Raw genomic sequence first — 44,567 nt, forward strand, 5'->3', positions numbered from 1 at the left:
CCCATTGACATAACGGAACGTCACCTGCGACTTGGCATCCGGACGCAACCACGGCAAGCGACCGTCTTTGCGCAACTCACTTTGACGTTGCACCAGACGGTGTGAATACCAAATCGGTGCCGGCATCAAGTCTGGGGTTTCATCGCACGCATAGCCGAACATCAGACCCTGGTCTCCAGCACCCTGATTCAAGTACTCCTCAGAGGATCGGTCCACGCCTTGTGCAATATCGGGAGACTGTTTGTCATACGCGACCAGCACGGCACACCCTTTGTAATCAATGCCGTAGTCACTGTTGTCGTAGCCAATGCGCTTAATGGTGTCACGCGCCACCTGAATGTAGTCGACGTTGGCTGTTGTGGTGATTTCACCAGCCAGCACAACCAAGCCCGTGTTGCAAAGCGTTTCGGCAGCTACTCGGGCATTGGGATCTTGAGTAAAGATGGCATCGAGAACCGCATCCGAGATCTGGTCAGAGACCTTGTCTGGATGGCCTTCAGAAACTGATTCCGAGGTAAAGAGAAAGTCATTTGACTTCATGGACATGACAGCATCCTTGTTTAAGTGTTTGACCGGTCGGAGCCGGTCAACGGTTAACGGGTGCGCTGCACCCCTTTTTACCTTTCACTTAAGTGACCAAGCTGTTGGTCGGCATCATGTCGGTAGTGGGCGCGACGCTTTAGCGGATAAAAACCTGCATCTATGGCTTTAGATGAAGTTGATCGTCCCGCAAGTTGTCGGTTAACTCAACGATCAAGTCTTATTTTAAGCGAAAATACCTGCCATGTTGCTAATTCTGTTTCGCCTGCTGTCCATGCTGCCGCTCTCAGCCCTGCAAGCTATCGGGCGCTTTGGCGGGCGACTGGTATTTGCCATACCAGGACGCTATCGCGATCGCTTGATTGCCAACGCTAGACAAGCCGGGTTTGACGACCCCGCTTTCTTTAAGGAAGCTGCAGCCCAGACTGGCGCCATGATCATGGAGCTGCCTCACGTCTGGTTAAAACCCAGCCAATGCCTGGACAAGGTCGTAGGCGATGAGGAACACATTTTGCAAGCAGCACACGACGCTGGGCGCGGCATTCTGTTTCTAACCCCTCACCTTGGCAGCTTTGAGATGTCAGCTCGCCATGGCGCCAGACACCAAAGACTGACGGTCATGTTTCGCCCCCCACGTAAGGCGTTTCTAGCGCCTGTCATGGACATGGCGCGCAACAAGTCGGGCGTGGTCGCAGTGCCAGCCAACTTGCAAGGGGTTAAAGAGTTTGTCAAAGCCCTCAAACGCAACGAGTCTGTCGGTATGCTGCCTGATCAGGTACCGCGTGAAGGCGAAGGTGTTTGGGCACCATTTTTTGGGCGCGAGGCTTTCACAGTCACGCTTCCGGGCAAACTCGCCAAAATGACCCATGCGATTGTGATCGTCGCCGCTTGTGAGCGCCTACCTAGGGGCCAAGGCTGGCGTATGCATTATCTGCGTGCGCCAGACGTGCTGCCAGCAGATGCGCGCGAGCAGGCCGTGCTGTTTAATGAGATGATGCAAACTCTGATCAATCGTTTCCCAACCCAGTATCTTTGGGGCTATTACCGCTACAAGCGGCCAAAAGATGCACCGCCTGCACCGGATCAAGACCATTTTGACTGAGAAACGACAACCGGCTCAACAACAGTCGCCCACTCGTGGCGCCGATTTACATTCGCTGAAATCGCGATCCGTTGCCGCTTGGCTCCTGGTCACGACTTTCGAATTATTGGCGCGAGCGCCCATGCGATTTCGTCTCTCATTAGGTTGGTTGCTGTCAAAACTAGCACCTCTTGTGATGCCGCGACGCGCCAAGATCGCCCGGCGCAACATCGAGTTGTGTTTTGCGGACAAGACCCAAGCCGAGCAACAGCAATTGCTAAAGGATCATTGGCGAGCTCTAGTGCAAAGCTTTATCGACCGCAGTGTCATTTGGTTTGGCAGCCCGCAAGAAATTGAAGCATTCGTCACGCTATCCGGGATTGAACATGCCCACCACTACACCGATCAGCAACTGCCGATTATGTTGCTCGCCCCACACTTTGTTGGGCTCGATGCGGCAGCCAGTCGCCTCACGCTAGCTGGTCCCGAGGGCGCCACCATCTACGCTGAGCAGCGCAACAAATTGATCGATGACTTCGTCAGGCTTGGGCGAGGGCGCTTTCATAATGTTCACCTCGTCAGCCGCAAAGATGGTATCCGCGGACTCATTCGCTTGATCAAACAAGGCATGCCCATTTATTACTTGCCTGACATGGACCTTGGACGTCGAGGTGCAGCACTGGTGCCATTTTTTGGGGTGCCGGCCTACACGCAGATGTCCACGGCACAGTTGGCTCGCCAATTCAATCTCCCTGTTCTGCCCGTCATCAGTACCTGGGATCCCAAAACCGGCAGATACCACGTCGAGGTATTGCCACCGCTTGACACCTTCCCCAACCCGGCCAATACCCTTGAGCAGGACACGGCGCACTTAAACGAACTGATCGAGCAATGGATCTTGCCTCGCGCTGCACAGTATTACTGGGTTCATCGGCGCTTCAAGCACCGGCCAGAAGGCGAACCCTACCCCTATGAATGAACACTAAACGAGGCGATAATCTCCCCATGAAATGGTCTTTCACCAAAATGCACGGCGCCGGCAACGATTTCGTGGTGCTTGACGGCCTGTCCCAGGCTATCGAGATGACACCCGAATTAGCCCGTGCAATCGCACACCGCCAATTCGGGATTGGTTGCGACCAGATCCTTCTGGTGGATGCGCCAACTGACCCTAATGCGGATTTCAGGTATCGGATTTTTAATTCAGATGGCTCCGAAGTCGAGCATTGTGGCAACGGTGCCCGTTGTTTTGTGCGATTTGTGCATGAACGCAAGTTGTCTTCACGAAACCCTATTCGCGCGGAGATCGCCACGGGCCTCATTACATTGACCGAACTGCCAGACGGGCAAGTTCGAGTGGACATGGGACAAACTCGATTCGCACCAGCCGACTTGTCGTTTGACGCATCCGGGCTGGCGTCGCGTGTGGTGGGTCAGGACACACAATACGCATTGCCGCTTGACAATCAGAACCCGCCGGCTTGGTTGTCACTCGTGGCGATTTCCAATCCCCACGCTGTCCAGATCGTCGATGACATTAATACTGCGCCTGTGGCTTTAATTGGGCCGGCCATTGAGAGTCATCCGCGGTTTGCCAAACGCGTGAATGCCGGCTTTATGCAAGTACTCGATGCCCACAATATTCGACTGCGGGTGTATGAGCGCGGCGCAGGCGAAACGCTCGCCTGTGGCACGGGTGCTTGCGCAGCCGTTGCAAGCGGTATCCGCCAAGGGCTGCTAAAAAGCCCGGTGAAAGTACAAACGCGAGGTGGTACGCTGACCATTGAATGGGATGGCACAACCTTACAAATGACAGGACCTGCAACCACCGTATTTGAAGGGCAGGTAAACATCGCGCAACTGATTGAATCGATTCCAACCTTTTGAGTGACTTTATGACCGAGAACTTAAGCGCATTGACAGTGGCCCGGTTCCTGCAAGAGAACCCGGAATTTTTTTCTGATCACGCCGAGTTGTTTGCCGCACTCACTGTTCCACATCCGAATCAGTCACGCGCCATATCCTTGGGCGAGCGTCAGATCATGACTTTGCGTGATCGCCAGAAAGATCTGGAAATGCGCCTAGCTGCACTGAGTCACCAGGCCAGTTTCAATGAGTCGGTTGCCAACAAGGTGACCAGTTGGTGTGAAGTCATGCTAACGGCCCAAGATGCTCAAACCATTCCCGGCCATATCATCGCCGGGCTAGCAGAGACCTTTGATATTCCTGAAGTCGGTATGCGTCTGTGGGGCCTGGACATAGCCACAGAAGGGGTGGGAGAGCCGGTTGATGAGGACGCCCGGTTATTCGCCCAGAGTCTGACAGCGCCGTACTGTGGGCCCAATAAGGAATTTTCTGTCACACAATGGCTGCGCGATACACCCGCATCGATGGCCATGGTTACCATCAAGCATGGTTCAGCTGACGCTGCACCGACAGTTGGTCTTCTTTTGCTTGCCTCTGACGATCCTGAGCGCTTTACCAGCGACATGGGCACAACCTTCCTGGAGACAATCGGTCGGCTTGCGTCTGCAGCCATCGGTCGGTTGCCGCTCAAATCAGGGACATAGCTATCCATGAACGCACCGGTTAACTTGCCTGAACCGATGCGCCAGTGGCTAGACTACCTCGCCACCCAACGTCGCTACGCTGCACATACGATTTCTGCCTACGAGCGCGATCTAAGACAGCTCGTTGAGCTCGCCACTGACATGGCACCGCAAGACATCGCCGAGCGGCACATTCGTCAATTCCTGGGCAAGCTGCATGGCCAAGGCCATCAGCCTAGAAGCCTGGCACGAATGCTCTCGGCATGGCGCGGCTTTTACGCCTGGTGGGCTCCCAAAATCGGCTTGGCGCTAAACCCCGTGCAAGACGTTAAAGCCCCTAAAGCCAACCGAAGCTTGCCGAAAGCCATGTCGGTAGATCAAACTCAAGCGCTGCTGGAGAACAGCGCTCTGGCAGCATCGCGTGAGCCACTGACCTTGCGTGATCGAGCCATCTTTGAACTGTTCTATTCCAGTGGTCTACGATTAAGCGAGTTGGTATCGCTAGACATCAGTTATTACAAATCATCCGACTACGAATCAAGTAGCTGGCTAGAGATCGCACAACAAGAGGTCCACGTGCTCGGTAAAGGTAACAAGCGGCGCACAGTTCCGGTCGGTCAACAAGCAACCCTAGCCCTAGAAGCCTGGCTATCGGTGCGCGATCAATTTGTAAAGCCTCAAAGTGACAGCTGTGACCAATTCGCCCTGTTTCTCGGTGAGCGTGGCAAGCGCATCCACCCCCGAGTGATCCAACAGCGCCTCGCGCAGCTGGCTTTGGCCGCTGGCTTGCCCACCCGCGTGCATCCACATGTTCTGAGGCACAGCTTTGCCAGCCATGTGTTGCAGTCAGCTCAAGATCTGCGTGCCGTTCAGGAAATGCTCGGGCATGCCAGTATCTCGACTACGCAGGTTTACACAAAACTCGATTTCCAACATCTGGCCTCAGTTTATGACGCTGCCCATCCTCGGGCCAACCGAAAATCCTCGGATAAATCCTGAGTTGCCATGCGGCAACCCAAACGTTGGAAACTTGTGACGTGCCATACTGTCTCAACGTTGATTTGGTGAACAAGCACAAACAATGACAGACATGAATCTCGTACCAAACCGCATCACAAAGCATTTGCGATGGCTCACATTTGTTGTGGTAATTGCGATGCTTTTAGCGCTACCTATTCGGGCCCTTGCCCACCCGCACATGTGGGTAGAGGGCAAAGTGCAATTGATGTTTGATGCGCAGGGCGCTGTCACTGGCGTGACACAGACCTGGCTATTCGACGAAATGTTCTCAAGTTACGCCAAGCAAGGGTTACCGGTAGGCTCGGATAATCGCCCCCCACAATCTGAACTCGACAAGATCGGCAAATCTTGGATCGAAGCACTGGCAGATCCCATGTCTCACTACTTCACGCGCATCATGCATGGCAATCGCGAGGTCCCCACCGGTCCGGCACAGCGTGTTCGAGTCGACTGGGACAGTAAGGCACAGCAGATGTCGCTTCAATTCGAACTGCCCCTGTTAACCCCCTTGATGCCCGGCGATCGGCCATTGGTGGTCTCAGTAGCGGACCCAACGTTCTATGTCGCGTACAGTTTTGAGGCCCCAGATGCCGTCACCTTGCTGGCGGCGCCATCAAGCTGTAGTGCCAAATATGAAATGCCCAAACCGCTTGACGCACAAACAGCCCAGCGTCTTGCTGCGATCGGACCTGATGTCACCGAACTGCCTTCTGACCTGATGGCAGTTACTCAAACTCTGCAACACCGGGTAATTCTGACATGCCTGTGAAACCACGACTATCGCAAGCTCATCAAGAGCTGCTGGTTTTTGTAGTTGGTGCATTACTGTTACTGGTCAGTGCGACAGCCCTGGCACAGTCACCCCATCCATTTGCCGTACCTGAACAGCGCCTACCAACACCAACATCGGGCTGGTTCGCGCAATGGTCTGGCCAAATTGCCATCTGGCAATCAGAGTTCTACCGCGAGTTGACCGGTGCGGTTCGCGCCTGGAAGGCTGACGGTTGGCAAGCTTGGGGCCTACTGGGTCTGTCATTTGCATACGGTGTGTTTCACGCGCTCGGCCCAGGCCACGGCAAAGCGATCTTGTCTGCCTATGTCTTGGCCAATCGAGAAACTATCCGTAACGGAGCCATTCTGGCGTTTGTATCTGCACTGATTCAAGCATTGGTCGCCATTGTGATGGTGGGTATTGCAGCGGGTATTTTGAATGTCACGGGGGCAGTACTTAACGAAGTCACGGCACTTTTAGAGCTAGGTGCGTACGCACTGCTGACTCTTTTGGGCGCGTGGCTAGTCTACAAACACATTTTCAAACCAGTCCTCGGCTGGCTGTCATCTGTAAGCACAAAAGAGCATCAGCATCATAATCACCATCACGATCACCACCACCATCAGCACGAACACCATCATCATCACGACCCCCACACCCACGACGATGCGTGTGGCTGCGGCCATGTGCACATGCCTGATCCGGCGCAAATTGCAGGCAAACTAAATTGGCGTAAAGCGTGGGGGGCGATTGTCGCCATTGGTCTGCGTCCATGCTCTGGGGCCATCCTAGTACTGGTGTTTGCCCTGTCGCAGCAGTTCTTTGTCGCAGGAATTGCCGCCGCACTGGCCATGGGGCTAGGCACTGGTTTAACGGTAGCCACACTGGCGATGCTGTCGCTAACCGCGGGCCGCATGGCTGAAGCGGCTGGTGGTGGTCAAGGCCGTCAATGGGGTCAGGCGATTGGCGCAACCCTGCAGGGCGTTGCGTCAATCGCGGTAATGCTGTTCGGTATTTTGCTGTTTAGCGCTGCCTGGCAGTATGGCGCGCTGAACTAAGTGAAACAGATACCAACCTCGTCGAGATTACTGCTGCAATGTCGACCAAATCAGATCGGCGTTATACGCAAACATTTTGAGGTAAGTGTCTGCCACTGTGCCGGGTGCAGACAACGCATCCGAATAAAGCTCGCCACCCACACGTACACCCGTTTCTTCGGAGATCCGGTTCATCAACCTTGGGTCAGCCATGTTCTCAACGAACAAGGCCCTGACTTTGTCATGTTTGATTTCTCGGATCAGGCGTGCAACGTCAGCGGCTGATGGCTCGCGTTCAGTCGTCCAACCCTGCAGAGAAAAGAACTTGATGTCGTAGGCTTGCGCAAAATACTCAAACGCGCCGTGTGATGCAATCACACGCCGGTCCTGAGCGGGAATTTCAGCCAGACGGTTGCGTATCTGCTGATTCAAAGCATCAATCTCAGCGACGTATCGATCAGCGCGAAGATTGATGTCAGTAGCAGCCGATGGCGCGACTTGAAGCAGTGCATCACGGATGTTTTTTACATAGATCTTGGCATTGCTCAAATCCTGCCAGGCATGGGGATCGAAATCACCATGATCGTGGTGATCGTGCTTGTGATCGGCGTGTTTATGCTTATCGTGCTTATCGTGCTTATCATGCGAATGCTTGCCATGATCGTGACCATCGTCTTTAGCCTCTGAAATTTCAATCGGCTTGATGCCCTCGGTGGCCACGACGAGCTTTCCTTTGAATCCGGAAGACTTAATCAATCGATCAATCCAGCCTTCGAAACCCAAGCCATTGATGACAACGACGTCAGCTTGGGCCAGCGCTTTGGCATCAGCAGGGCTTGGATCAAAGACGTGTGCATCTTCATCGGGACCCACCAAGGAAGTCACGATTACATTTTCACCGCCAACTTGATGAACCATATCCGCCAAAATAGAAAAGGTCGCAACCACCTTGACGGGTTCTGAGTTTGCGGCAAGTGCCGAGGCGGGCATTACAGCCACGACAGAGCAGGCTGCCACAGAGGATAAGAACTTAATCAATCTGACTCTCATGATTCAAACCTCCTTAAGATTCTCGATGACGTGCCACTGGAATGAATCGCAACAACAAACCATCGTTAGCGCCAAACAAAAGCGACATCAAATAAATTGCACCAGCCGTCAAAACAATCGCAGGCCCTGACGGCAAGCTAAAGTGATACGACAACAAAAGTCCCAACGAGCCACTGACCATGGCAAACAAGCTTGCGAGCACGCAGGCCTTCGGTATGTCTCGCGACCATGATCGCGCCGCGATGGCGGGCAACATCAACAGACCCACGGCCATTAAGGTGCCCAGCGTTTGGAAACAGGCGACAAACGTGAGAACCACGGTCAACATAAATAGCTGATTTACCCATTTGCCTGACTGTCCAAACTGCATCAAAAACAACGGATCAAAACTACTGGCCAACAAGACGCGCCAGATAAATGCCAACAGCACCAACGCCACACTGGTTGCCGCTGCAATCAAAACCAACGCACTGGCATCGACTGCGAGAATGCTGCCAAATAACAAGTGCATGAGGTCTACGCTGCTACCCTTGACCGAAATCAGTGTCACCCCGATTGCTAAAGCGATCAGGTGAAACGCTGCCAAACTGGCGTCTTCCTTTTGTGATGTGTTGCTGGCAACAAAGCTTGCCAGCAATGCAACAAACAACGCGCTCACAAAAGCACCCAACCCCAGCACGGGTAAAGACATGCCGGCAATGAAATAACCAACCGCCGCACCGGGCAACACCGCATGAGCGATGGCGTCACCGGCCAAGCTCATGCGTCGCATGACCAGTAAGACGCCTACGGGCCCACTGATTAAAGCAAGGGCCAATGACGCCACCAATGCTCGCCGCATGAAGGTAAATTCGACAAAAGGCATCCACAGTGCATCCATTAGTGATGCTCCTTGCCCGACGCATGCACGTGTACATGCTCCACACCCGGCGCCTCACACCAGGAAGCCGTGTCTTGCCAGGCTAGCGACCGGTGATTGGCCTGAGCAAGATGTGCATTGGATAGCGCTTGTGCAGTCTCCCCCCAACTGACCAACTCGCGCGCAATCAACAGGGTCTGCGGGAAGTGCTCACGCACCATGTCCAGATCGTGCAACACTGCGACTACCGTACGACCCTCGCGGTGCCAACCCGACACCACACTCAACAAGTCGCGCGTTGTAGCCGCATCCAGCGCACTAAAGGGCTCGTCGAGCAAGATCACAGGTGCATTCTGGACAATCAGACGTGCGAACAGAACGCGTTGCAATTGCCCCACCGAGAGCTCATCAACCAGACGATCTTCAAATCCCTTTAAACCAACTTGTTCAAGCGCTTTGTCAATGGCCTCGCGCTCTTGCTGACCCACTGTCCCGAGTGCGCCAACACGGGGCCAAGCTCCCATGGCGACCACTTCAAGTACCCGTAATGGAAAATCTGAATTGATGCCGGATAACTGCGCTAAAAAAGCCACCGCACCTGGTCTGCTTAAGTCAGCGCTGCGCTCGATCTTTCCGTGTGTAGGCCGTCGTAAACCAGCCAGTGCAGCCAATAACGTCGATTTACCCGCGCCATTGGGTCCGACAATCGCGGTTAACGATCCCGCTTGAAAGTCACCGCTGATGTGGTGAACAGCTGGATGGCCGTGGTAGGCAATCGTGACATCCGACAGACAAAATGCAATATCCACGATCAGATCACCCTGCGAAACCGGTCACGAGCCAGACAGCGAACCACAGAGGCGCCAACAGCAAAGCGACCAGCGCCAATCGGCGGGTAATGCCCCATAGAAGCGGGTGTGAACGGTGATGAGATGCCATGACTGGTTGCGCCGATAAATCTTAAGTCCACGACTTTATAAGAGGAATTAATTATAATGATAATTCATTATCATTAATAAGTCCCTAACTGAGGCTAAAAACACCATTGAGCTTGGGTTAAAGTGAGAGCCATGGAAAGAAGCACGAAACAACGGGCTGCGATTCGTGAAGCACTTCAACGCGCTGATCGGCCTTTACTGGCAACTGAAGTGTTGGATATGGCCCAAAAGTCGGTGCCGTCATTGGGTATTGCCACTGTGTACCGGACTTTGAAGGCGCTGATCGAGCAGGAGTCTCTGCAAGTAGTTGAATTACCTGGGGAAAATCCTAGATTCGAGTTCGCGCACGGGCATCATCACCACTTCTGCTGTAAAGCCTGTGGACGGGTGTACGACATCCACGCCTGCCCCGGTGATTTCGGCCAAATGGTGCCGCCCGGCTTTCAGGTCAGTGACCATGAGGTAACACTTTACGGACGCTGTGCAGATTGCGAGAACGCAATCCCTACTTGAAATCTCGTGCTATCGCCCCCATTTTCATGCGGATTTCAGCACAGCTGGCGCAAATAGGTTAAAAACCCCTGTTCTGGATCGTGGCTAGCCAGGCCATGGCCGTTGTTAGTTTTTTTGCAAGTATCGATACACCATGACACAAAACCCGTCGATTCCGCTGGACCAAATGGTACCCGTCACCATCCTGACCGGTTTTTTAGGGGCGGGTAAAACCACCCTGCTCAAGCGCATCCTGACGGAATTTCACGGCAAACGCATTGCGGTGATCGAAAACGAATTTGGACCGGAAAGCATCGATAACGATTTGCTCGTGGAGGTTCACGATGAGGAAATTATTGAGCTTTCAAATGGCTGCGTGTGTTGCACGGTTAGAGGTGACTTACTTAGAACCCTGACTGACCTGCGCCGTCGTCGTGAGGCTGGCGAACTGAACTTTGAACGCGTCATTATCGAAACCACTGGCATGGCCAATCCTGGTCCGGTCTGCCAGACGTTCTTTATGGATGATGATGTAGCCGAGTATTTCCGCCTAGATAGTGTCATTACCCTCGTCGATGCAAAACATGGCATGCAGACGCTCGACAAGCAAGAGGAAGCTCAGAAACAAGTCGGGTTTGCCGACCGTATCCTGGTCTCCAAGCGTGACCTGGTGACCGATCAAGAGTTTGATGTGCTCAGAAAGCGTCTGGTTCACATGAATCCTCGCGCACCGATTGAAGTGGTTAACTTTGGCGAAGTTGACCTAGCCAAAGTGATCGATATCAGTGGATTTAACCTTAACTCCATTCTGGATATAGATCCTGAGTTCCTGGCAGATACTCACCCGGATGCCAAGCATGATCATGATCATGACCATCACCACGCCCATGATCATCACCACCATCACGGCCACGACCACGGACATCATCACCACCACGCCCATCAGGACGAGATCGGTGCCTTCGTGTTCAAAGCAGACAAGCCGTTCGATCCTGAGCGCCTCGAGGAATTCCTAGGTGGGGTTGTTCAGGTATACGGACCCGATTTATTGCGTTATAAGGGCATCCTCTACATGAAAGGCATTGATCGGCGCATGCTGTTTCAAGGCGTACACATGTTGATGGGGGCGGAGCCTGGCAAGCCCTGGGCACCAAAAGAGAAAAAAGCCACCAAGATGGTATTTATTGGTCGCAAGCTACCGCAAGAGATTCTGACCAAGGGTCTTGAGCAGTGTCTGGCGACATAAGGGCAGCATCAACGGCAGCATCGACGCATGTTCGATAACTGACAGAAACGGAGCAAGTGCATGGCAACCAAGGCGGCACCTAAAAAAACCAAATCGGCCAAGGCTGATAACACCTCCATTCCGACCGAGGCTGAATTGCTGAAAATGCCGGAGTCGGAGTATATGAACGCGCGGCAACTCGCATTTTTCAAGCAGCGTTTGCAGCAGCTTGAGGATGAGATTCTGACCAATGCTGGTGAAACCACTGAACATTTGCGTGAGACGCAATTCGTACCAGACCCAGCCGATCGCGCAACCATTGAAGAGGAGCACGCGCTCGAACTCAGAACACGGGATCGTGAACGCAAATTGCTCAAGAAAGTACAGCAGTCACTGGCTCGTATCGAATCAGGCGAGTATGGCTGGTGCGAAGAAACTGGTGAAGCCATCGGCGTTCCCCGCCTATTGGCACGCCCGACGGCCACGCTATCGCTTGAAGCACAAGAACGACGCGAAATGCGTCAGAAAATGTTCGGCGACTGACGCCAGTACAAGTAGATACCACCACCAAGTCAGCCGCGCCTGGCTTGGTGCAACCCTCCGAAGGTAGTTATGGAACAATTTCACGCGACGACCATCGTATGCGTGCGGCGCGGCAACCGCGTCGCCATGGGCGGTGACGGACAGGTCACGCTAGGCAACATCGTCATCAAGGGCACTGCCCGCAAAATCCGCCGGCTGTATCACGACAAGGTACTCGCCGGTTTCGCCGGGGCGACGGCTGACGCTTTTACCCTGCAAGAACGGTTTGAGGGCAAACTCGAAAAGCATCAAGGTCATTTGATGCGTGCCGCTGTTGAGCTCTCACGCGACTGGCGCACCGATCGGATCTTGCGCCGACTTGAGGCGATGCTGATCGTCGCTGACCACGAACACACCTTGGTGCTAACCGGCAACGGCGATGTACTAGAGCCAGAAAACGGCCTGGCTGCCATTGGCTCTGGGGGCGCTTATGCACAATCTGCTGCCTTGGCGCTGTTAAGACACTCCGAAATGCCGCCCGAAGAGATCGTGAAATCGTCACTGACGATTGCTGGCGATCTCTGTATTTACACCAATCAAGAACACATCATTGAAGTCCTGTGAGCGTAGAGCCATGTCCGCGAACAATATGACCCCAAAAGAAATTGTCTCTGAACTAGACAAACACATCATCGGCCAGCATGCCGCTAAAAAAGCCGTCGCCGTCGCGCTACGAAATCGTTGGCGCCGACAGCAGGTTGCCGAACCACTGCGTCACGAAATTCACCCTAAAAACATTCTGATGATCGGACCAACCGGTGTTGGCAAAACTGAAATCGCCAGACGTCTGGCCAAACTCGCCAATGCCCCCTTTATCAAGATCGAGGCCACCAAATTCACAGAGGTCGGCTATGTCGGCCGTGATGTTGATACCATCATTCGTGATCTGGCTGAGATGGCTGTCAAGCAAACCCGTGAGCAAGCCATGAAACGGGTGCAGACACAGGCTGAGGACGCCGCAGAAGACCGCATACTTGATGTGCTGATCGCCCCACCGCGAGCAGCAGACGGCTCGCCCATTCGCGAGGAGTCAACCGCAAGACAAACGTTTCGCAAGCGCTTGCGCGAAGGCGCGCTTGACGACACCGAAATCGAAATTGATGTCAACGCACCCATCCCGCAGATGGACATCCTCGGACCACCCGGGATGGAGGATATGGCTGAACAGCTTAAGAGCATGTTTGCCGGCCTGTCACACGACAAGAAAAAAACCCGCAAACTAAAGATCAAGGACGCGTTCAAGCAAATTGTCGAAGAAGAGGCAGCCAAACGGGTCAATGAAGAAAATATCAAGACTGATGCGGTTCGACTAGTTGAACAACACGGCATTGTGTTTCTCGATGAAATCGACAAAATAGCAGCCCGTAATGAAGGCGGCACTGCTGAGGTTTCACGCCAAGGGGTACAAAGAGATTTGTTGCCACTCGTAGAAGGCACAACGGTCACCACCAAATATGGCATGATCCGTACCGACCACGTTCTGTTCATCGCATCCGGTGCGTTTCATTTGTCGCGCCCCTCAGACTTGATTCCTGAACTGCAGGGTCGATTCCCGATTCGGGTAGAGCTCGATTCATTGTCAGCTGATGACTTTGTCAAGATCCTGAATGAGACAGATGCCTCTTTGACCAAACAGTACAAGGCGTTATTGCAAACGGAAGAAGTCCACCTTGACTTTACCGACGAGGGCATCCGACGTCTGGCTGAGCTGGCATTTGATGTCAACGAACAAACAGAAAATATCGGTGCCCGTCGTCTCTACACCGTCATGGAGCGCTTACTGGAGGATGTGTCGTTTGATGCCACGTCTCACAGCGGTCAAACCATTGTGATTGATGCAGCCTATGTGAACGACAAGCTGCAAGAAACGGCACAAAGTCAGGACCTGGCTCGCTATGTTCTCTAAAAAAAGGAGCACCTGATGCCTGATAGACTAACCATCATCACCACTCGAACGGGTGACGAAGGTGTCACTAGCCTGGCAGATGGGTCGCGTGTATCAAAGACGCATCCGCGGGTTACTGCGCTTGGTGATGTCGATGAGCTGAACAGTCAGCTAGGACTGTTATTAGCCCAAATGGCCGAGGTACCACACAATGAACACTTGAAACCGCTCAGTAAGGCCCTGAAACCCGTACAGCATGCATTATTTGATATAGGCAGTGAACTGGCGATTCCGGGCTACAGCCAACTCAAACCCGAGCAACTCGCCCACCTGGACAAGGAATCTGAAGCGTTAAACAGCAAGCTCCCAAGTCTGAAGGAATTCATCTTGCCAGGTGGCTCGGTGCTATCAGCCCAAGCGCACATCGTTCGAAGCGTATGTCGCCGGGCTGAACGCTCGGTCGTAGCCATGCATCAGGCTGAATTAAATGACGGTGACCCAGACAAGCTACTTGCCCAACGTTATTTAAATCGCTTGTCAGATCTGATGTTCAACATAGCTCGATCGATCAATCAAGCACTCGGCGAACCCGATGTGTTTTGGAATAAAACTGGTTGATACAACATCAAGCCGTCACGCCAGCCTTGTGCGCCTGTTCATCAGCATGATATGAAGAACGCACCATGGCACCGACGGCTGCATGGGTAAATCCCATGGCGTAGGCCTCGCGCTCAAACATCGCAAACGTGTCCGGATGCACGTAGCGCAGCACCGGCAAATGATGTGCCGAGGGCTGCAAATACTGACCGATGGTCAACATATCCACATCATGCGCACGCATGTCACGCATGACCTCAAGGATTTCCTCATCGGTTTCACCAAGACCCACCATCAAACCTGATTTGGTTGGTACCCCAGGGCAACGTTCTTTAAAGTCTTTGAGCAGTTTGAGTGAATGACCGTAGTCGGATCCAGGCCGAGCCTGCTTATATAGACGTGGGACCGTTTCCAGATTGTGATTCATGACATCGGGCGGCGCCAAGTCAAATATGCCCAAGGCGCGCTCAAGACGGCCTCTGAAGTCCGGCACCAAAACTTCGATCTTGGTGTTCGGGGATAAACGCCTGACTTGCTCAATGCATTCCACAAAATGGGCTGCCCCGCCATCGCGCAGATCATCACGATCCACAGAAGTGATCACCACATAATTAAGCTTCATGGCAGCAATCGTTTTAGCTAAATTAATGGGCTCATCCTGATCTAGGGGGTCCGGGCGTCCATGACCGACGTCACAGAACGGGCAACGGCGAGTGCACTTGTCCCCCATGATCATAAACGTGGCTGTGCCCTTGCCGAAACACTCACCGATATTGGGACAAGAAGCCTCTTCGCAAACCGTGTAGAGATTGTGCTCGCGAAGAATCCGTTTGATGTCATAGAACCGGGAACCTGCCGGTGCTGTTTTTACACGGATCCATTCAGGCTTTTTCAGGCGCTCTGCCGGCACGATCTTGATCGGAATACGCGCGGTCTTGGCCTCTGACTTTTGTTTGGCAGTTGGATCGTAGGTCGGTGCACTCGACATGGTCAGTCCTGATAAGTCTTGGCAGGGCGAATGATTAAGCCCTAAGGGAGAACCCTAAAACATCATTCTACTCGCAGACGGCATTCAGAAATGATTTTCCCTGCCAAGGTCACGGCTACAGATTCCCAGGCCGCTTTGACGCCTGAGCTGGCCATGCTGATCGTTTTTAGGCCCTCGTAGCCGCAAGGATTGATGCCTTCAAAGGGTGTCAAATCCATATCGACGTTAAGCGCAACCCCATGATAGGTGCAACCTTTTCTGACCTTGATACCGAGCGCAGCAATCTTGGCAAGCTCGCCATCGTCTTGTGCAAGATAAACGCCCGGCGCACCAGGCTTGCGGCAGGCCTGAGTCAAACCAAACTCAGCCAAGGTCATGATCACGGCCTGCTCCAGAGCTTGAACCATAGCTCGTATTGTCAGACCGGTACGTTTTAGGTCTGCCAACACATACACCACCACCTGACCTGGCCCATGGTAGGTAACCTGACCCCCACGATCAGACTTGATAACGGGGATATGCCGAGGATGAAGCACATGCTCTGGCTTGCCAGCTTGTCCGAGCGTGTACACCGGACTGTGTTCAACTAACCAAAGCTGATCCAAGGTATCCGGTGCGCGATTCTCGGTAAATGCCTGCATCGCTTGCCAAGACTCAACATAGGATGCCAAATCTGGCCAGCGCCTTACCCCGGCAAGCTCAGTGGCAATCAGGTCCACTAGAGCACCACTGACACCAGCGGATGTCCATGCAAAGCCCGATAAAGACTATCGAGCTGTTCGCGTGACGTGGCTCTGACCGTGAACGTTAGCCCCACATAGTTGCCTTTGGCACTCATTCTGATTTCAACCGTTGCGGGGTCAAACTCTGGATCGTGAGTCTGCACCACTTCGGCTAGCGCCTGGGCTAGATTGGGATCTTGCTTGCCCATGACCTTGATCGGGAAGTCACAGGGATAATCAATCAACGATGTCTTATGTGAACCATTGTTCTGCTCGGTCATGAAGACACCTCCAGACCACGTAGGGCAGACAAGCAATCGTCGTAGGCCTGACGTAGACGCCCATATACCGGTCCGGGCTTTCCTTGACCGATGGGCTTGCCATCGAGTTCAACCACCGGCAAAACCTCCCGCGTGGCTGAGGACACCATTAGTTCATCAGCTCTGATGACCCGGTCGCGCGACACAGGCTCAAGCACAAAGTCCAGGCCACAGCGCTCGCAAAGCTCCTGAAACAGGCCGTAACGGATACCTTCTAGCACTCGATTGTCTTTGGGAGCGCCGTATACCTTGCCACCCTCAACCATCCAGACGTTACAAGCAGCCCCTTCGGTCAAGATATCGCTGCGAAACTGGATCACCTCATCCACACCGGCTTTGATAGCAGCCTGCTTTGCCAACACATTGCCAAGCAAGGAAACCGACTTGATGTCGCAATGTAACCAGCGCATGTCCTCCATGCTGACTGCCCTAACGCCCTGACTTCTTAACGAATCGCCCGGTGGTGTCATGGGGGCAACCATTGCAAACACCGTGGGTTTGACTGGTGGATTGGGGAACGCGTGATCACGTTTAGCCACACCTCGCGTGACCTGAATGTAGACCATGGCGTGATCACGCTTGGGTTGAGCCGCAAGCAAGTCAACGATGAGGTGTTGCCACTGCTCTCGCGTGAACGGCTGTGCAATTTCGATCTTGGCCAAACTACGATCAAGACGATCGAGATGCTCTTGCATGCGAAATGGTTGCTGCCAGTAGACTGGCACCACCTCGTATATGCCATCCCCAAAAATAAAGCCTCGATCCAGCACTGAAATCCCAGCCTTTGAAAGCGGCACATGATCGCCATTCACATAGACGATGGGATCGCCGTCAACGCCTTGAATTGCCTCAAACATGCTTGGTTCTATCCTTGTGAGTCACTGCTGGCTGTCACTGCAGCCAGAGCTTAAGTTGGTCAATCGCTCTACCCAAAAACCCGGCCTGCTCAACCGGTGTTAGTACATCAAGCGGCAGAGTTCGTAGCGGCTTGTCATCTAACGTCAAGGTCAAAGTGCCAACACGCTGGCCCGCCTGTAACGGCGCCAACAGCGGGTCTGGGCGCTGGGTGACCATCTTGACATCACCGGTCTTGCCACGTGGAATGGTCAACCAGATCGCACTCGTGGTCCCGAGGTTTGCAGTTTCTGTCGTACCTTCCCAAACGCGTGCCTGAACAGCTGCCTTGCCAGCATCAACGAGTTTGACCGTATCAAAATTCTGAAATGCCCAGTTCAAGAGTTTCAAACTTTCCTCGGCACGGGTGGACTCACTTTCAGCACCCACGAGCACGCTAATCACCCTGCGCTCGCCACGCTGCGCCGTCGAGATCAGGCAGTAGCCCGCGGCCTCGGTGTGACCTGTTTTCATGCCATCGACCGATGGGTCGGCCCAAAGCAGACGGTTGCGGTTGGCTTGTTTGATGTTGTTGTAGGTGTACTCACGCTGTGAGTACACCTGATACTTGTCGGGATGATCGGCAATCATACGCTGCGCCAGGATAGCCAGATCACGCACTGTTGTGATGTGCTGTGGATCAGGCAGACCACTGGCGTTTTTAAACGTCGTATCAGTCATGCCAAGCGCACGCGCTTTTTCTGTCATTTGCTGGGCAAAGGCCTCTTCCGTGCCCGCCAAGGTTTCAGCAATCGCTACTGACGCGTCATTGCCTGATTGCACCACAATGCCCTGAATAATCTCATCCACTGTCACTGGCTTACGTGGCTCAATGAACATCCGAGAACCAGGCGTCTTCCAGGCTTTTTCTGAAACCGGCACCTGCTGCTCACGGGTAATGCGGTTTTCTTTCAATGCATCGAAGGTCATGTAGACCGTCATGATCTTGGTCAGTGAGGCCGGCTCCACCGATTGCTCAGGGTTTTGCGCGGCAATGGTCTGACCCGTGACGGCATCAACGAGAATCCAGGCACGAGCAGCCACCACGGGCTTGGCAATGGTTGAAACTGCCGAGACTTCAGCCAACGGCGCGCTGACAGAGACTGCAGTCGATTGCTGCGCTGCCTGAGAGAACGCTTGCAAGGGCAGGCTCGCCATCACCACAGCTGCCACCAGAATGCGCCACTTTGAAGCCTCTACCATCATCAGCAATTTCCTCTTGTTAATTAATGAAATGACAAACCGTCATCTTACAAGGACTTCAGGCGCGTCTGCACTAACTCCCGCAAAATCAATAGCTTGCCATGAAAAAAGTGACCTGCATTTGGTACCACCACCACGGGCATATCGATCGGCCGAGCCCACTGCATGACTTCTTCCAAGGACACGACATCGTCATTCTCTCCATGGACGATCAGGGCATCAGCTGGCGCATCCACCGGACCATGCCGAAACCTCAGCACCGCAGACCCCGCCCAAATAACCAAATGCGGTAAGGCCTCACCGCCCTGCTTTAAACGGGCATACAGCTGCGCGCCAATACACGTGCCAAACGAGAAGCCCGCAAGCACCCAAAGACCAGCAGCAAGGTCTGGATAACGTTTCTGAAACTGCTCCACCAGCAAAGCCATGTCATCGGTTTCGCCACGACCTTCGTCAAACGAACCGGCTGAATCACCAATCCCCCTAAAGTTTGGCCGCACCGCGACGAGCCCACGTTGTACGCAGGCTCGAGCAATCGTTGTCACTACTTTGTTCTCGCGCGTACCGCCTTGGGAGGGATTGGGATGCAACACCAACGCCCAGCCAACTGGCTCATCAACAGGCCAATCAATAGCACAATCAATAACCCCGGCTGCACCCTCGAACGTCGTGATTTCAGTCTGATTTGATTTCATGAATACGTTGTCAATTAGTTCAATTTATTGGATAACCACTGCATCAACCTTCCGATCAGTCGATCGGTGGCGCTACGTAATGCCACTGCGCCGGCTGGTGCCGAATTGGCACGAGCAAGCTCACGCTCAGTACCCAGAAACTGGCCCAGCACCTGCCCATCACGCACGAGCACGGCTTGCAGCGTGACGAGAGCCTCATTGCTAGCTCCATCAGACGCGTAGATTTGTTCGAATTGCATCAAGGTGACACGCAACTGAGGCATATCAGCATTGATCGTCTCAGTTAAAACTGCCCCATGCAAAGACAGTTGCTCAAACAACCGCTCGCGCACAAGTCTGGCGGGTGGTGCACTCCACCGATAAGTTGCGTATCGGTTGGGCGGGCCATCGACGCCTAGCCGCCAAATCACATCCTCAAAGCCAAGCTGCTTGGCTTGATTAAAAGCGGGCAGTGCGATTGCTTTGAATTGCCAAGAAACTGGTTCAGTGGTCGGTGGCAATCCTAGGTCAAGCTCTTTGGGTGCGGGCGCCACCTTACCGAGGCTACAACCTGCAAGCGGCAGTGATAAAGCACCCATCAACCATCGCCTTCTTGAACGCATGCAAATTTACTCCTGATTAAAACCACTAAATCCTGGCTCACCGGGTCCTGGTCTAACAACTGGCGGTCCAAAGAGCACGGAATCGGGAGACTGCTCAAACAATCGGGCGGCACCACTAAACGATCTGGCTGCCGAGGAAATATCATCGATCATCCGGTTGATTTCAGGCAGGGTAGAGGATTGCAGCTGCGCCGCTGAGCGCTGCAGTTGTGCCAAGCTTTGCGTTGCCAGCGTCAAAGGTCCGCCCGGGCTATTCAGATAATCAATGGTCTTTTGTGCCGACTGGCTCAAGCTTGAAATATCTGATCCGAATTGATCAAACTTTGCCAAGGTTTGATCTAGCTTGGAGATCACCGCTGGCAATGCATCTAGGGTCGGCTTTATCTTCACCACCGACTGATTTAAGTTGTCCGAGAGCTTTTCTGCATTCTCTAGTAGTACCGCAAAACGCTGGGCATTTTCTTCAGTCACAAATTTACGCAAGTCATCAAGCACATCCTCACCATCCTCGAGCATGCCAACGCCTGCACTTTGAAGCTTCTGAAAAAATCCGGGTCTAACCGGTATTTCATAAGGATCGGCAGCACTACTTGATACCCGCTCAGGCTGCTCGCCATCGTCGCGCAAATCAATATTGGAAATCCCCGTTACCCCCTGTGTGGCTATTTCAGCCCACGTACCCCTCGTGATGGGCGTCTCAGGAATCACACCAATTTCAACGCGAATCGTGCCAGGTTCAACCGGATCAATCGATAAGCCTTGAACCTGACCGACTGCCATACCTTGATAACGAACTTGCGACTGTATGGACAAGCCAGCCACCGGATACTTGGAAATCAGCACGTAGGGTTGGTAGGTCACATCTTTACGCCCTAGCCACACAGCGGCAACGGCTGCGGCAATCACCAACAGCAGCACAAATAATCCAGCGAGCAAGGCGTGACTTCGGTTTTCCATCGAAATTGGCTATGAGGCTGTCGTGCCAAGCGCACGTGCCCCACGTTCCCCATGAAAAAATGCTTCGATAAATGGATGCTTGATCTGCATGACATCTGTAATGGTACCTTCGACAAGCACATGTTTGTCAGCTAATACCGCTACCCGAGTCGACAAATCGCGAATCGTGTCCAAATCATGCGTAACCATGACCACGGTAAATCCGAGTTGGGCGTGCAGCGCCTTGATCAAGGCTACGAACTCATCTGATCGTTGCGGGTCGAGTCCTGCCGTCGGTTCGTCAAGAAACAGAAGTTCCGGGTCTAAGGACAATGCTCGGGCCAGTGCCACCCGCTTGATCATCCCGCCCGATAAATCAGATGGCATCAGTGCAGCGTCTCTGGAGGTCAAACCCACCCAGGCTAATCGCATCAGCACCACATCACGAATCAGATCCTCGGGCAAATGATGCACCTCTCGCAATGGCAAGGCCACGTTGTCATAAACCGGCAGTGCCGAGAACAACGCACCCGATTGAAACAACATGCCCCATCGACGCGTTAACGCGATTCGATCAGCGCCCTGATAGGACTCTATCGAACGCCCAAACACCTTGATTGAGCCCGAGCGCGCCTGTTGCAAACCCAGAATGTGATTAAGCAGTGTTGTCTTGCCCGACCCAGACCCGCCCACGAGCGCGATGATCTCGTGCGGCATGACTTGTAAATTCAAGTGTTCGTGCACGATGTGCGTACCAAACGCGGTGGTCAGATCCTGTACATCGATGATGGGCTGAACCGGCGTCATTAAATCCCCATCTCGCTAAAAATCACCGCATAAATGGCGTCAATTAGAATCACGCCCGTGATTGCCGTGACCACTGAAGCCGTGGTCCCTTTACCAAGGCTCTCCGTATTGGGTTCGATCTTTAACCCAAAATGACACGCCACCAATGCAATCCAAATCCCGAAGGTCACGCCTTTGACCAAGCCAATCCAGTAATTGGTCAAGCCCACTGCATCCGGCAATTGCTGCACAAACCACATGAATTGCAAGCCCAGTTCAAAGTGTGCGGCCAACATACCACCAAGCAACGCCATGGCATCGGTCCAAAGCACCAACAACGGCATCACCACCGCCAATGCAATCACTCTGGGCAAGATCAGCCGCTGGCCATGCGAGATACCCATAACCTGCATGGCATCAAGCTCCTGTGTCACCCGCATCACACCGATTTGTGCCGTAATGGCCGAGCCCGATCGGCCAGCTACCAAGATGGCAGCCAGCACCGGCCCAAGCTCACGCACAATGGACACGCCCAACAACTTGACAATGAACTGCCCTGCGCCAAAGAGTGCAAGCTGTTGCGCAGACAAATATGAAATCACCACACCAATTAAAAAACCAACCAATGCGGTGATACCTAGCGCTTGTGCGCCAGTGCGATAGACCTGCGCGGATATTTCTTTCCAGGGACCTCTGATCGGTTTGGCCAGCATGGCCACGCAGTCCATGGCCAGACCGCCAAGCAACATCAGCAAGCGCTCACCATGATGAGCACCGATCGCCACACCATCGCCGATACGCCTGACCCAGGATAGCCAGTCAGATTTGGGGGTAGGAATTTGGTCGGGCTCGCCGGCAGCCGCGAGCATGTCAAACAAGCGCCGCTGCGCATCTGAGAGTTCAACATCGGCTGGCAGAGACCGCCCCCAACGTTCCCATAGCAGTTGGGCACCAATCGAGTCGAGCCGCAAATCAGGCTCTAGTACCCACCGAGCGTTAGGCGAAGCAGCACGCAGAGCCAGGCGGCGCTGCCTGACCATGCCAGGCGCTGACAGTGTCTGTACGTCCCAATCGGCACCCACGCGCCAACAATCACCGTCCCGAATCAACGGCGATGACCTTGGCGACAACGATTCAACTAGAGCCATATGGGATACTAGCGGTAAGACTTGACTACACGAACCCCTGTTATAGCCGATCGTGCCAAACCACGCCCTATTTCAACTGCCTGCGCCTGATGTGATCGCCCACGCACTGGTGCGCAGACTTACCGACTTTGCGGGTGTCGACTGGGTCGAACAAACTGAGTCGACCAACTCAAGCTTGCTCACACTGGCTCGTCGCGAGGGCATCGCGGCGGGCTGGCCGCAACTGCTGGGCACGCATCATCAAACACAGGGTAAAGGCAGGCTAGGTCGAATCTGGCATAACGTGGCCGGCCGTGCATTGATGTTCTCCATCGGGTTTGCAATCGCCAAAGGACATGCGCCTACCAATCTGCAAGGCCTCGGGCCAGCCATTGGCTTAGCCAGCACCCTAGCCATACGACGATTCCTGGCCGCCCCAACACGTCTGCAGGTCAAATGGCCCAACGATCTCATGCTGGAGCACGGCAAATGCGCCGGTATATTGATTGAAGTTTCCAACAAGGCTGATCATACGTTTGTCATTGTTGGCATGGGGCTCAATCTGTTTGGACATGACACTCTAGAGGGCACACTCGGTCGCGAAGTCGCTGATTTAGGGCATGAATTGCTGCCGGGTACGGCAGCCGATGAACTGATTGCAACGGTAGCTCAATCATGGCGAGAGACCGTTATGCGCATAGGCCGTGAGGGTTTTGCGGGATATCAAACTGACTATGCCAGCGTGGACTACCTCACTAATCAGAGGGTTAACATCATCGATCAGGGTCAGACTATTGCCACTGGTATCGCCTCGGGTCTGGCAGCAGACGGCAGTTTGCAGGTAAAAACCGATCGTGGGCTGCAGACTTTTGTGGCTGGTGATGTATCAGTGCGCCTAAACATGCGGATGCCTCAATCATGAAACTTTTGATCGATATCGGCAACACGCGACTCAAACTCGCTACGCATCAGAACAACACCACACGATTTGTGACTGCCGTTTCAATTGAGTCGGTGGAGAAACTGCGGCACGAATTACTTGCAGCGATTAAGTCGCTTGATGAGTCCGCCAGTGTCTGCTTTGCAGTCAGCACAGCCAATACCGAAGTTAATCAAGCAGTCCAAGACACCGTCGCACCCGTTGCCATGACATGGGTGACGCCTAGTGCCGCAGCCGCTGGGGTCGCAAACGCCTACCCCGATCCAACACAACTCGGTGCCGACCGTTGGGTTGGCATGATTGGTTTGACCCGCCATTTTGCGCTGCCTCATCCACCGATTCTGTTGGCCAGTTTTGGGACGGCCACCACGGTTGATACGCTGAGCCCCGACAATAGATTTTTAGGTGGTTTGATTCTGCCAGGCGTGTCGCTCATGCACCACGCTTTGGCTAACGGCACGGCCAACTTGCCAAACACGGTCGGCGCCATCACCACCTTCCCGACCGACACCATCACTGCCATCACCTCCGGCATCGCCGCTGCCCAGGCGGGTGCTGTTCTCAGGCAAATGACACTGGCGCAACAAACCTTTGGGCAACGACCGGTACTGTGCGTCACTGGCGGTGCCTGGCCAGCAGTAGCGGACGAATTCAACCGCTCGCCAGACGCGGCACGCATGCACCATTTACCTTACGTTGTACTCGACGGCTTAGCCGTCTTGGCAGGTTAGGGTACGCGGCTGACAAGCGTTACAATCACTCAATGAGATACTTAGTCGTCGTTTTGCTGGCCGTGAATGTCCTGATGTTTGGACTTGGACAGGGCTGGTTTGGATCAACCAACATAGAGCCCGGGCGCCAGCCTGGCATGATGCAAACCCAGCTCAATGCCCAGGCGCTTACTGTTGGCGTTGCTCGTGTGCCGAAGCGCTAGTCTCTGACACTCCACCCTCTAGTTCGACAATCGCCTGCATCATGCGCTCGGTTGCACCGAGGTGGTTAATTACCCAAGATTTACCCTGCGAACCAACGTGTTGCGCTGCCTCGGGTGAAACCAACCATTGCTTGACCTGCTCAAATGCCTGCTCAGGGCTCTGGACTTGTACAATGGCACCCGCTTGATTGGCGCTTGCCACGGCATCAGCAAAGTTATAAGTGTGAGGGCCGACTATCACCGGCGTGCCGATGGCACAAGCCTCGATAAAGTTCTGACCACCGTGACGCTCGAAACTGCCACCGACCACGGCTATATCAGCTGCGCCATAAAAGAACGGCATCTCACCCATGGTATCACCCAACACCACATCAATGGCTTTCAGATGTTCATCGCTAGCCGGGTCATCACGCAAGACTGACCAACGGGCATAGCGACAACTAGCCCCATCAAGTAATCGCGCGGCTTCATTAAAACGTTGTGGATGTCTCGGAATCAAAAGAAATAAAGGCTTAGCGCCATGACTGGCCTCGAGATATGCCTTGATTTGATTAACCATAGGCTTGTCTTCACCTTCGCGGGTGCTGGCAATCGCCACCACGGGGCGTGCAAGCCGTTGGCGCCAGTGTTGACCCGCTTGCACCGCGACATGGGGTAACTGCATATCAAACTTCAAATTCCCACATACCTGTACCTGTGCCACCCCTGCATCGAACAGGCGCTGCGCATCGGCGTCGGACTGTGCCAAAGCCACCGTGATGCCTTGATACGTGTCGTGCAATAAGCCGCCGAACAGTCGGTCTATCCAGCGAGCTTGCTTGAGCGACTTCTCTGAGAGCCTGGCACTCGCCAACACGATCGGCGCAGACTGCTCTCGTGCGACATGTACCAGATTGGGCCAAACTTCGCGTTCAATCAGAATGACCAAACGCGGATTAAAGTGCTGCCAGAACCGGCGCATAGACCCCTGAAAGTCATACGGCGCCCACTGCTGCCAGACTTGACCTCGACGGATTTCATCGGTCAGTATGCGTTGACCCTCAGCCCTGCCAGTGGGTGTCAAGTGGGTCAGGATGACGGTCTCGCCTTTTAAGGCCAGGGCTTGAATCAATGACTTGGCTGCCCTGACCTCACCAACACTGACAGCATGCACCCACACGGGCTGGCGACCATCCCAAGGCTGAGGAAAGCGGCCAAACCGTTCAGCCGCCCATGGTTGCCAAGCCGCAGCACCCCCACGTCCCCGTGACAACAGCCAAAGCCACACGATGGGCGCAGCCAGTAACAACAGCAAGGTGTAGATCAAACGGGGCAACACGGCGTATTTCCTATGCCAATCTGACAAAAACGTGCCAGCTAAAAAATTCGGTGAACCTCAGTATACGCAGAGCGGGTTCCACCGGCGATCATGAAGGGCTGCGTTGAGTGAATGCATCTTGAACCGCGGCTAAAACGGTTTGAGCATCAGGCTCTTTACCTCGGTCGCCCAGGCTGGCGGTATAGCCGGCACCGACTAGGGGCGTACGGACTGGCGTGGACGCTTTGTAGATGCCAATGGTGTCGACCCCCAACGCGGCTGACAAATGTGTCAGGCCACTGTCCAATCCGACCATGATTCGTGCGCCAGCCATGAGTTGTGCCAATTCCGTTAGGCTAGATCGCGGCTGTACACGCGTTTGCTCTCGGTTTTGAATCAGTTCTTGTGCTCGCGCTGCCTCGTGCTCATTGCCAGCTAGTAGCACGAGTTCCAAGCCAGCCATCTGCAAACGATCAAACACCAATTGCCACGCTTGGGCTGGCCAAAGCTTGTCGTCTCGGCTAGCGGACGGCATGATGACCGCGTAAGGCTGTTGAACTTGATTATGCTGGCCAAACCGCTGCAACCCAAAATCTGGATCGCCCTGCCACTGGTAATCAAAGGCGGCCGCAGCCAGGAGACGTTGGCGCAACACAGCAGGCTGCCAGAACTCTACCCGGTGGCGCACATCATAAAAAAAGGTACAAAGTGGCTCGCGCGCGCTACGCCAGTCCAATCCATGCTTGACACCGCTAGCTGCTCGCACCAGCCAGATGGACTTCAACAAAGCTTGCATATCAAGCACAAGGTCATAACGGTTGCGACGGATTGTTTCCAGGACTTCGGCACGCTGCGACCTCGATTGGTCAGACCACCACGACTTACGCCAGCGTCGATGCGCCACTGGGATAACCTGATTCACCGCCGGATGCCAACGGGCAATCTCGGTAAGCGCCTCTTCAACCACCCAATCAATCGTCACCCCTGGCACATGGGTGGCGATATCGGTGATGGCTGGCAACATATGCACCAAATCACCTAGTGAGGAAGTTCTAACAATCAACACTCTCACCGCACGGACTCCAAAGACTGCAACACTTGATCAACGCCAGCCTGCCAGTCAGGTAAGGCAATATCAAATGCCTGCTGCAACTTGTCAGTGGCAAGCCTCGAATTAAGCGGACGAGTGGCTTTGACCGGGAATTCGCTCGATTCGATACCAATGATGGCTTTCTCAGCCACCCGAATGGGCCAACCCATTGCTCTGGCACGTTCGATCAAATACACCGCATAGCCATGCCAGCTCGTGTATCCAGCCGGGCAGAGGTGATAAAGGCCCCATCTGGGATCAGAGACGCCTTGCAACTGGCGCAACATATCCACTGGCACGCGCACCAGTAGTTCGGCAGGTGTGGGTGCACCGATCTGATCATTGACCACGCGCAACTGATCGCGTGTTTGCGCCAAGTGCAACATGGTTTTTAAAAAATTCTGTCCATGCATACTAAACACCCAACTGGTGCGCAAAATCAGATGCTTGCCACCTGCCGCCTGAACCGCACGCTCACCAGCCAACTTACTGCGCCCATATGCTGACAAGGGTGCTGGCGCATCGGTCTCGACAAATGGCGCATCGCCATGACCATCAAAGACATAGTCGGTTGAATAGTGCACCAGCGGCAGACCCAGATTGGCAGCGACTGATGCAATGATCCCTGGCGCAAGGGCATTGACGGCATAGGCCAGCGGCTCTTCATCCTCGGCACGATCAACTGCCGTGTAGGCAGCCGCATTAACAATCACATTTGGCCGAGACGCTTGAACCAAGTCGAAGAGCGTCTCACCAAGACTTTCAAGATCTGCCAGATCAAGACCAGCTCGATCGGTAGCAGCCACCATATTGACACCGCACCGGGCCTCAGACCAAGCGCGTCCGACTTGGCCATTGGCGCCTAGCAGTAATACGTCAAGTTCAGCGGTTTTAGCAGTGTTAGCAGTTTTTGTGGGCATGCGCGCATTGTATGACCGGCAGTCTGTCTATAGGAACAACACGATGATACCGATTGCCAATAACAACAAGAGCGAAATGCGCTTGATTTGGTGTGCTCGTCGCTTTAAGGCCCGCACAAACAGATAGGACCCCAGTGCTGTGGCAACGACATAGACGGGAAATAGAGTGCCAACGTAGGCCAGTTGCTTTAATCCCATGGCACCGTCTAAAAACAAAACCGTCAGCGCGAAAGACTGCGCAAATGCGAAGTAGACCGTGAAGAATGTTCGAAATGAACTTGGCGTGTAATTAGGTGCTGACAGCATATAGAGAATGAATGGCGGGCCACCAATGCCCGCTACGCCCGTCAAGATACCGCTAGAGACGCCGGCCACGCTGTCCTGCACCCGACCACGTGCACCTCGATAAACCCAACCTGATAACAACAAAAGCGCCAGCAAAATCACCACCAGACACACCAGGCGCCTGACCACAATCGGGTCCAGTACGTTAAGCAACAACCAGCCCAGTGGTACACCGACCAGTGCCGGTGGCACCATACGGAACACCAAGGACCAATCGATCTCTTTCCAAATCGCGGGCAGCATCTGGAAAGTACCCAGCAGGTTAATGGCCACAACGACCACGACGACATCAGCCGGCGACAGGTAAAGGTTAAATACCGGTGCTAATAACAAGCCACTGCCAAACCCGGAAAACGCCCGCATCGTGGCACCTACCGCCGTGCTCAGCAGCATGACGGCGAGCATCGTTGTGCTCGGATACAACTGAGCCCAGTATTCAGCCATGGAAGATGTGGAAATTCACGGATTGCTGATCAAAGACCGCAGCCTAGCGACCACGGAACTGTGGTGTGCGTTTCTCAGCGAAAGCCCGCTTACCCTCAGCGTAATCTTCACTGTCAAAGCACTGCTGCATCAACTGGCGCATTTGTTCTAGGTCAGTATTGGCCGGCAGTTGTTGAAATTGCCTGATCATCTGTTTACCAGCTGCCAAGGTCAAGGGCGCATTGGCGGCCACCTTGGCCAGGTAGTCATCCACCACCTGATTAAACGAATCGACCGGCGAAGTCAGTTGCACCAAACCTTTTTGCAGGGCTTCCCGTGTATCAAATCGCCTGGCCGACAGAAATATATCTAGCGCATTGGCCGCACCCACCACGGTCACCAAGTTGCGAATCGCACTAAACCGGTAACCCAGACCCATCTTGCCGGCCGGTAAAAAGAAGGTACTGTCTTCTGATGCAATCCGGACATCGCAACAAAGGGCAAGGTTCAGTCCCGCACCAATGCAATAGCCTTTGATGCGAGCCACCGTCGGTTTGGGAAATTGATAGAGCTTGTTTTGAGCGCCTTCAGCAATGCGCTCATACTCGGCAACAGCGTCAGCAGCGGTGCGCAGCTTGTCGAACTGAGAAATGTTGGCGCCGGATACAAAGGACCTATCGCCAGCACCAGTCAAGACCACTACCCGGACGTCATCGTCTTGCTCAAACTCGGTCAAGGCATCGGCCAAGCCAGTCCACATGTCCAGCGACATGGCGTTGTGCTTGGCTGGATCATTGAATGTGATCCAGCCAACCGAGCCGTTTTTCTTATGCTGCAGCGTGTCCATTCAGGACTTCAGTTTCCAAACAGATTGCGATAGCCGTTTATACCGTTTTCCAGATGTTCACGCATGGCTTGACGTGCAGCGTTGGCATCCTGACGCTCGATGGCATCAGCGATACGCTCGTGCTCCTGATCGATCTCTTCGATACGCGAGGTACCGATGCAGCGAAACCGAAGGGTGCGAACCGCATCCCGAATCACTGAATCAAGGTGACCCATGATGCGAACAAAGTACGGATTGTTTGCCGCCTGTATCACCGCCAAATGAAAATCCACGGCACATTTGGCATCGGCCTCCCAGTCTTCTGGGTGCTGTTCGCTTTGGCGCAACGCCAGACGAATCGCATCCATTTGAGCTGATGTGCGGTGAGTCGCCGCAAGTGCTGCCGCACCTGACTCGACCTCAACTCGCAAGCGGTAAACATCCAGTAGCTGTTTGAAATCGAGCAAATCTTCCTGCTCAATCTCGAATGGTCGGTTTTCAATATGCTCTTTGACAAATGTGCCCACGCCATGCCGAGTTTCAACCAAGCCTGTGAGCTTTAATCTGGCGATGGCTTCGCGAATCACGTTTCGGCTCACGCCAAACTGAGCACCTAGTGCCTGTTCGGTTGGCAATCGCTGGCCTGGGCTTAGCGTTTCTTTCAGAATGCGGTCACGCAGCTGCGACGCGATCTCATCTGCAAGGTTTTCTGGCTTACCCAGACCCTCAAATGCTGCCACGGGCTTAACCATCGCCTGACGACGGTTTTCGCGACTATGCACGGTGCGTCCGAGCCCATTCATGACAGACTCCCGACAGATAGTGACAAGGTGAACGCAATGCGAGTCATACTACAATCCCCCTAATAATTGGTTTTTTACTTACACGAGCGTTACAACGCTTCTTTGCCTAATCATATACACGTTTAGGCGGAAATCTAGTAGGGTTGTCCAACAACTAAGTTTCTTTGAATTTGAGTCAGGCTTCCAATTTGCCTAACCCCACAGGACGAGCATGATTATTGTCACGGGTGGTGCCGGATTTATCGGTAGCAACTTCATCCATACATGGCTGGCTAATTCTGATGAGCCAGTGATTAACCTGGACAAGCTGACTTATGCCGGCAACCCAGAAAATCTCTCGATATTTCAGAGTGATAGCCGATATACATTGGTCCGAGGTGATATTGGTGACCGACAGCTTGTCGGATCGCTCCTAGCCACCCATCAGCCCCGCGCTGTGATCAATTTCGCGGCCGAGTCACACGTTGACCGATCCATTCATGGCCCGGACGAATTCATTACCACGAACATAAACGGGACATTCCACTTATTGGAATCTACACGTGGCTTCTGGGACACACTCAACCAAGAGGCTAAACAGAACTTTCGATTCTTGCACGTCTCCACAGATGAAGTCTATGGTTCGCTAAACCCGGATGACCCACCATTTCGTGAAACCAACCCCTACGAGCCCAACAGCCCCTATGCCGCGAGTAAAGCTGCTTCGGACCACTTGGTGCGCGCTTGGCACCACACCTATGGTCTACCGGTGCTCACCACCAATTGCAGCAACAACTACGGGCCATATCATTTCCCCGAGAAATTAATCCCCTTGGTTATTCTCAACGCGTTGGCCGGCAAAGCATTGCCCATCTATGGCGACGGCCAACAAGTGCGCGACTGGCTCTACGTGCGTGACCATGCGCGGGCCATCATGCGGGTACTTGAGCGCGGGCAAGTAGGTCAGACCTACAACATCGGTGGCAACCAAGAAAAAACCAACCTGTCGGTTGTGCAAACAATCTGTGCCCATCTAGACCAACTAAGACCAAAGCCAGATCAATCGAGCTACCGCGATCAGATTACATTCGTGCAAGACCGTCCGGGGCATGACCGACGTTATGCGATTGATGCCAACAAAATCAAACACGAATTGGGCTGGGAACCAGAAGAGACCTTTGAGTCGGGGCTCAAACAAACCATTCAGTGGTACCTAGACAACCCACAATGGGTGGCACATGTCACCAGTGGTGAATATCGACAATGGGTGCAAAAGCAATATGGATAACCGAACCACTATTGAGCAATCCAAGCGCCGCGGCATTATTCTTGCTGGCGGAGCTGGCACCAGGCTCTACCCCATCACGCATGGTGTGTCCAAGCAACTCATCCCGATCTACGACAAGCCCATGGTCTATTACCCACTCACGACCTTGATGCTTGCAGGGATTCGGGATGTCTTGCTTATTTCCACCCCCGAGGACACGCCCAGATTTCAGGCGCTGCTTGGTGACGGCAGTCAATGGGGCATGAACATTCAGTTTGCCGTGCAGCCATCGCCAGATGGTTTGGCACAAGCATTCATCATCGGGCGTGAGTTCGTGGGCAATCAACCCAGTGCGCTGATCCTTGGTGACAACATTTTCTACGGCCATGATCTGATCAAACTGGTCCAAAGTGCCAATGCACAAAACCAAGGCGCCACCGTGTTTGCCTACCATGTTCACGATCCGGAGCGATATGGCGTGGTCGAGTTCGATCGCCAGAAACACGCCATCAGCATTGAAGAGAAACCGGCCCAACCCAAGAGCAACTACGCTGTGACGGGCCTTTACTTTTACGATCAGCAAGTCTGCGATATTGCGGCCGCCATCAAACCCTCAGCACGTGGTGAACTTGAAATCACGGACGTGAATCGCCACTACTTGCAGCAAGGTCACCTGAAGGTTGAGATCATGGGTCGGGGTTTTGCGTGGCTAGATACCGGCACGCACGACAGTTTGCTAGAAGCATCAAGTTTCATCAGCACCCTGCAAAAGCGCCAGGGGCTCATGGTGGCTTGCCCGGAAGAAGTGGCATTAAACGCTGGCTGGATCAATACTGAGGCGCTCGAACGCTTGGCAGCACCGCTGCAGAAAAATCACTACGGCCAATACCTGTTGTCTCTCATTTCTCAACGGCGCTAATCCATGCCTTACCAGGTCAAGAACACCAATATCGCCGACGTATTACTGCTCGAACCCAAAGTCTTCGGTGACGAACGCGGGTTTTTCTATGAGAGCTTTAACCAGCGAGATTTCGAGGCGGCGACTGGGCTATCAGTCCATTTCGTGCAAGACAATCACAGTCGATCCCACCAATCAGTACTGCGCGGACTGCATTTCCAAACCCAACACCCACAAGGCAAACTCGTGCGCGTCATCGCTGGTGAAGTGTTTGACGTTGCAGTTGATATTCGTCCCGAATCACCCACGTGTGGCCAATGGACGGGTCATCTGTTGAGTGCCTCAAACAAACACCAGCTCTGGGTTCCACCAGGACTGGCACACGGCTTTGTGGTCTTAAGCGAGAACGCCGAGTTTTTGTACAAGACAACTGACTACTATCACCCAGAATATGAACAAAGCATCGTCTGGAATGATCCTGACCTGAACATTCAATGGCCAATCAACAGTGAACCGTCCTTGGCTGCTAAAGATCAGCCCGGCGCTGCAATGACCATGGCACAGTGGCTTGCCAAGCAGTAGTCACACCACCATGACCCATCACATCATGGCTGCGATTTCTGCTCATGGGTTTGGGCACTTGGCTCAGATAGCACCTGTGATTAATGCCTGCCAGAGATTGTCCGACCAGGGCGTAGCACCTGAGTTTGAGTTGACCTTTCGCAGCACGTTGCCCAGGACACAAATTGCCGCACGCGTGCCACGCCCATTTCATCTTGATATAGGTGCAGATGATTTCGGGATGGTAATGCTTGATGCTTTGCGTGTTGACCTCTTGCAGAGTTTGCAACGGTACGCCATCTTGCACCAACGCTGGGATGAGCATGTAGAGACCCTAGCCCAGCATTTACAAACACGACGGCTGACCGGCGTATTGGCTGATGCGCCCTATCTGACACTGGCCGCTGCCAAAGCAGCCAACATTCCCAGCGTGGCGATCTGCTCACTCAATTGGGCTGAAATTCTGGAGCAATGTGTCAGACGCGACCCCGAGGCTACCAAAGCAGCTGGCGTGTCGGCTGCGCAACTGACTCAAATCCTGCAACAAATGCGCGAAGCCTATAGCAGCACAAGACTGGTCATGCGCCCGCAGCCGGCCATTGATACCCCAGGGTTTAAAACCATGCTGATTGAGCCATTAACGGCCGGCGCCCCACCCTCAAAGCGCGCCGAGCTGCTGGCATGGATCAAGCAGCAAACCAACTATCTGACGGCTGATGAAGATTGCTGGATTGTGCTCACGAGCATGGGTGGCATTAACTTGCCCCTGCACCCCGAGAGCTGGCCAACCACCTGCATGGGCCGTAAGCTCATTTACTTGATGGACCGTGATTTGGTCGGGCATTCATCGCATGCGATTGGGTTTGATCTAAACCGGTTTGATTTTGCGGTGATGATGGCGTCGTGTGATGTTGTGCTCACCAAGCCAGGCTACGGCATGTTTGTCGAAACTCGGGTCAATCGCAAACCCTTGCTATACCTCGAACGCGACCAATGGCCAGAAAGCGACTGTCTAATGCAATGGGCTCATGAACAGATGCATGCCCGCAAGATTACATTGCAACAAATCGCTACTGGTGATTTTGCCGATGAGCTCGCTGCGATGCTGCAACAACCGACAGTTGACCAAGCTGATTTCAAAGGTTCTGAAATCGCTGCCAATCTCATCACTCAACATCTACTGGACAGCTAATTCACCGATCAACGACTGGCCAGCAAGGTGTAGCCATCGATATGACCACTGGCTTGTAGAGATTGGATCAGGTTGTGCTGGGAAGCAGCCCGACTCTGCAAATCGACTTCAATCACATATCGGCCATCTTGCTGTGACTGACTCACAATCACACCATGATGGTTTTGCAGCTGTGCCACGACCATCTCATGATCCGGGTCAATGCCCTCGGCCAATGACAATCGCACATCAGCCTGTCCATCCAGACCATCTGCATGTAATAAACCTGGCGGCAATGTACCTACCCCCAGAACCAGAGTCGCTGTGACTGCGGCCACACCCATACCGCTGAGTGCCATGAGCCAACCGCTGAACCAACGATTATGGGAGGGTAGGGTTTTGATCTGGGGCTTTGCGTTACTTAATCGTGCTAACAAGCGATTGATACGCGCGGGATCGGGCGCTTGTTCAGGGGCCAGCGCTTGGACGGCTTGTTGGATGCGCTCACTGAACGCCACCGAGCTCGACAAATCCGGTTGTTCGCGCAAGGCATCTTGCACGAACTGACGATCCGCATCGGCTAACGTGCCGTTTAAATAAAACGGCAGTAACTCTTCAAGCCGCTGACGTTCATTGCTCATCAGGCGACCCCATCATTTAACCGTCTACCCACACACTCAGCCAGTTTGGATTTGGCATGAAACAAGCGGCTCTTGACAGTGCCAGCAGCACATTGCTGCTCAAGGGCCACTTGCTCCATGGACATCTCCTCAAAAAACACCCAGAACAACACTTGCCGATGGACTTCAGACAAGCGCTGCAAGCACCGATGAATAATGGTGTTGACTTGCGCTTGCTCAAGCTGATCCAGTGCTGGCCAGGCCGGATCCACTAGCCCATCGAGCAGCGTCTGGTCATCTTGCGCACCAATTGCTGGCTGACGCTTGGCCTGGCGCAACCAATCATGACAACGGTTTTTGGCGATGCCAAACAACCAGGTCTTAAAGCTCGATCGCCCCTGGAAACTTGTCGGGTTTGAGAACACCACCATAAACGTGTCATCCACGATTTCCTCGACAGCGGCTGAATCGTCAACATGCAGACGCACAAAAGCAGTCAAGCTGCCATAAAACCGACGATAGATAGCAACCACTGCCGCTTGATCACCTTCACGCAAGCGCGACAAGCAATCGGTAAGATCTTCGTCGGTGACTAATTCGATGGGAGTTTCAATTGACTTAGGCGTCATGCAGTTGGAGTTTGTTCATGCTGTCACGGGTGTGATCATACCGTGACAGCATGACAAGCCGGTTTAACCGCACGCATCAACCTAAGAACGCCCCCCACTGTGCCGCCGCAGATGCATCCAAAGCCTGGATGTTTTGCAGGGACATATCGTCTGCAGTCACACCTTGCAACACGTAGGTCTGATCATTGGATGGCAAACCAATCACGACCGATCCGGCCTGCTCAGACAAGGTGAATGAATCACCGCCAATCCAGCCAAAGTCAAGCTTGTCAGTCTGCGGATCAAAGTCCAGGATCGTATTTGAACCCCATGACCAGTTGATCGTAAAGACCTCAGCATCGACAGACCCAGACTCACCAGTCACCGGCTGGCTTACACCCTGCTCAGGCACGACTGGCAACTCCGGTGGCGTATAGACGTAATCCACAAAACTATCCATCAGGCCATTGCCACCGACCACCACGTCTGCTTGTAATGCAGAGGCCGCCGATATCTCCTCGACCGTCGCCCCTTCATACCAACTGCGATACGCCGCATTGGTCAGGCTCTCTGGCCCTTGTGTCACATCACCCGACAAATCCCAGAACATCATGCCGCCCAGACCCTGGGACTGCGCCCACTGCGACTTCAATGCAATCGTGGTTGGCGTCTCAAATGTCGAGTAAATGCCTTCAGACTCGCTAAAGACATAGGCAGCTTGCGCCTCATCATCCCAATAGAGAGTCCAGTCAGAATCGGGATCAAGCACCTTGTCCACCACATCTTTATAGTCGTAGACACCGCGCTCAAAGGATCCTGGTGCCAACTGGTTGGTCACCTCTTGCCAGCCACCATCGCCATCTGTATCAGTCACCCCGGCCCAGGCTCGGGTGTAGGCAGGCGCACCGAGGACGATCTTATCTGCTGGCACACCTGCCTGTTTGTACAGATCAACCGCAGTCACGATGTCGTAGTCACCACCAATGGTGTCAAACATCGGCGCCTGATGCCCCGTGATGTTCTCCCAGCCACCATGAAAGTCATAGGCCATTAAATTAAAGAAGTCGACATAAGGCGTCAAACCTTCCAAGTTGAAATTGGCAATCTTGTCTGAGCCCGCTGGTGAAGCCACTGAGATTTCATAGTATCGACCCGTCTCAATTTCCAGCGCATCCAGCCGCTGTCTGACCGCCTGCAGCAATAACGCATAGTTCTCACCGTCTTCAGGACGTATCTTGTTGGACTCCAAGCCGCCACCACCGGGATATTCCCAGTCGAAATCCAAGCCGTCAAACATGGTGTATTTCTTTAAAAACTCGACCGCCGAATCCGCAAAGTTGGCGCGGCCTTCAGCGGTGGCGGCCATGTCAGAGAACGGCCCCGACAAAGTCCAGCCGCCAACAGCAATCAGGTTCTTTAACCCTGGATTGGTGACTTTAAGCTCAGCCAATTGGTTGAAGTTACCAGCCAGTGTCTGATCCCATGTGTCAGCCACACCGTCAACACTCTCGTCAGCCCTGAAAGTTTTTTCTACAGCAGCGTAAGGATCAAACAAACTCATGCGACCTGAACTATCGATTTGCGCAAACGCATAAATCAAATGGGTCAAATCATCAGCCGCAATGTCAGCAATATCGAAATCACGGCTATAGATCGCCCACTCAGGGTAGTAGGCCGCAATAATCGGCTTGCCACTGGCATCACCCGTCACCGGCGGTGCAGGGTTGGTGGGAGTTGGGGTAATGGGGTCTGGGCCTTGCGTAACAGGCGTTTCTGGCTCAGGTGTTTCCTCTAGCTCAGCCTCAGGCTCTGGTTCTGGTGTTTCTAGCTGCGGAGTTTCCGGCTCTGGGGGCACCTCATTAACCGCACCGAGTACACCTTGCCATTTTGCGATGGTATTGCCATCGAGGGCATCAATATTGGCCATGGTGAGGTCTGCCAACGATACGCCTTGCAAGGTGTAGGTTTGCTGGTTACCGACCACTTCAATCAACACTGAACCGTTGATTTCTGACACATTGAAGTTGTCAGGGCCAAACCAGCCAAACTTGATCTGATCAGTCTGTGGGTCAAACTGCACCACGGATTGCTGATTCCACGCCCAAGTGACGGTGAATCCACCCGTCAATACATTGCCACTGCTGTTGGCACTGTCACCGGCAGGCGTATCGCTCACTGGACTGTCGTTAACTGCACTGTCATTCACACCCGCATCATTGAAGGCTTGCGTCCACAAAGCTTGCGCTGCGGCATCTTTGGCTACCACGTTGCGAGCGCTTAAATCGGCAAATGACACGCCCGTCAGTGTGTAAGTTTGCTGATTGGATGGGATGGAAATCACCACCGAACCGTTGATTTCGCTAAGTGTGAAGCTGCTACCAGAAAACCACCCAAAATCCAGCACATCGCGGCTTGGATCAAATGCGAGTTCAGCATGCTGACCCCAAGACCAATTGATGGTGTATACGGTTGTGCTTTGAACTGACACGTCTTTTCTCCTTGTCAACTAAGTCAGACTGGTCAGGCTTGGCGTGGACTATCGACGCCCTTTGAACCTGACCGTTACCTCTTGGTCGTTGAGTTCAGAGAAACGGTTCAAAAAATTTTTTTGTGTTTACTTTTGTTTTTTAACTAAGGAATTGTTGTGGCGCGCCAGCCCAATCGGCCCAATCCACTCAATGCAGGATGACACCAGAGTTTTCTGCGGCCGCCGGTGCTTGAGCTGCTTCGTTCATCCAGGCAGGCCAGGCTGACAAGGGCCATTCGGCTCTCATGTACTGCCCATGAACGATGGCCAACCATTGCCGCAGCAGCACGGGCGGCATGCCTAACTCCACCACTTGCTCGGCTTGGCTTCCCCTAAGCCTTAGTAGCACGCCTTGCTCCAAAGGTGTGACATCGACTTCGAGCACCAGCCACTCATGCACCGTTTGCGCTTGTTGAGCTTGAACCGGGACCTGCTCTTGCTCTTGGGATTGCTGCACGTGCGAGGCGACAGCCGCTTGCTGCGCAAAGGTTTGTTGTACTTCGGGTAACGGCGCTTGCGCGGTTTCCTGCTCCAACAGGCCCGCTAGATGTGACGCCAGTCGATCGAGCAACCGCCGGGTGATCCACATCACGGCAACTTCTTCATTAGGCAATGACGCGCTAATGCGTAACCTGTCTTCGTGGTCGATGTATTCCGTGGTGAAACGCTGAGCCACCGGCATCGTTAACTCTCCTTGCGCGAACTTTGCAAGGTTGCCTGCATCCAGTCAGGCATGTCAATCCCATGTTTATTGAATCCGGCCTTTAAGTTCTGTGCAAACCCCGGCGTGCGATCAAACTGTCGCTCTATGAAGAACAGTTCACGATAACGCGCTGGGTGCTTTTTATAGAGTAACGCGTCTTTCTCGAAAAACTTCGAGCGTGTTGCAGCCGACTCCCGCTCCTCAGAGCGAGGCAATGCCGGATGGAATACCTTGACCTCTTTGGCGTACATCACCATGCCAAGCTCCATCAGTCGCCAACCCAGATCAGTGTCTTCGCGGAAATGAGGCCGATCAAACTGCAAATCGAAACCACCGAGCAACTGAAATGCAGATGATCGAACAAAGAGGTTCGCCGTCATGAAACCCACACCCTCAAATCCCACGTTGCTCACAGGACGCCAATCAGGATCATGCATGTGATCTGAATAAATCAAACCTTCTAACCCCACCATATCCGGATGATTAAAGTAAGGTCGGGCGTTCATCAGCCAATCAGGTTGCGGCTGACAATCATCATCTACAAACGCGATGATTTTTCCCTGGGCCAGCATCGCACCCGTGTTGCGGGCTCTGACCGCTCCTTTGACTGGACTATGAAAATAAGTGACGGGAAAACCCAACTCTTCATGGGCCCGAGGATAAGGCTGAGCGCTCTGATCCACAATCACCACCTCAAAATCCCGCTCAATCTGTTGCTGCAGACGTGCCAACAACTCGTCGAGCAAGTCATGGCGCTCGTAGGTTGGTATCACCACTGAGAAATGTGGCAAAGGCTGGCCTGCCAGGCGACGCCTTGCATCTACAAAACAACCAAGCTGGCGCGAAATACGTTCCCAGGCATAGCCCTCTTCAACACACAGGCGAGCGTTTTGCCCAATGGCATCCCGTAAATCAGGATCCTGTAGGCGAACAATCGCTTGCGCAAAAGCATCGGCTTGCTGATCAACCACCAGAACCGCTTCTCGCCCCCCTGCATCAATACCTCGAGCACCCACAGCCGTGGTCACGGTCGGCAAACACATGGCCATGAAATCAAACATCTTGATGTTGGTGCCAGAGCCTGACATCATGGGGTTCACGGCAAAGTCACTAGCTTGTAACCACTGTTGCTTATCTGTCTCAGACAATCGTCCAGTAATTCGCACGTTGGGGTAGCTGGCCTTCATGCCCATGCCTACCCCGCCAGCAATCACCAGGGTCACATCCGGCACCAAAGGTGCCAGTTCCTCATTGATAAATTCTGCCGCCTCAAGGTTGGGGCCATAAGGACTGCCAATAAAAATACCCACCAATGAATCGCCCGACAAACCGAAAGCTGCGCGTGCACGGGTCTTGTCTTCCAAAGTTGGCAAAGGCTCGGCAAACGCCATCACGCCGTTGGGGACGACCCGCATTTTGTCGAGCGCAAAGCCATAGATACGGTTAAACCGCAAAAGATCCTCATGTGAACAGGCCAGAATCCAGTGCGCGGCGTTGCCGACTAAATTCTCATCATCGACCACTTGCCGCAAAACCTTGGCTTGGACTGGATCGCTTTCATCGAGCAACTGCGCTCGCAGATAGCCCTCCACATTGTGAGAGTCGTAGATCACGACTTGATCGGGACGCAAGCAGTCCTGAACCAATGGAAATATCCATGGGTGGGAGAAGATCGCTACATCAGCCTGGCTAACGTTGTCTCGGGCAGTCTGAACATACTGTGGCGACAAACTCGCCTGCTGACTAAACATCAAATCAATAACATTGGTACCACCTGCTTCACGCGCCATCTGAGCGGCTGCCTGGTGATGCTCATCACTTAAGGGCACATCGATTTCACGTAAGGTATTGCTAAGCATGTGCGAGCGATATGACTCGCCTGGCCAGTCATAAGTGCCGACATATGTACAGCTGCCATCATCACTGAGATTGTGATAAAGCCCCAAAAGACGCAATCGTCCCCCGCCCACTGGTGGATCGATCGGTTGCATGTCCAAAACGCACACGCTTGTGCCTTGGTCGTAGGTCATGGGTGTACCACTGAGTCCGGCCTGCACCAACTCACGAGCCACAGCGGGCCAATCCGGCATGGCGCTCACCCACTGCAAACCAGCAGCCCCCATGCGAGAAGCTGCCTCACGATCGTCATACAAGGCCTCCAACGCCTGCCGAACCGCATCAGCATTGGGAGCGGCAATCAAGCCATTGACACGGTGTTGCACAATCCGGGCAGGCTCACCCGAGTCACTACAGGTCACCACCGGTTTGCCTGAAGCAAACGCTTCAAGCGTGATGTAACCGTAGTCCTCATGAATTGGCACGAAAGGAACAGCGAGTGCGTTGGCATACAGTTGCACCAAGTCCTCGTCACTAATCCGCCCCAAGAACTCAATCCGGTCATCATCACCTGCGATTGATCGCAAGCGCTCGAGATCATCACCCGTGCCGGCGATCTTGAATTTGAAGGGGTAAGACGACTGTTTGACCGCCTCAATGATCAGGTCAATCCGCTTCCAGTGATGCAAGCGTCCCGGCAGAAAAAAATAATCTCCACAGACACCCTGCTCAAATCCCTCTAATACCAAAGGCGGATGGATGACGCCGGCAGATAGACCACGCCAGCGGTAGAGACGATCGGCAATCTCCTGACCAATCGCAAACCTAGCTCTGGCCTGCTTCATGGGCATAAGCTCAAGGCGATGCAACCTAGCGCGCTGCTCGTACAGTTCTGCTGTGGGTTGCGTAAATTGCGAATCAAACATGTCGTCGAATGACCGAACAGTGTGAACCAAATACACAACATGAGCAGGATGCTCGACAACATAAGATGGTGCTTTAGTCGAAATGACTACATCGAAGGCACTCAAATCCAACGCTTGGCAAGCGGTGTAGTTACGCAGAATAGTTTTGAAATCAGGCTCATCCGCAGGCAAATTAATGCGTTGCACGGCGCAACCAATTAACTGCAACCCCTCATACAAACCCTCGAAAAATCGTTCCGCACCACCCACTGGCCCAGCACTCGGACCTGCCGTGAGCAGAGCCACCTTCAACCCGGCATAATCAACCTGAACCTGCGACTCAACCTGCATCCGACTCCCCTCGGCTCTGCCCAAGCTCTTTGCGAATCGCTTGCAAGACTTCATCGGTGCTGCGTGCCGGCACTGCCGACAAATGAAAACCGCTCTGGCCTGCGATCTGCACTTGCGGGTTGTCGCGTTTCATCCAGGCCTTCAGAAAATCCGCCCTGATTTGACGGGTGCGCCGCTCGACTACCCAGCGATAGACAAACGGTATGCGGGCCACCAGCGGTCGTAAACGCTCCTTCAAGCCAGGTCTTCTGGCGACGTAGCGAATAGCATGCTCGATCGGATGTTTGATCAAAGGCAGGAGGTTTTTCACGGGCGAATCCTAGGCTTACTCGTTGGCTAAACAAACAAATCCGCTTGCCTGCAAACCAAACCATCAGATTGTAACGATTCTCACTGTGGCAAGCTGCGGCTTGCCAGAGCGACCATTGAAAGCCCTTTCACCTCAAAACAACTGTTACGTCCGCCACAGATCGAGTTGCGATGGTTGACTGAGCACGTCCTGTTGGTCTGTCAATCCACTGGCACGTACGCCAAGCAGACGGATCCGGTCGTGCCAGTCGATGCGCTTTAAGCAATCGGCCAGTGCTTCACGCAGTTGCCGAGCCCCCTGCAGAGGCACCTGCACACTGACATCGCGCGTCACCACAGAAAAATCAGCAAACTTCACCTTTAACCCTACGGTGCGACAAGCCAACGACTTGCGTTGCAAATCATCGGCCACACGTAAACACAGATTGTCCACAATGGCCGTTAATTCGGTCCGATCATGACGTACATGCAAATTGCGTTCAAACGTGGTCTCACGACTCAGTGACTTAGGCTGACGGCTGGTCTCAAGCGGTCGGTCATCCATGCCATGGGCAGCCTCGTGCAACCATCGTCCATAGTGAGCGCCAAACTGAGACTGCAGCTCTCCCACTGGAACCTGTGCCAACTGACCAATCGACTCAATCCCCAAACTTTTTAGCTTCTGAGTGGCTTTGGGGCCTATGCCATTGACTTTGCTCACTGGCAACGGCCAAATTCGATCTGCCAAGTCAGACATTAACAGCACCGTCAGCCCGTCTGGTTTATCCAGATCAGAGCAAATCTTCGACAACAGCTTGTTCGGCGAGATACCGATCGAGCAACTCAAGCCGGTAGCATCACGCACCGCCTGTTTAATCCTATCCGCAATGACTGCACTGGGTTCATCAAACTCGGTCAGGTCTAGATAGATCTCATCAATACCGCGATCCTCGATCACTGGCACCACCGACAGCACGGCCTGCTTAAACCGACGCGAGTAATCTCGATACGCCTCAAAATCTGCCGGTAGCAATACCGCATCGGGGGCCAGTCGTGCCGACTGCATCAAACCCATCCCAGAGAACACCCCGAAGGCACGCGCCTCATAGGTAGATGTTGTCACCACCCCACGCCCAACATAGTCGCCCAAACGCCCAAACACCCGATTACCAACATTGCCTTCAGGCGCAGGCACTCGTCTGCCGCCCACCACCACGGGACGGCCACGCAATTCGGGGTAACGCAACAACTCGACTGACGCAAAAAATGCATCCATGTCGAGATGAGCGATGCGTCGGGAAGATGACACAGTGAAAACACACCTGAAATAGATGGCTCACATTATGGCGAACAGATTTCAGCGCATCAAGAGTAGACTTCCTTAAAAAGGAAACCTTATCTACTTAGTCATAGACTTGATTCGTTTACGACTGCATTAGACCTTGTTAGGTGTGGCAAGCGCGACGCACCGTCGCTGCCTTCAGACGCAGCACGATCGAGGGAAATGCTATGGGAGTTTGATGCTATCTGGTTAGCTGATGAAGTCAATCGACGCGGCAACCTCAGCAAGAGTGAGCGTGCCAACAACATCGACTTCAAGCAACTTCTCATAGGTTTCGTCTGCACCATCGAAGCCGTTGCCGCCTTCGACGGTAATGATACCTAGTTCATACGCATTGTCGGTGGTGTTAAACCAAACAATCAAAAGTTCATCCCCGTCAGCGAAGGAACCACCATCAATTTCTGTAATCGCGGCCCCATCCACTGCAGTTTGCAGTGCGCCAATGTTCTCATAGCCCACTGCCAAGTCAGCCGTGTTGGCGTGGATAGCAATGACGTTGGCGTTTTTCGTAGCCAAATTCGCAGCGCCGTCTGCAATGTTAACCGTTGATACAACACCAGCGAAAGTGCCAAAGAAAGCATCGCCATTCGCTTGATGCAAACTAAACTCACCAAAAGCCTGGATGGCAATGTTGTCACTTGTGGTGAAGTCGAGAATGTTGTCGGCTGTAGCTTTAACGTTGGCAACGTTGGCAAGGATAAAGGTATCTGCGCCATCGCCACCAATCAAAACATCCGCACCTGCGCCACCCGTAATCGTGACTAACCGTGCTAACCGTTTGTAATCGTAGAGAAAACCGTGTGTGCATCGTGCGTAAAACCGTGATGACAATGCTGTCGTGTCTTTTTGCCACAGCGATTAAAGATGTTTTTTCTGTGTGCTGTGTTTTGCAAAACTCAATGCGTATGGGTGGTTAGCGTACAGATATCAGGCAGTGCCTGACTGTACGCAGCGTTTCTTTCCGCCATTAACCGTTTTCCTCGCTGCAAACAGAACACACACTGCTGCTAAATGACTTTTGAGGTGGCAAGCA

General features: G+C 53.5%; 48 protein-coding genes (1 of these 48 only partly in view). 20 read left to right on the forward strand and 28 right to left on the reverse strand.

Features of this window, described 5'->3' with window-relative positions:
* Window positions 1-540: the start of a methionine adenosyltransferase gene (metK, locus tag DHf2319_RS12785; RefSeq protein WP_243480108.1), read on the reverse strand. 624 nt of this gene lie to the left of the window's left edge; the window shows 540 of its 1,164 coding nt (coding positions 1-540); it begins with the start codon at window positions 538-540; its stop codon lies off the left edge, out of view.
* 244 nt (window positions 541-784) lie between these two features.
* Between metK and DHf2319_RS12790 the strand changes: the two genes are divergently transcribed.
* The 7 genes from DHf2319_RS12790 (at window position 785) to DHf2319_RS12820 (ending at window position 7,020) form a co-directional block, all read left to right on the forward strand.
* Window positions 785-1,642, forward strand: coding sequence for a lysophospholipid acyltransferase family protein (locus tag DHf2319_RS12790; protein ID WP_243478739.1), 858 nt, complete (start codon window positions 785-787; stop codon window positions 1,640-1,642).
* On the forward strand, window positions 1,605-2,600 hold the full coding sequence (locus DHf2319_RS12795; RefSeq protein ID WP_243478740.1) for a lysophospholipid acyltransferase family protein: 996 nt from the start codon (window positions 1,605-1,607) through the stop codon (window positions 2,598-2,600). The genes DHf2319_RS12790 and DHf2319_RS12795 overlap by 38 nt, the downstream gene beginning before the upstream one ends.
* A 26-nt stretch (window positions 2,601-2,626) precedes the next feature.
* Entirely contained in the window at window positions 2,627-3,508 is an 882-nt protein-coding gene (dapF, locus tag DHf2319_RS12800) for a diaminopimelate epimerase (RefSeq protein WP_243478741.1), read from the forward strand.
* Window positions 3,509-3,516: 8 nt separating this feature from the next.
* Window positions 3,517-4,191, forward strand: coding sequence for a DUF484 family protein (locus tag DHf2319_RS12805; protein WP_243478742.1), 675 nt, complete (start codon window positions 3,517-3,519; stop codon window positions 4,189-4,191).
* A gap of 6 nt (window positions 4,192-4,197) precedes the next feature.
* On the forward strand, window positions 4,198-5,169 hold the full coding sequence (gene xerC, locus DHf2319_RS12810) for a tyrosine recombinase XerC (RefSeq protein ID WP_243478743.1): 972 nt from the start codon (window positions 4,198-4,200) through the stop codon (window positions 5,167-5,169).
* A 91-nt stretch (window positions 5,170-5,260) separates the two neighbouring features.
* Window positions 5,261-5,959 (forward strand): DUF1007 family protein, encoded by a 699-nt coding sequence (locus tag DHf2319_RS12815; protein ID WP_243478744.1) that lies wholly within the window; start codon window positions 5,261-5,263, stop codon window positions 5,957-5,959.
* Window positions 5,950-7,020 (forward strand): nickel/cobalt transporter, encoded by a 1,071-nt coding sequence (locus DHf2319_RS12820; RefSeq protein WP_243478745.1) that lies wholly within the window; start codon window positions 5,950-5,952, stop codon window positions 7,018-7,020. The genes DHf2319_RS12815 and DHf2319_RS12820 overlap by 10 nt, the downstream gene beginning before the upstream one ends.
* A gap of 27 nt (window positions 7,021-7,047) precedes the next feature.
* Here the strand turns inward: DHf2319_RS12820 and DHf2319_RS12825 are convergent, their stop codons facing one another.
* The 3 genes from DHf2319_RS12825 to DHf2319_RS12835 are packed head-to-tail and all read right to left on the reverse strand — an operon-like array spanning window position 7,048 to window position 9,717.
* Window positions 7,048-8,049, reverse strand: coding sequence for a metal ABC transporter solute-binding protein, Zn/Mn family (locus DHf2319_RS12825; RefSeq protein ID WP_243478746.1), 1,002 nt, complete (start codon window positions 8,047-8,049; stop codon window positions 7,048-7,050).
* Between the two features lie 13 nt (window positions 8,050-8,062).
* Window positions 8,063-8,929, reverse strand: a complete 867-nt coding sequence (locus DHf2319_RS12830; RefSeq protein ID WP_243478747.1) for a metal ABC transporter permease — start codon at window positions 8,927-8,929, stop codon at window positions 8,063-8,065.
* On the reverse strand, window positions 8,929-9,717 hold the full coding sequence (locus DHf2319_RS12835; protein WP_243478748.1) for a metal ABC transporter ATP-binding protein: 789 nt from the start codon (window positions 9,715-9,717) through the stop codon (window positions 8,929-8,931). Before DHf2319_RS12835 ends, DHf2319_RS12830 begins: the two co-directional genes overlap by 1 nt.
* 261 nt (window positions 9,718-9,978) lie before the next feature.
* Between DHf2319_RS12835 and DHf2319_RS12840 the strand changes: the two genes are divergently transcribed.
* From DHf2319_RS12840 to DHf2319_RS12865, 6 genes are all read left to right on the forward strand, one after another.
* Window positions 9,979-10,359 (forward strand): Fur family transcriptional regulator, encoded by a 381-nt coding sequence (locus tag DHf2319_RS12840; protein WP_243478749.1) that lies wholly within the window; start codon window positions 9,979-9,981, stop codon window positions 10,357-10,359.
* A 133-nt stretch (window positions 10,360-10,492) separates the two neighbouring features.
* Window positions 10,493-11,584 carry a CobW family GTP-binding protein gene (locus tag DHf2319_RS12845; RefSeq protein WP_243478750.1) on the forward strand — a complete coding sequence of 364 codons (1,092 nt, stop codon included), beginning with the start codon at window positions 10,493-10,495 and terminating at the stop codon, window positions 11,582-11,584.
* Between the two features lie 60 nt (window positions 11,585-11,644).
* Complete coding sequence (dksA, locus tag DHf2319_RS12850) at window positions 11,645-12,106, forward strand: RNA polymerase-binding protein DksA (RefSeq protein ID WP_243478751.1); 462 nt, start codon at window positions 11,645-11,647, stop codon at window positions 12,104-12,106.
* A gap of 69 nt (window positions 12,107-12,175) precedes the next feature.
* Window positions 12,176-12,709, forward strand: a complete 534-nt coding sequence (gene hslV, locus DHf2319_RS12855; protein WP_243478752.1) for an ATP-dependent protease subunit HslV — start codon at window positions 12,176-12,178, stop codon at window positions 12,707-12,709.
* A gap of 10 nt (window positions 12,710-12,719) precedes the next feature.
* Window positions 12,720-14,051, forward strand: a complete 1,332-nt coding sequence (hslU, locus tag DHf2319_RS12860; protein WP_243478753.1) for an ATP-dependent protease ATPase subunit HslU — start codon at window positions 12,720-12,722, stop codon at window positions 14,049-14,051.
* 15 nt (window positions 14,052-14,066) lie between these two features.
* Window positions 14,067-14,648 (forward strand): cob(I)yrinic acid a,c-diamide adenosyltransferase, encoded by a 582-nt coding sequence (locus DHf2319_RS12865; RefSeq protein ID WP_243478754.1) that lies wholly within the window; start codon window positions 14,067-14,069, stop codon window positions 14,646-14,648.
* A 7-nt stretch (window positions 14,649-14,655) separates the two neighbouring features.
* Here the strand turns inward: DHf2319_RS12865 and lipA are convergent, their stop codons facing one another.
* The 10 genes from lipA to DHf2319_RS12915 form a co-directional block, all read right to left on the reverse strand.
* Window positions 14,656-15,615, reverse strand: a complete 960-nt coding sequence (gene lipA, locus DHf2319_RS12870; protein WP_243478755.1) for a lipoyl synthase — start codon at window positions 15,613-15,615, stop codon at window positions 14,656-14,658.
* A 62-nt stretch (window positions 15,616-15,677) separates the two neighbouring features.
* Window positions 15,678-16,334: a lipoyl(octanoyl) transferase LipB gene (lipB, locus tag DHf2319_RS12875; protein WP_369810197.1), complete on the reverse strand. Its 657-nt coding sequence runs from the start codon at window positions 16,332-16,334 to the stop codon at window positions 15,678-15,680.
* Complete coding sequence (locus tag DHf2319_RS12880; protein ID WP_243478756.1) at window positions 16,334-16,618, reverse strand: DUF493 family protein; 285 nt, start codon at window positions 16,616-16,618, stop codon at window positions 16,334-16,336. The genes lipB and DHf2319_RS12880 overlap by 1 nt, the downstream gene beginning before the upstream one ends.
* A complete protein-coding gene (locus tag DHf2319_RS12885; protein ID WP_243478757.1) occupies window positions 16,615-17,514 on the reverse strand; it encodes a D-amino acid aminotransferase in 900 nt (299 codons plus the stop codon). Before DHf2319_RS12885 ends, DHf2319_RS12880 begins: the two co-directional genes overlap by 4 nt.
* A gap of 34 nt (window positions 17,515-17,548) precedes the next feature.
* The gene (locus DHf2319_RS12890; RefSeq protein ID WP_369810198.1) at window positions 17,549-18,757 is read right to left on the reverse strand and encodes a D-alanyl-D-alanine carboxypeptidase family protein; all 1,209 of its coding nucleotides are present in this window, start codon (window positions 18,755-18,757) and stop codon (window positions 17,549-17,551) included.
* 44 nt (window positions 18,758-18,801) lie between these two features.
* Window positions 18,802-19,449, reverse strand: a complete 648-nt coding sequence (locus DHf2319_RS12895; RefSeq protein WP_243478758.1) for an alpha/beta hydrolase — start codon at window positions 19,447-19,449, stop codon at window positions 18,802-18,804.
* Between the two features lie 14 nt (window positions 19,450-19,463).
* The gene (locus tag DHf2319_RS12900; protein ID WP_243478759.1) at window positions 19,464-20,027 is read right to left on the reverse strand and encodes an ABC-type transport auxiliary lipoprotein family protein; all 564 of its coding nucleotides are present in this window, start codon (window positions 20,025-20,027) and stop codon (window positions 19,464-19,466) included.
* A gap of 30 nt (window positions 20,028-20,057) precedes the next feature.
* Window positions 20,058-21,008: an MlaD family protein gene (locus DHf2319_RS12905; protein ID WP_243478760.1), complete on the reverse strand. Its 951-nt coding sequence runs from the start codon at window positions 21,006-21,008 to the stop codon at window positions 20,058-20,060.
* 9 nt (window positions 21,009-21,017) lie between these two features.
* Window positions 21,018-21,794, reverse strand: coding sequence for an ABC transporter ATP-binding protein (locus DHf2319_RS12910; protein WP_243478761.1), 777 nt, complete (start codon window positions 21,792-21,794; stop codon window positions 21,018-21,020).
* Window positions 21,794-22,921, reverse strand: coding sequence for an MlaE family ABC transporter permease (locus DHf2319_RS12915; RefSeq protein ID WP_369810199.1), 1,128 nt, complete (start codon window positions 22,919-22,921; stop codon window positions 21,794-21,796). The genes DHf2319_RS12910 and DHf2319_RS12915 overlap by 1 nt, the downstream gene beginning before the upstream one ends.
* A 52-nt stretch (window positions 22,922-22,973) precedes the next feature.
* Here DHf2319_RS12915 and DHf2319_RS12920 point away from each other — a divergent pair, with 52 nt between their 5' ends.
* Genes DHf2319_RS12920 through DHf2319_RS12930 form a run of 3 tightly spaced genes read left to right on the forward strand, consistent with a single transcriptional unit; the run spans window position 22,974 to window position 24,774 of the window.
* Window positions 22,974-23,822: a biotin--[acetyl-CoA-carboxylase] ligase gene (locus DHf2319_RS12920; RefSeq protein ID WP_243478762.1), complete on the forward strand. Its 849-nt coding sequence runs from the start codon at window positions 22,974-22,976 to the stop codon at window positions 23,820-23,822.
* Window positions 23,819-24,571: a type III pantothenate kinase gene (locus DHf2319_RS12925; protein WP_243478763.1), complete on the forward strand. Its 753-nt coding sequence runs from the start codon at window positions 23,819-23,821 to the stop codon at window positions 24,569-24,571. The genes DHf2319_RS12920 and DHf2319_RS12925 overlap by 4 nt, the downstream gene beginning before the upstream one ends.
* A 32-nt stretch (window positions 24,572-24,603) precedes the next feature.
* Complete coding sequence (locus DHf2319_RS12930; protein WP_243478764.1) at window positions 24,604-24,774, forward strand: hypothetical protein; 171 nt, start codon at window positions 24,604-24,606, stop codon at window positions 24,772-24,774.
* Here DHf2319_RS12930 and DHf2319_RS12935 read toward each other — a convergent pair.
* The 6 genes from DHf2319_RS12935 to DHf2319_RS12960 form a co-directional block, all read right to left on the reverse strand.
* A complete protein-coding gene (locus tag DHf2319_RS12935) occupies window positions 24,740-26,092 on the reverse strand; it encodes a 3-deoxy-D-manno-octulosonic acid transferase (protein WP_369810200.1) in 1,353 nt (450 codons plus the stop codon). The genes DHf2319_RS12930 and DHf2319_RS12935 overlap by 35 nt on opposite strands.
* Window positions 26,093-26,180: 88 nt before the next feature.
* Complete coding sequence (waaC, locus tag DHf2319_RS12940; protein WP_256462162.1) at window positions 26,181-27,143, reverse strand: lipopolysaccharide heptosyltransferase I; 963 nt, start codon at window positions 27,141-27,143, stop codon at window positions 26,181-26,183.
* The gene (gene rfbD, locus DHf2319_RS12945) at window positions 27,140-28,081 is read right to left on the reverse strand and encodes a dTDP-4-dehydrorhamnose reductase (protein WP_243478765.1); all 942 of its coding nucleotides are present in this window, start codon (window positions 28,079-28,081) and stop codon (window positions 27,140-27,142) included. Before rfbD ends, waaC begins: the two co-directional genes overlap by 4 nt.
* A gap of 27 nt (window positions 28,082-28,108) precedes the next feature.
* Complete coding sequence (locus DHf2319_RS12950) at window positions 28,109-28,870, reverse strand: sulfite exporter TauE/SafE family protein (RefSeq protein ID WP_243478766.1); 762 nt, start codon at window positions 28,868-28,870, stop codon at window positions 28,109-28,111.
* A 43-nt stretch (window positions 28,871-28,913) separates the two neighbouring features.
* Window positions 28,914-29,696, reverse strand: coding sequence for an enoyl-CoA hydratase (locus tag DHf2319_RS12955; RefSeq protein WP_243478767.1), 783 nt, complete (start codon window positions 29,694-29,696; stop codon window positions 28,914-28,916).
* 8 nt (window positions 29,697-29,704) lie between these two features.
* A complete protein-coding gene (locus DHf2319_RS12960) occupies window positions 29,705-30,478 on the reverse strand; it encodes a FadR/GntR family transcriptional regulator (protein ID WP_243478768.1) in 774 nt (257 codons plus the stop codon).
* Between the two features lie 211 nt (window positions 30,479-30,689).
* Here DHf2319_RS12960 and rfbB point away from each other — a divergent pair, with 211 nt between their 5' ends.
* Genes rfbB through DHf2319_RS12980 form a run of 4 tightly spaced genes read left to right on the forward strand, consistent with a single transcriptional unit; the run spans window position 30,690 to window position 34,375 of the window.
* Window positions 30,690-31,745, forward strand: coding sequence for a dTDP-glucose 4,6-dehydratase (rfbB, locus tag DHf2319_RS12965; protein ID WP_243478769.1), 1,056 nt, complete (start codon window positions 30,690-30,692; stop codon window positions 31,743-31,745).
* The gene (gene rfbA, locus DHf2319_RS12970) at window positions 31,738-32,643 is read left to right on the forward strand and encodes a glucose-1-phosphate thymidylyltransferase RfbA (RefSeq protein ID WP_243478770.1); all 906 of its coding nucleotides are present in this window, start codon (window positions 31,738-31,740) and stop codon (window positions 32,641-32,643) included. The genes rfbB and rfbA overlap by 8 nt, the downstream gene beginning before the upstream one ends.
* A 3-nt stretch (window positions 32,644-32,646) precedes the next feature.
* The gene (rfbC, locus tag DHf2319_RS12975; RefSeq protein ID WP_243478771.1) at window positions 32,647-33,204 is read left to right on the forward strand and encodes a dTDP-4-dehydrorhamnose 3,5-epimerase; all 558 of its coding nucleotides are present in this window, start codon (window positions 32,647-32,649) and stop codon (window positions 33,202-33,204) included.
* 10 nt (window positions 33,205-33,214) lie between these two features.
* Window positions 33,215-34,375, forward strand: a complete 1,161-nt coding sequence (locus tag DHf2319_RS12980) for a hypothetical protein (protein ID WP_243478772.1) — start codon at window positions 33,215-33,217, stop codon at window positions 34,373-34,375.
* Between the two features lie 8 nt (window positions 34,376-34,383).
* On the opposite strand, the gene DHf2319_RS12985 is transcribed toward DHf2319_RS12980, so the two are convergent.
* From DHf2319_RS12985 to DHf2319_RS13020, 8 genes are all read right to left on the reverse strand, one after another.
* Window positions 34,384-34,995, reverse strand: coding sequence for a hypothetical protein (locus tag DHf2319_RS12985; protein WP_243478773.1), 612 nt, complete (start codon window positions 34,993-34,995; stop codon window positions 34,384-34,386).
* Window positions 34,995-35,603, reverse strand: a complete 609-nt coding sequence (locus tag DHf2319_RS12990; RefSeq protein WP_243478774.1) for an RNA polymerase sigma factor — start codon at window positions 35,601-35,603, stop codon at window positions 34,995-34,997. Before DHf2319_RS12990 ends, DHf2319_RS12985 begins: the two co-directional genes overlap by 1 nt.
* A gap of 76 nt (window positions 35,604-35,679) precedes the next feature.
* Window positions 35,680-38,070, reverse strand: coding sequence for a glycoside hydrolase family 18 protein (locus DHf2319_RS12995; RefSeq protein ID WP_243478775.1), 2,391 nt, complete (start codon window positions 38,068-38,070; stop codon window positions 35,680-35,682).
* A gap of 187 nt (window positions 38,071-38,257) precedes the next feature.
* The gene (locus DHf2319_RS13000; protein ID WP_243478776.1) at window positions 38,258-38,791 is read right to left on the reverse strand and encodes a hypothetical protein; all 534 of its coding nucleotides are present in this window, start codon (window positions 38,789-38,791) and stop codon (window positions 38,258-38,260) included.
* Between the two features lie 2 nt (window positions 38,792-38,793).
* Window positions 38,794-41,904: a glycosyltransferase gene (locus DHf2319_RS13005; protein ID WP_243478777.1), complete on the reverse strand. Its 3,111-nt coding sequence runs from the start codon at window positions 41,902-41,904 to the stop codon at window positions 38,794-38,796.
* Window positions 41,894-42,214: a hypothetical protein gene (locus tag DHf2319_RS13010; RefSeq protein WP_243478778.1), complete on the reverse strand. Its 321-nt coding sequence runs from the start codon at window positions 42,212-42,214 to the stop codon at window positions 41,894-41,896. Before DHf2319_RS13010 ends, DHf2319_RS13005 begins: the two co-directional genes overlap by 11 nt.
* Window positions 42,215-42,358: 144 nt before the next feature.
* Entirely contained in the window at window positions 42,359-43,501 is a 1,143-nt protein-coding gene (gene dinB / locus DHf2319_RS13015; protein ID WP_256462163.1) for a DNA polymerase IV, read from the reverse strand.
* A 222-nt stretch (window positions 43,502-43,723) separates the two neighbouring features.
* Complete coding sequence (locus DHf2319_RS13020; RefSeq protein WP_243478779.1) at window positions 43,724-44,365, reverse strand: calcium-binding protein; 642 nt, start codon at window positions 44,363-44,365, stop codon at window positions 43,724-43,726.
* Window positions 44,366-44,567 lie beyond the last annotated feature (202 nt).

The organism is Orrella daihaiensis (assembly GCF_022811525.1).
GTDB lineage: Bacteria > Pseudomonadota > Gammaproteobacteria > Burkholderiales > Burkholderiaceae_B > Algicoccus > Algicoccus daihaiensis.

Bases quoted from the DNA above. Each gene is read 5' to 3' on its own strand.
- DHf2319_RS12890 (WP_369810198.1), bottom strand. From the start codon at position 18,757: ATGATGGTAGAGGCTTCAAAGTGGCGCATTCTGGTGGCAGCTGTGGTG.
- DHf2319_RS12885 (WP_243478757.1), bottom strand. From the start codon at position 17,514: ATGTTTGAGGCAATTCAAGGCGTTGACGGCGATCCCATCGTCTATGTG.
- DHf2319_RS12960 (WP_243478768.1), bottom strand. From the start codon at position 30,478: ATGAATGGGCTCGGACGCACCGTGCATAGTCGCGAAAACCGTCGTCAG.
- DHf2319_RS12865 (WP_243478754.1), top strand. From the start codon at position 14,067: ATGCCTGATAGACTAACCATCATCACCACTCGAACGGGTGACGAAGGT.
- lipA (WP_243478755.1), bottom strand. From the start codon at position 15,615: ATGTCGAGTGCACCGACCTACGATCCAACTGCCAAACAAAAGTCAGAG.
- rfbD (WP_243478765.1), bottom strand. From the start codon at position 28,081: ATGCCCACAAAAACTGCTAACACTGCTAAAACCGCTGAACTTGACGTA.
- DHf2319_RS12795 (WP_243478740.1), top strand. From the start codon at position 1,605: ATGCACCGCCTGCACCGGATCAAGACCATTTTGACTGAGAAACGACAA.
- DHf2319_RS12955 (WP_243478767.1), bottom strand. From the start codon at position 29,696: ATGGACACGCTGCAGCATAAGAAAAACGGCTCGGTTGGCTGGATCACA.
- DHf2319_RS13000 (WP_243478776.1), bottom strand. From the start codon at position 38,791: ATGCCGGTGGCTCAGCGTTTCACCACGGAATACATCGACCACGAAGAC.
- DHf2319_RS12980 (WP_243478772.1), top strand. From the start codon at position 33,215: ATGACCCATCACATCATGGCTGCGATTTCTGCTCATGGGTTTGGGCAC.
- dapF (WP_243478741.1), top strand. From the start codon at position 2,627: ATGAAATGGTCTTTCACCAAAATGCACGGCGCCGGCAACGATTTCGTG.
- DHf2319_RS12925 (WP_243478763.1), top strand. From the start codon at position 23,819: ATGAAACTTTTGATCGATATCGGCAACACGCGACTCAAACTCGCTACG.
- DHf2319_RS12880 (WP_243478756.1), bottom strand. From the start codon at position 16,618: ATGACCGAGCAGAACAATGGTTCACATAAGACATCGTTGATTGATTAT.
- rfbB (WP_243478769.1), top strand. From the start codon at position 30,690: ATGATTATTGTCACGGGTGGTGCCGGATTTATCGGTAGCAACTTCATC.
- DHf2319_RS12985 (WP_243478773.1), bottom strand. From the start codon at position 34,995: ATGAGCAATGAACGTCAGCGGCTTGAAGAGTTACTGCCGTTTTATTTA.
- DHf2319_RS12840 (WP_243478749.1), top strand. From the start codon at position 9,979: ATGGAAAGAAGCACGAAACAACGGGCTGCGATTCGTGAAGCACTTCAA.
- DHf2319_RS12820 (WP_243478745.1), top strand. From the start codon at position 5,950: ATGCCTGTGAAACCACGACTATCGCAAGCTCATCAAGAGCTGCTGGTT.
- DHf2319_RS12930 (WP_243478764.1), top strand. From the start codon at position 24,604: ATGAGATACTTAGTCGTCGTTTTGCTGGCCGTGAATGTCCTGATGTTT.
- xerC (WP_243478743.1), top strand. From the start codon at position 4,198: ATGAACGCACCGGTTAACTTGCCTGAACCGATGCGCCAGTGGCTAGAC.
- DHf2319_RS12900 (WP_243478759.1), bottom strand. From the start codon at position 20,027: ATGGGTGCTTTATCACTGCCGCTTGCAGGTTGTAGCCTCGGTAAGGTG.
- DHf2319_RS12915 (WP_369810199.1), bottom strand. From the start codon at position 22,921: ATGGCTCTAGTTGAATCGTTGTCGCCAAGGTCATCGCCGTTGATTCGG.
- rfbA (WP_243478770.1), top strand. From the start codon at position 31,738: ATGGATAACCGAACCACTATTGAGCAATCCAAGCGCCGCGGCATTATT.
- hslU (WP_243478753.1), top strand. From the start codon at position 12,720: ATGTCCGCGAACAATATGACCCCAAAAGAAATTGTCTCTGAACTAGAC.
- dksA (WP_243478751.1), top strand. From the start codon at position 11,645: ATGGCAACCAAGGCGGCACCTAAAAAAACCAAATCGGCCAAGGCTGAT.
- DHf2319_RS12990 (WP_243478774.1), bottom strand. From the start codon at position 35,603: ATGACGCCTAAGTCAATTGAAACTCCCATCGAATTAGTCACCGACGAA.
- DHf2319_RS12790 (WP_243478739.1), top strand. From the start codon at position 785: ATGTTGCTAATTCTGTTTCGCCTGCTGTCCATGCTGCCGCTCTCAGCC.
- DHf2319_RS12845 (WP_243478750.1), top strand. From the start codon at position 10,493: ATGACACAAAACCCGTCGATTCCGCTGGACCAAATGGTACCCGTCACC.
- DHf2319_RS12830 (WP_243478747.1), bottom strand. From the start codon at position 8,929: ATGGATGCACTGTGGATGCCTTTTGTCGAATTTACCTTCATGCGGCGA.
- DHf2319_RS13005 (WP_243478777.1), bottom strand. From the start codon at position 41,904: ATGCAGGTTGAGTCGCAGGTTCAGGTTGATTATGCCGGGTTGAAGGTG.
- DHf2319_RS12905 (WP_243478760.1), bottom strand. From the start codon at position 21,008: ATGGAAAACCGAAGTCACGCCTTGCTCGCTGGATTATTTGTGCTGCTG.
- DHf2319_RS12805 (WP_243478742.1), top strand. From the start codon at position 3,517: ATGACCGAGAACTTAAGCGCATTGACAGTGGCCCGGTTCCTGCAAGAG.
- DHf2319_RS12950 (WP_243478766.1), bottom strand. From the start codon at position 28,870: ATGGCTGAATACTGGGCTCAGTTGTATCCGAGCACAACGATGCTCGCC.
- DHf2319_RS12910 (WP_243478761.1), bottom strand. From the start codon at position 21,794: ATGACGCCGGTTCAGCCCATCATCGATGTACAGGATCTGACCACCGCG.
- rfbC (WP_243478771.1), top strand. From the start codon at position 32,647: ATGCCTTACCAGGTCAAGAACACCAATATCGCCGACGTATTACTGCTC.
- DHf2319_RS12895 (WP_243478758.1), bottom strand. From the start codon at position 19,449: ATGAAATCAAATCAGACTGAAATCACGACGTTCGAGGGTGCAGCCGGG.
- DHf2319_RS12825 (WP_243478746.1), bottom strand. From the start codon at position 8,049: ATGAGAGTCAGATTGATTAAGTTCTTATCCTCTGTGGCAGCCTGCTCT.
- hslV (WP_243478752.1), top strand. From the start codon at position 12,176: ATGGAACAATTTCACGCGACGACCATCGTATGCGTGCGGCGCGGCAAC.
- DHf2319_RS12815 (WP_243478744.1), top strand. From the start codon at position 5,261: ATGAATCTCGTACCAAACCGCATCACAAAGCATTTGCGATGGCTCACA.